The organism is Streptomyces sp. NPDC051561 (assembly GCF_044454195.1).
Lineage (GTDB): Bacteria > Actinomycetota > Actinomycetes > Streptomycetales > Streptomycetaceae > Streptomyces.
On the sequence record NZ_JBITDM010000003.1, the window covers coordinates 396,276 to 451,283 of the forward strand.

Below are 55,008 nucleotides of genomic sequence, written 5' to 3' on the forward strand. Positions count from 1 at the left end.
CGGCGCCGTGATCCGGGGCCCCAAGGTCGGCCGGGCGATGCTGGTGCTGGCCGCGCTGGCGGGTGCGATCGCCTGGTGGCGGGACGGCTGGGGCGCGATCAACGTCGCGTACGGAACCCTGATCTCCGGTCTGGTCACCTCCGCCATCCTGACCCTCGCCGACACGGTCAAGGAACTCCGCGAGACCCGTCAGGAGCTGGCCCGTACCGCCGTCGAGAAGGAACGCCTCCGCTTCTCCCGCGACCTGCACGACCTGCTCGGCCACACCCTCTCGGTGATCGTGGTGAAGTCCGAGGCCGCCCGCCGGCTGGCCCCCACCCATCTGGACGCGGCCCTCGCCCAGGTCAACGACATCGAATCGGTCGGCCGCCAGGCCCTCACCGAGATCCGCGAGGCCGTCACCGGCTACCGCGAGGGCAGTCTCACCACCGAGCTGGACGGCGCCCGGTCGGCCCTCACCGCCGCCGGGATCACCCCCTCGGTACGCCAGTCGGGCCCACCCCTGGAACCCCAGCCGTCGGCTCTCCTCGGCTGGGTGGTCCGCGAGGCGGTCACCAATGTCGTACGGCACGCCGACGCCGCGACCCACTGCACGATCACGGTGAAGGGCGCCCCCGACCGGGTCCTGCTGGAGATCGCGGACGACGGCCGCGACGTACGATCCGAACAGGACGGATCCAGGACGGGCAGCACCTCGGCCCCCACCCTCGTGCGTACCGGCACCGGACTCAAGGGCCTCACCGAACGCCTCGCGGCGGCCGGCGGCTCCCTCACCGCGGGCCCGGGACCGCGCGGCGGCTTCCTGGTGAAGGCCGAACTGCCGGTCGACACACAGCTGGAGCTGACCAAATGATCCGCATCCTCCTCGCCGAGGACCAAGGCATGATGCGCGGCGCCCTCGCCCTCCTGCTCGGCCTGGAGCACGACATGGAGGTCGTCGCCCAGGTGGCCGCCGGGGACAGGATCGTCGACGCCGCCCTCGACTCCCGCCCGGACGTCGCCCTCCTCGACATCGAACTCCCCGGCATGACCGGCCTGGACGCGGCGGCCCTGCTCCGCACCGAGACCCCCGACTGCAAGGTCATGATCCTCACCACCTTCGGCCGCCCCGGCTACCTGCGTCGCGCCATGGACGCCGGCGCGGTCGGCTTCCTGGTCAAGGACGGCCCGGTCGAGGAACTCGCCGCCGCCGTCCGCCGCGTCCTCACCGGCGAAACCGTCATCGACCCGGCCCTCGCGGTCGCCGCCCTCAGCTCCGGCCCCAGCCCCCTGACGGCCCGCGAGTGCGACGTCCTGAACGCGGCGGTGGACGGCGCGACCGTCGCCGACATCGCGGCCAAGCTGCATCTCTCGGAGTCCACGATCCGCAACTACCTGTCCTCCGCCATCGGCAAGACAGGCACCCGCAACCGCATGGAGGCGGTACGCGCGGCACGGCAGCAGGGGTGGCTGTAGCGCCGCCCGCCCCGCTCCCCCAGACTGCCCCCATGTCCGACACCCCCCAAGGCGGCCTGCGCCTCACCCCCGCCGAGATCGACGCCCGCTGGGCAGCCCCCTGGTCCCTGGAGCGGATCGTCGGCCGCCTCCGGGGAATCGAGGTGCCCTGGTACGTCGCCGGAGGCTGGGCACTCGAAATGTTCTGGCGCCAGGTGAGCGCGCCCGGGGAAGCACCGGGCCGGCCGCACGGCGACGTCGAAGTCGCGGTCCCGGAAGGGCGGTTCGGGGACGTACGCGCCCGGTTCGCCGACCTCGCGTGCGACACGGCGGGCTCCGGGCTGGTCTGGCAGGACGCCTCCGAGGAGGTCCTCGCCACCACCCATCAGTCCTGGATGCGCGATGCGGCGACCGGCCAGTACCGGCTGGACATCTTCCGCGAACCCCACGAAGGGGCGCTGTGGGTGTGCCGGCGCGACCCGGGAATCCGCCGGCCGTACACCGAAGCCATCCGGCACACGGCATCCCCTACCTGGCACCGGAGTGGGGCCTGCTCTTCAAGGCGAAGGCGGCCCGCCCGAAGGACCGGGCGGACTTCGGCATCACGCTGCCGCTGCTGTCCGGCACGCAGCGCAGCACCCTGGCGGACCTGCTGGCCCGGGTGCACCCCGGCCACCCCTGGCTGGCGGCGCTCCGAGGCTGAGAGCCTGAGGCCGGCGCCTCAGGCGTGCAGTGTGGCGAAGACCGTGTCCGTGGCGCTGCCGTCCGGCAGTACCAGGGGGCCGACGAGCCGGCCGAGGGCGTCCGCCGGGAGTGCGGCGGGCAGGGTACGCGCCAGCCGTAGTACCGGCCCGCCGGGCAGCCGGATCCCGGTGCCGTCGGCCGAGTCCGAGGTGCTGAACTCCCCCGTCTCCAGGGCGCCTTCACCCTCGTACGCGCGTGTGAACCCCTTCGCGGCCGTGTCACTCACGCTCTGCTCCTGCACCTCGGCCCGCCCCTCGATCGCGGCGAGCAGCTGCGCGACGGCGACCGGGTCGTACCCCGCGTCGTACATCCAGCGCTTGCCCAGCTCGCCGTGCTCCATCGTCCCGACGAGGGCGTGCTCCGGTGCGCCGGCCAGGGGTGCGCCCCGGTAGGTGACGGGCACCAGGTACACCACGGTCCCCTCGGCGATCACATGGAACTCGATGCCGACCTCGCCCGCCGGGTCGTCCAGCCGGAAACCGCGGCCCGGGGTCAGCTCCGGTGCGGTGGCGGACCTTTGGTACCAGGGCCGGGTGGGCAGCCAGGCGGAGAGCAGCTCGCGCTTGGTCGGCTTGAGGGTGGTGTGGGAGTAGATGTGCGCCATGCCGGGGTACTCCTCCGGGGATCAGGGATCGGGGGTGGTACTGACCTGCCCACTCTGTCACCCGTGGTCACTCCCCTGCCGTCACCCCCTCCTCCAACTCCCCTACGCAGGGCGGCTCCGCGCCCGCCCGTGAGCAGGTGACCGCCGCCGCCCGCGCCGCGAACCGGAGGATCTCCCGCCACTCCTGCCCGCTCACCCCGTCCAGCGCCCCGGCCCCCAGAAGTTTTCGCTCCCCCAGCGCGTGCAGCAGCGCCGCGTTGACCGTGTCCCCCGCCCCGATGGTGTCGATGACCTCGGCCTTCTCCCCGGCCACCGACCACTCCCCTCCCCCACGCGTGTACACGCTCAGCCCGTCCCCGCCCCGCGTGAGCACCACCGCCCCGGGCCCGGCCGCCAGCCACCCCCGCACATCGGCCCCGAGCCACTGCGCGTCCTCCTCGCTCAGCTTCAGCAGGGAGACCGACGGCAGCCACCTCCAGAACCGCTCCCGGTAGGCCGCCGGATCCTCGATCAGTCCGGCCCGGATGTTCGGATCCAGCAGCACGAACACCCCCCGCCCGGCCTCCCGCCGCATCAGCGCCTCGTACGCGCTCGCCCCCGGCTCCAGCACCAGCGAGCAGGTACCGACCGCCAACGCCTCCACCGCGTCCGGCAGTTGGGGCGGCAGGACGAAGAGCCGGTCGGCGCTCCCGTTCACATAGAAGGTGTACGAGGCGGAGCCGGTCGCATCGAGTGCGGCGAGCGCGAGCGTGGTGGGCTCGGGGCCGCGCTGCACCAGCTCGGTGCGCACACCCTCCTCGCCGAGGCGCGCCACCAGCGATGTACCGAAGGCGTCCGTGGACACCCGGGAGCAGAAGGAGACCTCCGCGCCGAGCCGGCCCAGCGCGACGGCCGTGTTGTACGGACCGCCGCCCCGGGCGGGCAGCAGCGGTGCCAGGGCGTCGCCGCCGGACTGCGGGACCAGGTCGATCAGAGCCTCACCGGCGACGACGATCACGGGGTGATTCCTTCCGAGGGGGGTGTCGGGGCGGTACGGGTGCCTTGGTCGCAGACCTTCCGCTCCCCCCTCGGCAGCCACACCAGCGCCAGCAGCACGCCTGCCAGGATGACCCCGGCGCCGATCCGGAACGCCAGCGCGTATCCCGCCGTGAGCGACTCCGGGTCCGTGCCGCCGTTGGTGCGGGCGGCGGCGAAGGTGGAGAGGACCGCGAGACCCAGCGCGCCGCCCATGGTGCGGGAGGTGTTGATGAGGCCGGAGACGAGGCCCGCGTCGCCGGGGGCCGCGCCGGAGGTGGCGAGGGCGGCGAGGGGGGTGGAGGAGAGGCCGGCGCCGAGCATCATCAGGATGCCGGGGAAGAGGATCGCGGTGGCGTAGCTGCCGTGGGCGGGCATGGTCGACTGCCAGGCGAAGCCGGTCGCGGCGATCAGGCTGCCGAGGATGACCAGGTTGCGGGCGCCGATGACGGTCATCAGGCGAGGAGCCAGTTTGGAGCCGGTGACGATGGCGAGGGAACTGGGGACCAGGGCCAGGCCGGCGCCGAGCGGGGTGTAGCCGAGCACGTTCTGGGCGTACAGGGTCATGAAGAACCACATGCAGAACATGGCCGAGCCGTTGATGAACATGGCCGCGTTGGCCGCCGACACCGAGCGGACCCGGAAGAGCTTCAGGGGCATCAGCGGGGCCCGGGTGCGGGATTCGACCAGCAGGAAGAGGGCGAGGAGGAGCAGGCCGCCGCCCAGCGGGACGAGGGTGGCGGGCGCCGTCCAGCCCGCTTCCTCGGTCTGCACGATGCCGTACGCCAGGGTGGCGAGGCCGGCGGTGGCCAGGACCGCGCCGGGCAGGTCGAGGCGGCGGCCCTCGCGGGCGTGGCTCTCGGTGAGGAGGAAGAAGGCCCCGGTCAGGACGAGCGCGCCGACGGGCACGTTGATCAGGAGGGTCCAGCGCCAGGAGAGGGTGTCGGTGAGCAGGCCGCCGACGAAGCCGCCCGCCGCGCCGCCGCCCGCGCCGACCGCCGACCAGGTGCCGATCGCGCGGGCGCGGGCCGGGCCCTCGGGGACGGCGGAGGTGAGCAGGGTGAGGGTGGCGGGGGCCAGGATCGCGGCGCCCAGGCCCTGGACGGCGCGGGCCGCGAGGAGCTGCCAGCCCTCCTGGGCGAGGCCGCCGGCGAGGGAGGCGGCGGTGAAGACGGCGAGGCCGGTGAGGAAGGCGCGCTTGCGGCCGTAGATGTCGGCGGCCCGGCCGCCGAGCAGCATGAAACCGGCGAAGGCGATGGAGTAGGCGTTGAGCACCCATTGCAGGCCGGTGGCGGAGAGGCCCAGGTCGGCGCGCATGGAGGGGAGGGCCACGTTCACCACGGACACGTCGAGGACGACCAGGAACTGTCCGGCGCAGGCCGCGAGGACCACCGCCCAGGTGTGAACGGGGCGGCGGCCGGACGGCGGGGATATGCGGCTGTCGGTGGCGACGGGGACTTCGTGGACCATGCCTGTCATGGTCGCAGGTGCCGGGTGCCCCGTACATCCGCGTTTCGGCGCACGGGCACCCGACCCACGCCCTAGGACTTGCGGAGGAGGGTCACCACGGCCGCCCCGCCCAGCCCGATGTTGTGCGCCAGAGCCACCCGTGCGCCGGGCACCTGCCGCTCCCCCGCCTGGCCGCGGAGCTGCCAGGTCAGCTCGGCGGCCTGGGCGAGACCGGTGGCGCCGAGCGGGTGACCCTTGGAGATCAGGCCGCCGGACGGGTTGACCACCCAGCGCCCCCCGTACGTCGTCGCGCCGGACTCGACGAGCTTGCCGGACTCCCCGTCGGGGCACATGCCCAGTGCCTCGTAGGTCAGCAGTTCGTTGATGGAGAAGCAGTCGTGGAGTTCGATGACGTCGAGGTCGTCGACGCCGAGGCCGGACGCCGCGTACACCTGGCGGGCCGCCTCTCGTGACATCGGTTTGCCGACGACGTCGATGCAGGAGCCGGACGCGAAGGATTCCTCGGTGTCGGTGGTCATGGCCTGCGCGGCGATCTCGACGGCCTTGTCGTGCAGGCCGTGCTCGACGACGAACCGTTCCGACACGACGACGGCAGCGGCCGCCCCGTCCGAGGTCGGCGAGCACTGGAGTTTGGTGAGGGGGCGGTGGATGGTCTTGGCGGCGAGGATCTCGTCCACCGTGTACGGGTCCTGGAACTGGGCGTACGGATTGTGCCGCGAGTGCCGGTGGTTCTTCGCGCCGACCGCCGCGAGCTGCGCTGTGGTCGTCCCGTACCGCTCCATGTGTTCGCGGGCGGCGTCGCCGAATATCTGCGCGGTGGGCGGGGTCATCTCGAAGCCGTGCTTGGCGGCCATGATCCCGTAGTGGCGGGCGACGGGCGAGGTGGCGAAGTCGCCGCCGTCGCTCCCGCCGCCCAGAGCCCCGCGTTTCATCTTCTCGAAACCGAGCGCCAGCACACAGTCGGCCAGGCCCCCTTCGACGAACTGACGGGCCATCATCAGCGCCGTCGAGCCGGTCGCACAGTTGTTGTTGACGTTGTAGACGGGGATGCCGGTCAGGCCGAGTTCGTACGCCGCCCGCTGGCCGGCCGTGGACGCCTGGAAGCAGTAGCCGACCGGCACCTGCTGGACCTGCCCGTACTCCACTCCCGCATCGGCCAGCGCGGCCGAGCCCGCCTCCTTGGCCATGTCCCAGTACTGCCAGTCACGCGATTCGGGCTTCTCGAACCTGGTCATGCCGACACCGACGATGTACGCCTTCACGGACGTGTCTCCATTCAGTCGCGCGGGAGGCCGAGGATGCGCTCGGCGACGACATTGAGCTGTACCTGGGTGGTGCCGCCCGCGATGGTCAGACAGCGGGACATCAGGAAGCCGTGCACCGCACGCTCCCCGGGACCCTCCCTCAACGCCCCTTGCGGGCCGAGGAGTTCGAGGGCGAGTTCGGCGATCCGCTGCTGGTGCGGGGTCTGTACGAGCTTGCGCACGCTCGCCCCGGCGCCCGCCTCCAGGCCGTCCACCCGCTGGAGGGTGGTGCGCAGCGAGATACAGGCGAGGGCGTGGGCCTCGGCGGCGAGAGCGCCGATCCGGGCCCTGGTGGCGCCGTCGAGGTCGGGGCACCTGGCGATCAGCGCCTCCAGACCGGTGTCGAAGGCGACCTGGTCGGCCATGTGGACGCGCTCGTTGCCGAGGGTGTTGCGGGCGACCTTCCAGCCGCCCGTCTCCTCCCCCACCAGGGCGTCCGCGGGCAGCACCACGTCGTCGAAGAAGACCTCGTTGAAGAGCGAGTCCCCGGTGATCTCCTTCAGCGGGCGGATGTCGATGCCCGGGGTGTTCTTCATGTCGACGAGGAAGTAGCCGAGCCCCTGGTGCTTGGTGGGCGCCGCGGGGTCGGTGCGGGCGAGCAGGATGCCGTGGTCGGACCACTGGGCGGCCGAGGTCCACACCTTCTGCCCGTTGATCCGCCAGCGGCCGTCCTCGGTCCTCTCGGCGCGGGTGCGCAGCGAGGCGAGGTCGGATCCGGCGTCCGGCTCGGAGAAGAGCTGACACCACGTCATCTCACCGCGCAGGGTGGGGGGTACGAAGCGTTCCTGCTGTTCCTTCGAGCCGTGCGCGAGGAGTGAGGGGATCACCCAGGTGGAGATGCCGAGGCTGCTCAGCGTGACCCCGGCCTCGGTCAGCTCCCTCTGCACGGCGAGCTGCTGGACGGGGCCGGCGCCGAGTCCGTACGGCGGCGGGAGGTGCGGGGCCGCGTAGCCGGTCGGCGCCAGCGCCTTGCGCGCCGCCGCCGGATCCAGCCCCCGTACCCCTTCGATGGCCTTCCGGGCCTGTGCGCGGTAGGTGGCCGCCTCGTCGGGCAGTTCGGTACGCAGCTCCCGCCGCGCCCCGGCCGCGGCCAGCCGGACCGCCCGCAGCCGGTGACCGTCGCCCGTCCCGAGCAGCTGCCGTGCCACCAGGGCCCGCCGCAGGTAGAGATGTGCGTCGTGCTCCCAGGTGAAGCCGATCCCGCCCAGGATCTGGATGCAGTCCTTGGCGCACGACCACGCCGCGTCCAGGGCCACCCCCGCGGCGAGCGCCGCCGTCAGTCCCCGCACCTCGGCCGCCTCGTCCACGGCGTTCGCCGCGTCCCACACCAGCGCCCGCGCCTGCTCCACCCGTACCAGCATGTCGGCACAGAGGTGCTTCACCGCCTGGAACTGCCCGATCGGCCGGCCGAACTGCTCACGGGTCCTGGCATGCGAGGTCGCCGCGTCCAGCGCCCAGCCCGCGACCCCGCACGCCTCGGCGGCGTACAGCACGGCGCTCACATCGCCCACCTGGGCGGTGCTGAGGTCGAGCTCGCGCCCGCCGGGCACCTGCACCCCCGAGGCGGTCACCTCGGCGGTGGGCCGGGTCGGGTCGGCCGACTCCTGGATACGTATCTCCAGGTCACCGCCGTCCACCGCCAGCCACACCGTGCCGTGTGCCGCCTCGGCGGCGAGCAGCACGAACTCCGAGTCCGGGGTGGCGCCGAGGACCGGCGGCGCGGTGCCGTCGAGGACGTACCCCCCGCCCTCCACCGCGACGGCGGTGAGGGTGCCGGGGCCGGTCGCGACCGCGGCGACCGGGTAGTTGTAGGAGCGGCTCGCCAGTCCGCCCCGGTGCAGCAGATCCACCGCGAGCACACTCGGCACGAACGGCCCCGGCAGCGCCCCCCTGCCCGTCTCCTCCAGCACCACGGCCAGATCGAGCAGCGTCCCGCCTCCCCCGCCGGGAAGGTGCAGGTCCAGCAGCTCCATGGCGATCGCCGAGTGCCAGTACCCGGGCAGCCTGCCCTCCGCCACCTCCCCGTCCAGCAGCTTGCGCACCTCCTGCGGCGGGGCCACCTGCGCGACCCACCCCCGCACCGACTCGGCCAACTCCCGGTGCTCACGCGTGATTCCGATGCCCATGGCCGTGCAGACTAGAACACGTTCCAATCTGACGGAAGGTCAGATGCAGGGCGGGTTACGCGGGGATCCCGCCACCGGGGGCGCGGCGGGATCCCGGGACGGCGGCACCAGCAGCCGGACCGGCTCCTGCTGCCCCCGCCGCCGCAACAGCACCACCACCGGACCGGCCACCGCGCCGATGACCGCTCCGGTCACCACGAAAGCCCACTTGCTCATCTCGACCCCACTTCCACAGTCACCCCGAAAGACACCCCGAAGAGAAAGACCCCCCGAAAGGCACGGCACGGGTGCGGTACACGCACGGGAATCACGAAGTCCAGGTGCCCCCGGGCTCCCGGTTGAATCCCGCACCCCTGCCGCCGGCGCCCCCGCCACGTCGGCCCCGCCGGGCCACCCCACCGGGCCACCCCGCCCGCCGCCCCGGCCACCCCCGTACGCGACCATGTCCCCAGCCCGTACCTCACGAGGAGACCGCCATGCCCGCCGCCGCACCCAAGCCCGCCACCCTCGCCGCCTTCGAGGCCGCCAAGGGCTTCATGCCGCTCGGTGAGGGCCTCGCCCTGTACGCCGCCGCCGCCGAGGCGGCCGCCTCGCTGCACCTCCCGCTTCTTGAGGTGGGGACGTACTGCGGGCGCTCCACCCTGCTGCTCGCCGACGCCGCCCGTGAGGCCGGAGTGACGGCCGTGACCGTGGACCACCACCGGGGCAGTGAGGAGCAGCAGCCGGGGTGGGAGTACCACGACCCGACGACCGTGGACACGGAGCTCGGGGTGATGGACACCCTGCCGACGTTCCGCCGGACCCTGCACAGGGCCGGCCTGGAGGAGCACGTCCTCGCCCTCGTCGGCCGCTCCCCGCAGGCCGCCCGCCTCTGGAACAGCCCCCTCGCCCTGGTCTTCATCGACGGCGGGCACACCGACGAGCACGCGAACGGGGACTACGAGGGCTGGGCCCCGCACGTCTCCCCCGGCGGCCTCCTGGTCATCCACGACGTGTTCCCGGACCCGGCGGACGGCGGACAGGCCCCGTACCGCGTGTACCTCCGCGCACTGGCGTCCGGCGCGTTCACCGAGGTCTCGGTGAGTGACTCGCTGCGCGTCCTGCGGCGTACCGGCTCGGGGATCCTGGGAGCCGAATAGCATCGCCCTGTGTCGTACGACGGTCAGTACCCCCACGCAAACCCGCCCGAGCCCGAGTTCGGGCAGCCCCCGCGCCGAGGGCGTGGCAACGCGCTCATCGTGGTGGCGGCCCTGGTGCCGACCGCCCTGGCGGGCTGGCTGGTCTGGCAGGCGATGAGCGGCCCGGAGGGCGGTGAGCCGCCCAAGGTGCTGCCGCTGCCCGGACGGACGACGGCGGCCACCAAGGCGCCCACCCAGGACGCCAAGCCGAGCCCGGAGCGGACCAGGAGCACGAGTCCGGCTCCCGGGACGAGCCGGGGCACGACCCCCGGTCCGACCGCCCCCCGCCCGGCCGCCGGTCCCCTCTCCGGTCGTACCGTCGTCGTCGACCCCGGCCACAATCCCGGTAATTTCCGGCACACCAGCGAAATCAATCGCCAGGTGAACATCGGAACCAACCGCAAGGAATGTGACACCACGGGTACCGCGAGCAATGCCGGTTACACCGAGGCGGAATTCACCCTCGATGTCTCGCGCCGCCTGAAAGCACTTCTCGAAAAGCAGGGCGCAACCGTCCAATTCACCCACAACGCCGACCGCCCGTTCGGCCCCTGCATCGACGAGAGGGCACGAATCGGCAACGAAGCGGACGCGGACGCCGTGATCTCGATCCACGCGGACGGCTCGTCCGCCGGTCACCGCGGTTTCCATGTGATCCTGCCCGCACGGGTGAACTCCGGCGGCGCGGACACCTCTTCGATCGTCGGCCCGTCACGCGACCTGGGCGAACACATCGTGGGCAACTTCGTGCGAGTCACGGGTGACGCACCGGCCAACTATCTGGGCGGGCGGACCGGGTTGGTGGTCCGCAGCGACCTCGGCGGGCTCAACCTGTCGACCGTGCCGAAGGTGTTCATCGAGTGCGGAAACATGCGGGATTCGAAGGACATCGCCCTGCTCTCCAGCGCCAGTTGGCGGCAGAAAGCGGCCCAGGGCATGGCCGACGGCATCAGCGGGTTCCTGAACGGGTAGGGCTGCTGCGTTACGTCCGGATCGTCGCACCGGCCGGAGCACTGCGGCTGGTTACCGTCCGGCAACCATGGGGACGACCCGCGCGATCGGACGATACATTCATCCGTACGATGGGGAGCCACCCCCGAGCTTCGCACCTGTTCCGGCGAGCATGGCGAGCAAGCACTGCTCGCGAAAGGCGCTTCGCCCAGAACTGCTTCGCCCAGAACTGCTTCGCCCAGAACCGCTTACATCGGTGCAGCGACAGCCGCCCCGAAGATGACGACTGATAAAGGACTTTACGTGAACATCCGCTCCCTCACACGAGGTGATGGCGTGGTGATCGGAGCAGCGGTGGTGCTGTTCATCGCCTCGTTCCTCAGCCTGGTCGACACCCCCGAATGCAGCGGTCAGTTCTGCCCCAACACCTCCACCATCAACGCCTGGGACACTCTCGGGCTGCTGATGAGCATGTTCCTGGCCGGGATCATCGCCGCGGTGCTGATCATCGTGGCGCGCGGGCTGCCGACGCCGCGCAAGGTGGCCGGGCTCGACCTCCTCCAGTTCGGCATCGCCTTCGCGGTCTTCTCCGCCTGGACGGCGTTCTGGAACATCGTCGACGGCGGCAGCGCCGGCGCGGGCATGATCCTCGGCCTCATCGCCACCCTGGCGCTGGCGGCGGGCGCGGTCGCCACCCCGCTGGTCCCGGCTCTCCAGGCCCCGCTGATGGGTGCCCCGAAGCCGGCCGTCGGCCCGTACGGCGCGCAGCCGGGCCAGAGCGGTCAGCCGGGTGCCGGTTACGGCTACCCGGGTGCCCAGCAGCCGTCGTTCGGCGGCCAGCCGGCCCCCGGTGGCTACGGCTACCCGGGCGGCGCCACCCAGGCCCCCGCCGCCGGTCAGGCACCGGCCGCCGGTCAGCCCTCGCAGGGCGGCCAGGGCGCTCCTGAGCCGGCTCCGGCGGACGCCTCCGGGTTCGCCCCGTTCTGGTTCGCCGTTCCGGTCGCCCGCCCGCTGTACCCGGAGGACGGTGCGCCGACCCCGATCGCCGAACTGGCGCCCGGCACCTGGTACTTGGCGGTGGACCAGCGCGGTCCCGGCCTGATCGCACAGACCCAGGACGGCCGTCGCGGCCTGCTCCAGGACACCACGGGGATCCAGCGCGGCTGATGCCTCCCCCGCTCGCACCGACGACGGCCCTCGCCTCCCCCACCGGGGAAGCGGGGGCCGTCGTCACGTCCGGGGCCGGTCCGGGGCGGGGGGCGGTACGGGTGGGGCCGGTCCGGGGCGGGGCCGGGGCCGCTCTTGTCCGGCGCGGCCCGGCGACGTACAGTCCCTGACGCGTCTCCTGACGCCCCATCAGATACGTCACGGACGGTTCGCGGATTCGTCAACGGGAGGCCCCGGTATGCGACTTGGACTCGCGCTCGGCTACTGGGGACGCGGCCCCGACCCCGGCTCGCTGGCACTCGTACAGGAGGCGGAGCGTCTCGGGTACGACTCGGTGTGGACTTCCGAGGCCTGGGGCAGCGACGCCTTCACACCGCTGACCTGGTACGCCGCCCACACCAGCCGGATCAGGCTGGGTACCGCCATCGTGCAGATGGCGGCCCGTACGCCGACCGCGACGGCCATGCACGCGCTGACCCTGGACCACCTGTCCGGCGGCCGGATGATGCTCGGGCTCGGACTCTCCGGGCCACAGGTGGTGGAGGGGTGGTACGGGCGGCCGTTTCCGCGCAGCCCGCTGACCGCGACCAGGGAATACGTCGACGTGGTGCGCCAAGTACTACGGCGTGAGGGCCCGGTGGAGCTGGACGGGCGCTTCCACTCGCACCCGTACCGCGGTGAGGACGCCTTTGGCATCGGCAAGCCGCTGAAGCCGATCGTGCACCCGCTGCGAGCCGACCTGCCCCTCCTGCTCGGCGCCGAGGGCCCCAAGAACATCGCCCAGACCACCCGCATCGCGGACGGCTGGCTGCCGCTGTACTGGTCACCGACGCGCCCGGACGTCTATCAACTCGGCTCACTCCCCACGGACTTCATGGTCGCCCCGATGGCCCGCGCACATGTCTGCGACGACGTGTCGCAGGGGCTGCTGCCGGTGAAAGCGATGCTCGGCTTCTACATCGGCGGGATGGGGCACGCGGCGAAGAACTTCCACGCGGACCTGATGGCGCGGATGGGGTACGAGGCCGAGGCCCGCCGCATCCAGGAGCTGTTCCTCGCCGGGCGCAAGGAGGAGGCGGTACTGGCCGTGCCGGACGCGTTCGCCGACGAGATCTCACTGGTCGGCCCGCGTCAACGGATAGCGGAACGACTGGAGTTGTGGCGCAAGGGCCCGGTGACCGACCTGCTGGTCACCGCACCGGACCCGCACACCCTGCGCGTACTGGCGGAGCTCAATACGTAGTGCGCGCTACCAGGCGAGGGCGGCCAGCCAGCCGTCGAGGAGGGCGCGGTCGCCCAGCACCTCCACCTGCCCGGCGTCCGGGGACCGGCGGCGGTAGGAGACCAGCAGGAGGTCGGTGAGCGGGCCCCGTACCGCGACGGCTGCCTTCTCGTGGCCGCGCCGCCAGGTCACCGGTGTGGCGGTGAAGTCGACGAACCACTCGGCGTTCAGGACGGGGTTCGTGTCGGTGGCGTGCAGATGGAGGGTGTTGCCCTCCCCGTGCAGGACCCGCATCGCCTCGTCGGAGTCGTCGAGTCCGGTGAGCCACAGCCACTCGTCGAGGGCGTCGGCGGCCACCTCGGGCTCCACCTCGTAGGAATCCTTCGCCGCGAGGGCGGCGTCCGCGCGGTGCACGACCGTCTCATGGGTCATCCGGCGCGCCCAGAACAGGGCGGGGCGGTCGGTGGGCGCCCAGGCCCACACCGCCGCGTCGGGGCCCGCCTCACGCAGCGCGCCCGCACACAGTGCGGCGCCCTCTGCCAGCCAGGCGTCCAGGGCGGCCGCATCGTCGGTGGCGGGGCCGTCGGCGTGCGGCACGTCCTCGTCCGCCACCTCCTCGGTCGCGCGCGTGGACACGATCCGGTGCACCCAGCGGTGCGCCGCGCCCGTGTGCACGGCCAGCTCGCGCAGTGTCCAGTCGGGGCAGGAGGGCACCTGCGCCCCGAGGTCCGCACCGGAGACCGTCGCGCGCAGGCGGGCGGTCTCCTCGATGATCAGGTCGCAGTACCGGTCGTGCGCGAGAAACGTCATGGCCGCACTGTAGGCGGGAGGCGGACCCCCGCCAACTGCTTAGTCGCGGGCCGCAGTCCGGCCGCTGAGCTGGGCACTCTGCTGAATCGGGGCCTGCGGCGGAGCCTGCGCGGGCAGCTGCGCCGGGGAGCCGCCCCTGGCCAGTTCGCCCGCCGAGGGCACCTTGTCGACCACCGGCGCGTCCGCGGACTTTCCGGCGTCCTTGACCCCGCCGATGGCCTTCTCGAACAGCCCGACCTCACCGGCGCCGATGGTGCCCGCGGCGAGCTTGCCGCTGAGCCCCTTCAGCTTCTCGATGCCGTCCGACATCGGGGCGACCGCCTTGGAGAGCAGCTCGTCACCCTTGGCGTTGTTCACCGCGGCCTTCAGCCTGTTGTAGGTGAACGCGCCCGCGAGCCCTGCCTTGACCATGGCGAACTTCCGTCCGTCCGCACCCTTCTGGAAGGTGCCCGCCCTGAACGGCTTCACGATCCACTGGTACGCCGCACCGGCGGCCAGCGAGGCGTTGGCCACGAACCGGGTCTTGGCCAGCTTCTGCTTCTCCGCCTGGGTGGAGGGCGAAGCGCTCCCCGTCGTGGCGGCAGCCGCGCCCTTGTCCGTGTCGTTGCAGGCGGCGAGCGGCAGCAGCAGCGCACACGTCAGCGGCACCCCGACGAGCGCGCGACGGACAGGGGTGGCGGTGAAGGGACGGGGCACGGCGGGCCTCCCGGGGCCTGAGCGACTGTTCAGCACTTCCCCGCAGCGTCGCGCGGGCCCCCGCCGCCCACCACCAGGGCGCAGCCATCCGGGTTTGACGCCCGTCAAATAGGCAACATGTTCGGCATGTCCACACGAACCCGCACCGGAAATCCCGCAGCCACCGCGATTGCCGTCGCCGCGGACATCGCCGCTCTCATCCTCGGCCTGTGGATCCTCTTCTACCTGCTGGACGCCAACCAGTCGAACGCGCTGGTCGGGTTCATCAAGGACGCCGCGCAGTTCCTGGCCGGGTGGTCCTACGACCTGTTCACCTTCGACGAGCAGTGGGCGCGGGTGGTGGCGGGTTACGGCCTGCCGGCCGTGGTCTATCTCTTCGTCGGCCACGCCCTCGCGGGCGCGGCGCGCCGCCGCTGACGGGCCGGGCCGGGCCAGGGGTACGCCGCGCTTCGTGTGCGACGTACCCCTGAGGCCTGAAGCCGGGGGCTTGAGGCTGGGAGCGCCCGGGCCTGGAGCCTGAAGCCGTCCGCGGTAGGGGTCAGCAGCAGTCGGGGGCCAGGCCCCGCGGCAGCTGCTCGCCGCTGAAGACCGCACAGGTGGCCTGCTCGCCGCCGAGGGCCGCCACCGCGAGGAGCAGTGAGCCCGCCGTCCAGGTGGTGAGTTCGCGGGGCCAGATGGCCTCGTCGTCGAAGACGTAGCCCGTCCAGTACATGCCGCTGCCGTCGTCCGCGCGCAGGTGCTGGATCTCCTGGAGGATCTCCAGGGCACGGTCGGACTCCCCCATCGCCCAGAGGGCCAGGGCGAGTTCACAGCTTTCGCCGCCGGTGACCCAGGGATTGGGGAGCACACAGCGCACGCCGAGGCCGGGCACCACGAAGGCGTCCCAGTCGGCCTCGATGCGCTCCTTGGCCTGGGGTCCCGTGACGGCTCCGGCGAGGACCGGGTAGTACCAGTCCATCGAGTAGCGGGACTTGTCGAGGAAGCGCTCGGGGTGCTTCTGGATCGCGTGGCGCAACGAGCCGACCGCCAACTCCCAGTCGGGTTGCGGCTCTTCGCGCTGATCGGCGATGGCGAGCGCACAGCGCAGCGCCTGATGTATGGACGAACTCCCGGTCAGCAGCGCGTCGTTGACGGGGGTGCCGTCGTCCTCGCGCTTCCAGCCGATCTCGCCGCCCGGCTGCTGGAGGGCGAGCACGAACTCCACCGCCGCGTACACGGCGGGCCACATCCGGTCGATGAACGCGTCGTCGCCGGTGGACAGGTAGTGGTGCCAGACGCCGACCGCGATGTACGCGCAGAAGTTGGTCTCGCGGGAGCGGTCGGTGGGACGGTTGTGGTCGCCGTCCTGGTAGGCCGCGTACCAGGAGCCGTCCGGGTTCTGATGCTTGACCAGCCAGTCGTACGCCCTCGTGGCGGCCTCGTGCTCACCGGCAGCGTCCAGCGCCATGGCGGCCTCGGTGTGGTCCCACGGGTCGAGGTGGTGGCCGCGGAACCACGGGATGGCGCCGTCCTCGCGCTGCCCCGCGAGGATGCCGGCGACGGTCTCGGTCGCCTGATCGGCCGTCAGAACGCCGTCCAGGACCAGGTGTTCGGTGTAGCCGGGGCTCGTCACTTGGTGTCCGTACCGCTGGCCGCCGCGGTGGCCGGCAGGTGGGGCTTGGTGGCGTACGCGACGAAGCTCTTGCCGATCACCGGGTTGAGCGCCTGCTCGGCGACCTTGGTGAGCAGCGGCTTCTTCATGATGTCCCAGACCAGGAGCTTGTGGTACGCCTTCACCGGCAGCGCCTTGTCGTTGTCCACGCCGAACGCGCACTTGAGCCACCAGTACGGCGAGTGCAGGGCATGCGCGTGATGGGTGCCGTACGGCCGCAGCCCGGCCTCCTTCATCCTGCCGATCAGCTCGTCCGCCTTGTAGATGCGGATGTGGCCGCCCTCGACCTCGTGGTACGCGTCGGAGAGCGCCCAGCAGACCTTCTCGGGCCCGTAGCGCGGCACGGTCACCGCGATCCGGCCGCCCGGCTTCAGCACCCGCACCATCTCGGCGAGCACACCCTTGTCGTCCGGGATGTGCTCCATGACCTCGGAGATGATCACCACGTCGAAGGAGGCGTCGGGGAACGGCAGGTTGAGCGCGTCGCCCTCCATGGCGGTGGCGGTGGCGCCCTCGGGGGCCTCGCCCGCTTCCTTCATGGCCGCGAACCACTTGGCGACCTCGCGGATCTCCTCGCCGTTCTGGTCCAGGGCCACCACCTGGGCGCCGCGCCGGTAGCACTCGAAGGCGTGCCGTCCGGCGCCGCAGCCCAGGTCGAGGACGCGGTCGCCCGGGGCGAGCGGGAAGCGGGAAAAGTCCACGGTCAGCACGGGGGCTCAGCTTTCATCCGGCGGTGGGGGTGGTTCGGTCACTGCTGCGGGAGTACGTCAAGTGGCTTGCGGCGCACAGGACTTGATTGACCCTCAGGACTTGAGGGTGCCCTGCTTGGCGGCGGCCCGCTGCTGCTGAGCGATCGCCTCGCGGTAGAGCTCGGCGGTGCCGATCGCGGCCTGCTTCCAGGTGAACCTGGCGAGCACCCGGTCCCGTCCCGCCGCACCGAGGCGGGCGCGCAGGCCGGCGTCGCCGAGGAGTCGCGCCAGCTGTCCGGCGAGGGCGTCGGCGTCTCCTGGCGGTACGGCGAGGCAGGTCTCCCCGTCCGGGCCCGCGACCTCGGGGATGGCGCCGCCGGTGGTGGCGACCAGCGGGGTGCCGGTGGCCATGGCCTCGGCGGCCGGCAGCGAGAAGCCCTCGTACAGCGAAGGGACGCAGGCGACCTGGGCACCGCGTACGAGATCGACCAGTTCCTGGTCGGTGATGCCCTTGACGAATTCGATGGCGCCCTGGAGCCCGTACCGCTCGATCGCCTGGGCGACCGGGCCGTCCTCGGCGCGCTTGCCGACCACGACGAGATGCGCGTCGGGCCGCTCGGCGCGGAGCTTGGCGAGGGCCTCGACGAGGTGGACCAGGCCCTTGAGGGGCACGTCCGCGCTGGACGTGGTGACGATGCGGCCCGGGATCTCGGCCACGGACGCGTCCGGCGACCAGAGTTCCGTGTCGGCGCCGATGTGCACCACGCGGATGCGGTCGCGGCGTACGCCGAGGTGTTCGACGATCTCCGCCTGCGACGACCCGGACACGGTGAGCACCGAGGGGAGTTTGCGGGCGACCCGCTTCTGCATCCGGGTGAAGCCGTACCAGCGGCGTACCGAGGCGCGCTTGAGGCGGGTGCCGGCGGCATCGATGTCGAGCTGCCGGTCGACGGTGATGGGGTGGTGAATGGTCGTCACCAGTGGCGCGCCGAGATCACCCAACAATCCGTACCCGAGCGTCTGGTTGTCGTGCACCACGTCGAACTCCCCGCGCCTGGCGGCGAGATGACGCTTCGCCCGCAGCGAGAAGGTCAGCGGCTCGGGGAATCCGCCGGTGCGCATGGTGGCGTACTCCACCACGTCGACCCAGTTCCGGTACTCGCCCCACTTGGGGTTCCGGAACGGGTCGGGGCTGCGGTAGAGGTCCATGCTGGGAAGCTCGGTGAGCGGTACGCCCTCGTCGAGCACCGGGTAGGGCTGGGCGCCGAGCACCTCGACGCGGTGCCCGAGGCGGGCGAGTTCGCGGGAGAGATGGCGGACGTAGACGCCCTGGCCGCCGCAGAACGGGTTCCCCTTGTACGAGAGGAGCGCGATGCGCAGCGGACGCTCACCCGCCGTGTCGTTGGCGTCCCCGGCACGGGGGCCCGCCTGTATGGCCTCAGCGGTCACTCTCGGCCCCCTTCTTGACGCACTTCCGCCGGAGCGTAGCCGCTGGCGCTAATCTAGAACAAGTTCCAGAGTTGATCGAACACAGAGCTTTGAATCTACCGGCACGAAGCGGCGGCGTAAGGTCCGGATCGGGTGATTCGCGCCACGACCCATGGTCGCGCCCGGGCCGGCGTACGACCGACGGGCACGCGAAGCGCACGGGGCGCACAGGAAACACGGGGACACCATGAAAGCGGAAGCGCAAACACCGGAGACCGGGGGCACGGACCGCGGGGGCACGGGCAGCGGGGCGGGCCGGGCGGTGGAGGCGGCCGGACGGGGGGCGGAACGGACTGCTGAGGACGCGGGTCCCGGCGCGGAACCGGGCGTGGCCGCGGGGCGCCCCGCGGGCCTGGGGCCGCGGGGCGGGCGGGGGGCGGGTCGTGGTGTCGCGATCGGTCGGAGTGCAGGTGCGCCGGGCAATGGCGGGCTTTCCGCCACGCCGCCGTTGACCGAACGCCAGGAGGCCCGTCGGCGGCGGATTCTGCACGCCAGCGCCCAACTGGCCAGCCGGGGCGGCTTCGACGCGGTGCAGATGCGCGAGGTCGCCGAGGAGGCGGGGGTCGCCCTCGGCACCCTCTACCGTTACTTTCCCTCCAAGGTGCACCTGCTGGTCGCCACCATGCAGGACCAGCTCCAGCACATGCACACCACCCTGCGCAAGCGCCCCCCGGCGGCCACCACCTCCTCGGAGCGCGTCGCCGAAACCCTGATGCGCGCCTTCCGTGCCCTCCAGCGCGAACCCAACCTCGCCGACGCCATGGTCCGCGCGCTGACCTTCGCCGACCGCTCGGTCAGCCCGGAGGTCGACACCGTCTCCCGCCAGACCACCGCGATCATCCTGGACGCCATGGGCCTCACCGACCGCCCCACCCCGGAACAGCTCTCCGCCGTCCGCGTCATCGAACACACCTGGCACTCGGCCCTGATCACCTGGCTGTCGGGACGCGCCTCGATCGCCCAGGTCAAGATCGACATCGAGACGGTGTGCAGGCTGATCGACGTGACGGCGGAGGACGGGTAGTCCCTGCGGCAGCCCTCGGGGCCCGGGGCCGAGCTCCGGTTCCGGGCAGGGGTGGTGGGGTGGGGTGGGGTGAGGAAAGCCCCGCGGGGCGGCCCCGCTCCACCCCGCCCCCGCCCTACTCCTCCGGCGGAAACACCATCTCCCCCGAATCCGGCAGCGTGATCGCGATCGCCTCCACCGGGCAGCCCTCCGCCGCCGCGAGCACGTCCTCATTGGCGTCGGTGTCCGGAACAACCGGGTGCGACTGACGGGCGGTGTCCAGCCGGAACGCACCCGCCGCCGTACTGACGCACATCCCCGACCCGATACACACCGACCGGTCGACCTCCACGTGCCAGCGGTCCCCCATCAGGACCCCGCCCCCGGCGCCTCGTACCCGGCCGGCAGGTGGATCATCTTGTGCTCCAGGTACTCGCCGTACCCCTCGGGCCCGAATTCACGGCCCACACCGGAGTTCTTGTAACCCCCGAACGGCCCCATCATGTCCATGCTGAAGGTGTTGACGGAGTAGGTGCCGGTACGCACCTGCCGTGCGACCTCGATGCCGTGCTCGACGTCCGCCGTCCAGACACTCCCGCTCAGCCCGTACTCGGAGTCGTTGGCGATCCGCAGGGCTTCCGCCTCGTCGTCGTACGGCAGCAGACAGATCACCGGACCGAAGATCTCCTCGCGGGCGAGCCGCATGGAGTTGTCGACGGCGCCGAAGAGGGTGGGCTCGACGTACCAGCCCCGGTCCTGGGAGGCCGGCCGGCCGCCACCCGCGAGGATCTTGGCGCCCTCCTCCTGGCCGATGCGGATGTAGTCGAGGGAGCGCTGCTGCTGCCGCTGGGCGACAAGCGGGCCGACCTCGGTGGCCGGGTCCATGGGGTCGCCGACCTTGAGCGCGGACGCCGCCGCCGCGAAGGCCTCGGCGAACTCGTCATAGCGGGAGCGGGGGGCGAGGATGCGCGACTGGGCCACGCACGCCTGGCCGTTGAGCATCCAGGCGAAGGGCGTGATGCCGGAAACGGTGGAGGCCAGGTCGGCGTCCGGCAGGATCACGGCGGCCGACTTTCCGCCCAGTTCCAGCGTCACCCGGGTGAGGTTGCGCGAGGCGACCTCCATCACCCGCTTGCCCGCGGCGACCGAACCGGTGAAGGACACCTTGTCGACGTCGGGGTGCGAGACCAGGTACTCACTGACCTCGCGCTGCGCCGGCAGGATGGACAGGACCCCCTCCGGAAGGCCCGCCTCCGTGCAGATCTCGGCGAGGAGGTAGCCGTCGAGGGGCGTCTCGGGGGAGGTCTTCAGGACCGCGGTGCAGCCGCTGAGGAGGGCGGGGGCCAGCTTGGCCGCGGCCGTGAACTGGGGGACGTTCCAGGGGACGATCGCCGCGACGACGCCGACCGGTTCGCGGCGCACCAGCAGATTCCCGAGTACCCCGGTGCGGTGCGACTCCACCGGGAACTCCTGCGCCACCTTGATCGTCGCGTCCCAGACCATCATCGCGGCCAGCGCCTGCATCATCACGCCGGCGGTGTACGGGGTGCCGTTCTGCAGGGTGATGACGCGGGCGATCTCCTCGTGGCGTACCGCGATCGCGTCCTTGATACGGGTGACCACCGCGATCCGCTCGTCCAGCGACATCCGGGGCCACGGGCCCTCGTCGAAGGCGCGCCGGGCGGCCGCCACCGCCCGGTCCACATCGGCCTCGCTGGCGTGCGGGACCCGGCCGATGACCTGTTCGGTGTGCGGGGAGACCACCTCGATGACCTCGGACCCGAGAGGGTCCACCAACTTGCCCGCTATGAAGAGCTGTTGGTGTTCGACGAGTTCGGTCATGGCTGCTGCCTCCCACAAGTCGGGCCCGGTGCAGATCTGCTGACGCTCTATCAGCTATCGCCTTCCACGAACTGATACCAGTTCTAGTTCGTACGGGGAAGGGGCGTGACGCGGCCGGCCATGAGCAGCGGGGCGAAGGCGATCAGGAAGCAGAGGCCGCCCAGCGAGAGGAAGTCCAGGCTGAGTGCCATCAGGACGGTGCCGAGGAGGAGGGCGAGCCCGATGAAGAGACGGGTGCGGACGGGGGCGGCGAGGAAGGGGACCAGGGCGAGCTGGCCGACGAAGAAGAGCACCGGGACGACGCCGTAGACGACGGGTTCGACCCCCGGAACGTCCTTGACCTGCTGGAAGATCTCGACCATCTCGGGCCGGTCGGCGGACATCAGCCCCGCGATCAGGTCGATCGCGGCCTGGACGGCGGTGGCGGCGAGCCCGGCACCGGCCGCCACCAGGGGGATCAGGGCCGCGCGGCGTCTGGATTCGGGGACCGCGCGGTGGAGGTGGCCGAGCACCGGGATGTAGAGGAGCACTCCGGCCAGCATGGCGAGGTGGCCGAGCGTCCAGCCGATGCCGGGAGTGCCGCGTTCGCTGAGGAGGCGGATGCCGCCGTAGGCGATCAGGGCGACGGGGCCGGCCACGAGGGCGAAGCGGCTGAGGCCTGCGGGGCGGGGGAGGCGGTGGGTGGCGACTGCGATGCGCGTGGTGTGCGTGGTGTGGGTCATGAAAGGAATCCTGTCCGTGTACGGACAGCGAGCCATCCGGGACAACCAGGGGGCGACCCTGACAACTCCCCCGAGAGGCATGGGGGTTGAGACCCTGACCGCCTCCCGCCATGTGCTGGAACTCGTTCTAGTTATAGTGACGGCAAGGCAAGTCCCGTACCACTTTCGACAGTTGGGGGACCCATGGGGGCCACAGAGGCCACGACACAGGTGACCGAGCACGGCGGCGGTGTCTGGAGCATCAAGGTGCCGATCCCGGACAACCCCCTCGGCCACACCCTGGTGCACCTCCTGGACACCGACCGGGGCCCGGTGCTGATCGACACCGGCTGGGACGACCCCACCTCCTGGGACACCCTGGTCGCGGGCCTCGCCGCGCTGGACGTACGCGTCGAGGACATCCACGGCGTGCTGATCACCCACCACCACCCCGACCACCACGGTCTGTCCGGACAGGTGCGGGACGCCTCCGGCGCGTGGATCGCGATGCACGCCGCCGACACCGAGGTGGTGCGCCGCACCCGCAGTGCCGAACCGGGCACCTGGCTCGACTACCTGACCGCCAAGCTGGCCCACGCGGGAGCCCCCGAGGACCACCTCGGTCCGCTGCGGGCGGCCCGCGCGTCGGGACGGATGCGGACGCTGCCGGGGCTGAGTGCGGCGCTCCCGGACCGGGAGATCGCGCCCGGCGACCTGCTGCCGCTGGCGGGTCGGCGGCTGCGCGCCGTGTGGACGCCGGGGCACACGCCAGGCCATGTGTGCCTGCACCTGGAGGAGGACCACCCGGCGAACCTCCCCGGCCACGGCCGCCTCTTCTCCGGCGACCACCTCCTGCCCGGCATCACCCCGCACATCGGCCTCTACGAGGATCCGGACGACGCCACCGCCACCGGCCCTCAACTCCGTCCGAGCGGCGAAGGCCCTCCCCCGAGCTCCCCGCTCCGTTCGAGCGGGGGAGACCCCCTCGGCGACTACCTGGCCTCCCTCGAACGGATTGCCGCCCTCGGCGTCGCCGAGGTGCTCCCCGCGCACCAGCACGCCTTCACCACCCCGCGCGAGCGCGTCGAGGAACTCCTCGCCCACCACGAGGAACGGCTCGCCGGGCTGCGCGCCCTGCTCACCACTCCCCTGACCCCCTGGCAGATCGCGGAGCGGATGGAGTGGAACCGCCCGTGGGACCAGATCCCGTACGGCTCGCGGAACATCGCGGTCTCGGAAGCCGAGGCCCATCTGCGGCGGCTGGTGAAACTGGGACACGCGGAGGCGGTCCCGGGGAGCGATCCGGTGGTGTACGTCGCGATGTGAGGCGGAACACGTGGTTCCGCAACTGCCCCGCGAACCGGGGCCGTTGCGGGCGCCACGCCACCAAGTGAGACGCCGATTGCGGCTTTTGCTGCGAATGGGGACCTTCGGCTCGCGCCGCGGGGACACCCGTTGGTCAAGGCCACGACCGATATGAACGACCATGGGTGGTTGATCCTTTCGTACTGCAGAGAGCGACCCCCCATGGCCTACGGCTCCCCGTTCCCGCCCGGCTCCCCGTACCCGCCCTCCCCCGAGGCCCCCTACGGCTACGACCCGTACGGCCGCCCGTACTCGGACAAGTCGAAGATCGTGGCCGGGGTGCTCCAGTTCTTCCTGGGTGCCTTCGGTATCGGCCGCTTCTACACCGGGCACATCGGCATGGCCATCGCCCAGCTGGTGACCTGCGGCGGCCTGGGCGTCTGGGCACTGATCGACGCCATCCTCCTGCTGGTCAGCGACGGCAAGACCGACGCCCAGGGTCGCGTCCTGCGCGGCTGACCCATGACCGGCGCCCCCTTGCGCAGCCCCGCGCGCCTGCTGCCCGTGCTCGTGACGGCGGCCGGGCTCGCGGGGCTCGTCTACGTCTTTGTGCACAGCCCCTACGACCCGGGTCAGCTGTTCCTGCGCTGCCCGTGGAAGCTGGTGACCGGGCTCGACTGCCCGGCGTGCGGCGGCACCCGGATGACGTACAGCCTGCTGCACGGCGATCTGCCCGGCGCGTGGCGCGCCAATCCGGTACTGCTGCTCGCCGCGCCCTGGGTGCTGTGGCTGTACGGGAGGTGGAGCGCGGCCACCGTGCGCGGCAGGCGCTACCGGGTCGCGCTCGGTACCAAAGGTGTGACCGCCCTGGTCTCGGTGGCGGCGCTCTGGACTCTCGTACGGAATCTGTAGGCCCCGCCGCCCGGGGCCCAGCGGCAGGCCCCGGCCCCTACGGGTCGGTAGAGTGTGCGAGTCGTCATCATGCCCGTACGGGAGAAGCCGGTGCGAATCCGGCACTGACCCGCAACCGTGATTCCCCCCGCGCGCGAACCCCGCCGCAGGGTGAAGAGTCGGAACGCCCGGCCCGCATGACTGGCTCGGCACCGTCGAGGTAGAGGTATACGGAGCCGGCGCCGCGGGGCCCGGAGAAGGGGTCCGTGCCCGGCCTCCCTTCAGGAGAGGCACCACCGCATCATGACCCTTCGCCGCAGCGCCGCAGCGCTCGCCGCCACCGCAGTTCTCGGCGCGGTGGCCGCCCCGGCCGCCGTCGCAGCGCCGACGCCGTCGCCGGTGGCGCTCCCCTCCGGTCTGTACGGCAAGGGCGACCCGACGTACGACGGTGTCTTCCGGCAGTCCCTGGCACTGCTCGCGCAGGACACCGTCGGGGTGAAGCCTGCCGCGAAGGCGGTGGACTGGCTGGTGGGCCAGCAGTGCGACAACGGCGGCTTCGCCGCCTACCGCGCGGACGCGGGCAAGGCCTGCGACCCCAAGGACCCGAAAGTCATGCTCGACAGCAACGCGACGGCCTCCGCGGTGCAGGCACTGAGCGCGCTCGGCGGGCAGGACGCCGCCGCGCAGAAGGCCGTGGGCTGGCTGAGGTCCGTGCAGAACGCCGACGGCGGCTGGCCCTATGTGCCGGGCACGCCGAGCGACGCCAACTCCACCTCGCTGGTGATCGGTGCGCTGGTCGCGGCCGGGGAGAAGCCCAAGGACATCAAGGGCAAGGACTGGAAGTCGCCGCTGGAGGCACTGCTGGACTTCCAGGTGAAGTGCGACGGCGACGCCTCCCACCAGGGCGCCTTCGCCTTCCAGCCGGACAAGGCCAAGAAGCTCTTCCCGAACGCCGACGCGACCGCCTCCGTGGTCACCGCGTCCGCGCTCAAGGGTCTGGTCGTGCAGGCGCCCAAGGCCGCCAAGGAACTCACCGTCGCGCCCGCCTGCAAGGACGGCATGACCACCCCCGAGGCCGCGGTGGCGGGCGGCGCCGACTACCTCTCCCGGACGCTGGAGAAGAACGGCTCGCACCTGAAGTCGGCGATGCCCGGCGCAGAGGACAAGCCGGACTTCGGCAACACCGCGGACGCCGTGGTGGCCCTGGCCGCCGGTGACTACAAGGCCGCCGCCGCCAAACCCGCCGAGTGGCTGGCCAAGAACTCCGCCGCCTGGGCGAAGGGGGCCGGTCCCGCGGCGTACGCGCAGCTGATCTTCGCCGCGCACGCCACCGGCATGGACCCGCGCTCCTTCGGCGGCGCCGACCTCGTCGCCCAGCTGAACGCGACCGGCCCCGCTCCCGAGTCCCAGCCGGGGGCCGGGAAGGACGGCACGAAGGACTCCGCCGAGGAGAAGAAGTCCGACGACGGTGGTTCGACCGCGACCTGGTGGATCGTGGGCATCGCCTTCGTGGCGAGCATGGGCGCGGGCTTCCTGATCAGCGGCCGCAACAAGAAGAACCAGCAGCTGTGAGCCGGGCTCGGCCGGGACGGACCACGAAGGCCCGGGGCACGAAGGCCCTGACCACAGGGGGGCACGCTTTCCGGAGACCGTGCGCCGCGGTGCTGCTCGTGGTGGGGGCGGTGCTGTTCGCGCTGCTGCCCGCGGCGTCGGCAGTGGCCGCGGATGCCGGTTCCGGTTACCGTTACTGGTCGTTCTGGGAGCGCGACGGCGCGAAGTGGGCGTACGCGACCCAGGGGGCGGCCACCACCCATCCGGCCGACGGCTCGGTGCAGGGATTCCGGTTCTCAGTGAGCCGGGACTCGCAGGACGCCGCCAAGCCGCGCGGTGAGGCCGGTTTCGAAGCCGTCTGCGGGAAGACCCCGGCCAAGGACGGCAGCAAGCGCGTCGCCCTGGTCCTCGACTTCGGCACCCCCCAGGACGCGCCGGACGGGGAGAGCCCGCCTGCGCCCCGCAGCGTGTGCGCGCAGGTGGGCGAGGACTCGACGACCGCCGAAGCACTCGCGGTGGTGGCCAAGCCGCTGCGCTACAACAACGCGGCGCTGCTGTGCGCCATCTCCGGCTACCCGAAGTCGGGCTGCGCGGACCAGGTGGCGGAAGGCTCCGCCCCGTCGGCGGACCCGGCCGCACCCTCTCCCACCACCTCGCATTCCGTTTCCGCCACGGACGACGGTGAGGGCGTGGGCCCCTCCGCAGGTGTGCTGGTCGGCCTCGCCGCGGTACTGGCGCTCGGCGCCGCCGCTGTGTGGCAGGCACGCCGCCGCCGGGGATGAGCCGGGACACGGACGAGCCGGGCGGCGGAAGGCTGTCCGGACGCATGGGCTCCGCGGTGACACTGCGGGCCCCCGCCGCCAGCCGCAGCAACGCCCTGCACGCCGGGGCCTGGTGGCTGTGGGCGCTGGGGCTCGCCGCCGCCGCCTCGCGCACCACCAATCCGCTGCTGCTCGGACTGCTCGTCGGGGTGGCCGGGTATGTGGTCGCGGCGCGGCGGACGGACGCTCCGTGGGCGCGGTCGTACGGGGCCTTCGTCAAGCTGGGCCTGATGGTGCTGGTGATCCGGCTGGTGTTCTCGGTGTTCCTGGGCTCGCCGATCCCCGGCCAGCATGTGCTGTTCACGCTCCCGGAAGTCCCGCTTCCGGACTGGGCGAAGGGGGTCAGGCTCGGCGGCCGGGTCACCGCCGAGCAGTTGGTCTTCGCCCTGTACGACGGTCTCAAGCTCGCCACCCTGCTCATCTGCGTGGGCGCGGCGAACGCGCTCGCCAACCCGGCCCGGCTACTGAAGTCGCTGCCCGGCGCGCTGTACGAGGCGGGGGTGGCAGTCGTGGTGGCGATGACTTTCGCACCGAACATGGTCTCCGACGTCGTACGGCTGCGGCACGCCCGGCGGTTGCGCGGCCGCCCCACCGGCGGGGTGAGGGCACTTCTCCAGATCGGGCTGCCGGTGCTGGAGGGCGCCCTGGAGCGGTCGGTGGCCCTGGCCGCCTCGATGGACGCCCGGGGATACGGGCGCACCGCCCAAGTACCGCGCCGGGTAAGGAACTTGACGACACTGCTCACTCTCGGCGGGCTGCTCGGCGTGTGCGCCGGGACGTACGGCCTGCTGGCAGCCCAGGGCGCCGGGTACGCGCTGCCGGTGCTGCTGATAGGCCTGGCCGCCGCGATGGCGGGGCTGCGGCTGGGCGGCCGGCGCAGTGTGCGCACCCGGTACCGGCCCGACCGGTGGGGGGTGCGCGCCTGGCTGGTCGCCGGGTCGGGGGCGGCCGTGGCGGCGCTGATGATCTGGGCCGCCTCGTACGACCCCGAGGCCCTGCATCCGGGGGTGCTGCCGCTGGTGGCCCCGCAGTTCCCGGTGTGGCCGGCGCTGTCGGTGCTGATCGGGCTGCTGCCCGCGTTCGTCGCGCCCGTCCCTCCGGGCGCCGCCACCGCTTCACGCCCTCCCTCCCCCTCCGCGCCTTCCGCACCGCCCGCCCACTGCGCACCGCCCGCTGTCAGAGGAAAGTGAAAGTGATCCGGTTCGAGAACGTCTCCGTCCGGTACGAGGGTGCCGCCGCGCCCGCCCTCCAGGGGGTGGACCTGACCGTCCCCGAGGGCGAGTTGGTGCTGCTCGTCGGCCCGTCCGGGGTCGGCAAGTCGACCCTGCTCGGGGCGGTGTCCGGGCTGGTGCCGCACTTCACCGGGGGCGTACTGAGCGGCCGGGTCACGGTCGACGGCCGGGACACCCGCACCCACAAGCCGCGCGAACTGGCCGATCTGGTCGGCACCGTCGGCCAGGACCCGCTGTCGCACTTCGTCACCGACACCGTCGAGGACGAACTGGCCTACGGCATGGAGTCGCTGGGCATCGCCCCCGACGTGATGCGCCGCCGCGTCGAGGAGACCCTGGACCTGCTCGGCCTCACCGACCTGCGCGACCGCCCGATCGCCACCCTGTCGGGCGGCCAGCAGCAACGCGTCGCCATCGGCTCCGTCCTCACCGGCCACCCCAAGGTCCTGGTCCTGGACGAGCCGACGTCCGCCCTGGACCCGGCCGCCGCCGAGGAGGTCCTGGCGGTGCTGCAACGCCTGGTGCACGATCTGGGCACCACCGTGCTGATGGCCGAACACCGCTTGGAGCGGGTGGTGCAGTACGCCGATCAAGTCGTCCTCCTTCCCGGTCCGGGTCTCGCTCCTGTCATGGGCGAACCAGCCGACGTCATGGCCCTCTCCCCGGTGCACCCACCGGTGGTGGGCCTCGGCCGGCTGGCCGGCTGGTCGCCGCTGCCGCTGTCGGTACGGGACGCCCGGCGCCGGGCCGCCCCGCTGCGGTCCCGGCTCGCGGACCGCGCCCCCGCCCCGGTCACCGGCCCGCCCGCCGCTCCCCCGGTCGCCGAGACCGACGGCCTGTCGCTGCGCCGGGGCCGTATCGAGGCCCTTCGCCAGGTCTCCCTGTCCGTACGCCCCGGCGAGACCATCGCCCTCATGGGCCGCAACGGGGCCGGAAAATCGACCCTGCTGAACACTCTGGTCGGCATGCACGAACCCTCCTCCGGCCGGGTCGTGGTCGGCGGCAGGGCCCCCGCGAAGACCTCACCGCGCGAGATGGTGCGCCGGGTGGGCCTGGTCCCACAGGAGCCCCGCGACCTGCTGTACGCCGACACGGTCGCCGCCGAGTGCGCGGCCGCCGACCACGACGCGGGCGCCGAGGCAGGCACCTGCCGCGCCCTGGTGAGCGCCCTGCTCCCCGACGTACCGGACGCGACCCACCCCCGCGACCTCTCCGAGGGGCAGCGCCTGGCGCTCGCCCTGGCCCTCGTCCTGACCGGGAAGCCCCCACTGCTCCTGCTCGACGAGCCGACCCGCGGTCTGGACTACGCGGCCAAGGCCCGGCTGATCGGGATCCTGCGCGAACTGGCGGCGGACGGGCACGCGATCGTCCTGGCCACCCACGATGTGGAGCTGGCCGCCGAACTGGCGCACCGGGTGGTGATCCTCGCGGACGGCGAGGTCGTCGCGGACGGCCCGACCCCCGAAGTGGTGGTCTCCTCCCCTTCCTTCGCACCCCAGGTGGCGAAGATCCTCGCCCCGCAGGAGTGGCTGACCGTGTCCCAGGTACGGGACGCCCTCGGGGACACCCGGGCCACACGATCCGGCGGCACGGAGTGAAGGGCCCGGCACGAAAGCCCGCACCGGACCCGGCGCAGGACCCGGCGAGAAAGCCGGCGCGGAGTCCGGCACAGGACCCGGTGAGTGCGGCGGGCACGGCGGGCGCCGCCCGTCCCGTGCGGCTCGGGCGCCGGTCGGTGGCGGCGCTCGTCCTGATCAGCGCCGTCGGGGTGATCGCCTTCGGGTGGCCGCTGCTCGCCGACTCCGCCGCCGGGCTCGCCCACTCCAAGGACGCGCCGTGGCTGTTCGCCGCGCTGCTGCCACTGCTGGTCGCGGTGGTGGTGGCGACCATCTCCGACTCGGGTCTGGATGCCAAGGCGGTGGCGATGCTGGGGGTGCTGGCCGCCGTGGGCGCGGCCCTGCGGCCACTCGGCGCGGGGACGGCCGGCCTGGAGCCGATGTTCTTCCTGATGGTGCTGAGCGGGCGGGTGCTCGGGCCCGGTTTCGGCTTCGTCCTCGGGTCGGTCACGATCTTCGCCTCCGCTCTGCTCACGGGTGGGGTGGGGCCCTGGATGCCTTTCCAGATGCTGGCCATGGGCTGGTTCACGATGGGTGCCGGGCTGCTGCCGGGATGGCAGCGGCTGCGCGGCAGGGCCGAGGTGGCGCTGCTCGCCCTCTACGGGGCGGTCGCTGCCTTCGCCTATGGAACGATCATGAACCTCCAGGGCTGGACCTATCTCGGTGGGCTCTCCACCGGTGTCTCCTTCGTGCCGGGCGACCCGGTGCACGAGAACCTGGTCCGCTTCCTCGCGTACTGTCTGGCGACCTCCATGGGCTGGGACCTCGGCCGGGCCGTCCTCACGGTCGTACTGACCCTGACGGTGGGGCCGGCCCTGCTGAAGGCGCTGCGCCGTGCCACCCGGCGGGCGGCCTTCGCGGCACCGGTCACCTTCGAGGGTGCCAACGAGGCTGCCTCGACGCCTCCGAGCCCGTAACGGCGCCTAGCGCACCGGGTCCAGGCTGTTGAACCACCGCGCTATCTGCGGTGCGGACTTCTTGAAGGTCCCGAAGTGGTCGACCTGTCCCTGGTCGACCGTCGGGGCCTTCACCCCGTTGCGGGCCAGGTCGGCGGCGCAGGTGCGGGCGTTTCCTCTCGGCACGTCCGTGTCGCCGGAGGAGGTGTACAGCCGGACCGGGGCCCTGGGCTTCCAGTCGCAGGTGCCGTCGTTCACCTTGATCGCTGCGAGGAGTGCACCGCTCGGGCGCCGCATCTCCTCGTAGTAGCGGGGGGTGAGCAGTTCCTTCAGTGTGCCGGGAAGGTTCCTGGCCACGTCCTCCTCGGTGTGGTGGGTGTCGAAGAGCTGCTCGGCGACCTTGTCGTACGGCTTGCGGAAGACTTCGGCGGGGTCCTTGTAGAGCGGGTGCAGCTTGTTCTGCGCGGTCAGGAAGTAGGTGGAGTAGAAGATGCCGCTCAGGGGGTTGACCCGGCCGTCGTACAGCGCGGGTAGCTCCGTGCCGAGCAGGTCGTAGGGTCCGCTGACCGGTGCCAGCGACTTCAGCCGGAAGTGCCGCTCGCCGCCGGACGGTTCGCGGCCCGACGGTCCCTGGCCGGAGAGTTCGCGTCCGATCGCCATCGCCACCTGGCCGCCCTGCGAGAAGCCGGTGGCGTGGACGTCCCCGTTGAGATTCCTGCCGAGCTTCTCGGTGGCCCGGCCCGAGGCCCGCAGCATGTCGACGGTGGCGGTGACGGCGGACCTGGTGTCCATGTACGGGTGCGAGCCCGGCCCCTTGCCGAGGCCCAGGTAGTCGGGGGCGGCGACGGCACGCCCCGTACTCGCGTACAGAGCGGCCGAGAGCCGGCTGAAGTCATCGGCGACGGACGGCGCGTAGTCGCGGTGGACCATGGTGCCGTGGGTGTCGGAGACCAGGGAGAGCCGCCGGTCGCCGCCCTGGGGCAGTACGAGCAGACCACTGGCCGTGGTGGGAGCCCCCTGCGGGGTCACGGTGCGGTAGATCAGCCGGTACGCCGCGATGTCGTGCCGTACCAGGGACCGGTCGGCCTCCACCCCGCCCTTGGCCAGGAACGCGAGCACCGCACTCCGGTCGAGGCGCGCGACAGGCGTGACGGAGATCAGCGTGCCCCGGCCGGTGTGCGCACTCGACGTGGCGGCCGGGCCGGTCGCGGGTGCCGCGGACCGGCCCGCGGAGACGGAAGCCGGCCCGGTGGCCGCTATCGCCGGCGCGGCCGTGACCCCCGCGAGGACGGCGACGGCGACCGCCGCGGTGGCCCGAAGAGCGGTCCTCCGGAGGGCGGTTGGCGGCCTGGACGCGGTTACTGTGCGTGTCTGTTTCATGTCTCGACAGTAGGTTCGCCGTCACCCCCGCCACCATGAGGCTGACCGCATACTTGGGGTGCGCTAAACACCACCACGCCACCCTGCGGAAAGCCTCAGCACCCGACCCCTCCCACAGTCTCTGACTCACAGCCCCTGACTCACAGCCTCTGAATGATCGTCCCCGTCGCGAGCGCCCCACCCGCACACATGGTGATCAGTGCGAACTCCTTGTCCCTGCGCTCCAGTTCGTGCAGGGCGGTGGTGATCAGACGCGCCCCGGTGGCTCCGACCGGATGCCCCAGAGCGATCGCTCCGCCGTTCACATTGACCTTCTCCAGGTCCTGCTCGAAGACCTGTCCCCAGCTCAGCACCACGGACGCGAAAGCCTCGTTGATCTCGACCAGGTCAATGTCCTTGAGCGACATGCCCGCCTTGCCGAGCACCGCCCGCGTCGCGTCGATCGGTCCGTCCAGGTGGAAGTGCGGGTCCGAGCCGACCAGCGCCTGTGCGACGATCCGGGCCCGCGCCTTCAGCTTGAGCGCCCGGGCCATCCGCTTCGACGCCCACATGACGGCGGACGCGCCGTCGGATATCTGCGAGGAGTTCCCCGCCGTGTGCACGGCGGTCGGCATCACCGGCTTCAGTCCGGAGAGCGCCTCCATGGACGTGTCCCTGAGGCCCTCGTCGCGGTCGACGAGCCGCCACATGCCCTGCCCGGCCGCCTGCTCGTCCTCGTTCGTCGGGACCTGCACCGCGAAGGTCTCCCGCTTGAAGCGCTCCTCCGCCCAGGCGGTCGCCGCCCGCTCCTGCGACAACAGGCCCAGCGAGTCGACCCGTTCACGTGTCAGCCCCCGGTTCCTGGCGATCCGCTCGGCCGCCTCGAACTGGTTGGGCAGGTCCACGTTCCACTCGTCCGGGAAGGGCTTGCCGGGGCCGTGCCGCGAGCCGCTGCCCAGCGGCACCCGGCTCATCGCCTCGACACCGCAGCCGATGCCGATGTCGATGACACCGGCCGCGATCATGTTGGCGACCATGTGGTTGGCCTGCTGGGAGGAGCCGCACTGGCAGTCGACCGTGGTCGCGGCCGTCTCGTACGGAAGCCCCATCGCCAGCCAGGCGTTGCGCACCGGGTTCATCGACTGCTCTCCCGCGTGCGTGACGGTACCTCCGACGACCTGCTCGATGCAGTCGGCAGGGATCTGGGTGCGCCCCAGGAGTTCGCGGTACGTCTCACCCAGCAGGTATGCGGGGTGCAGATTGGCGAGCGCCCCGCCCCGCTTGCCGATGGGCGTTCGTACGGCTTCGACGATGACGGGTTCCGCGGCCATGAGCTCGTCCTCTTCTCACCAGATACCGAGTTCCAGATACCGAGTTCTCACCAGAATTAGTACGCGTTCTAGTTCTGTGTCCAGTCTCGTGAAGAACGGCCTGTCCGCGCAAGGGTCTTGCCACTTGTAGAACTCGTTACTACCTTGCGGTCAACTTCTGATGGACCGTCAGAGAGTGTGCGAGCGAGACGATCTGGAGTTGCCGATGTCCTGTCCCGTTCTCCCCGAGGGTTTCGACTTCACCGATCCCGACGTCCTCCAAGCCGGCGTCCCGCTGCCCGAGTTCGCGACGATGCGCCGGACCGCCCCGGTGTGGTGGTGCGCCCAGACACCCGGGATCTCGGGCTTCGACGACGCGGGCTACTGGGTGGTGACACGGCACGAGGACGTCAAGTACGTCTCGACGCACCCGGAGCTGTTCTCCTCGAACACCAACACCGCCGTGATCCGCTTCAACGAGTCGATCGGCCGCGACCAGATCGAGGTCCAGAAGCTGATCATGCTGAACATGGACCCGCCGGAGCACACCCGGGTCCGCCAGATCGTGCAGCGCGGCTTCACCCCGCGTGCCATCCGTTCCCTGGAGAACACCCTGCGGGACCGGGCGGGAAAGATCGTCGAGGCGGCGCTGGCCGAGGCGGAGAAAGGGGACGGCAGCTTCGACTTCGTCAGCAACATCGCCGTGGAGCTTCCCCTCCAGGCGATCGCCGAGCTGATCGGCGTACCCCAGGAGGACCGGGCGAAGATCTTCGACTGGTCCAACAAGATGGCGGCGTACGACGACCCGGAGTACGCGATCACCGAGGAGGTCGGCACCGAGGCGGCCATGGAGATCGTCTCGTACGCGATGAACCTGGCTGCGGCGCGCAAGGAGTGCCCGGCCAAGGACATCGTGTCGCAGCTGGTGGCGGCGGAGGACGAGGGGAACCTGGGGTCGGACGAGTTCGGCTTCTTCGTGATCATCCTGGCGGTGGCCGGCAACGAGACCACCCGTAACGCCATCAGCCACGGCATGCACGCCTTCCTCACCCACCCCGAGCAGTGGGAGCTGTACAAGAGGGAGCGACCGGAGACCACCGCCGAGGAGATCGTCCGCTGGGCGACGCCGGTGGTGTCCTTCCAGCGGACCGCGACCCAGGACCTGGAGCTGGGCGGACAGCAGATCAAGAAGGGCGACCGGGTGGGGCTGTTCTACTCCTCCGCCAACCACGACCCGGAGGTCTTCACGGAGCCGGAGAAGTTCGACATCACCCGCGACCCCAACCCGCATCTGGGTTTCGGCGGCGGCGGTCCGCACTTCTGCCTGGGCAAGTCGCTCGCCGTGCTGGAGATCAACCTGATCTTCAACGCGATCGCCGACGCGCTGCCCGACCTGCGGCTGACCGGTGATCCGCGACGGCTCCGCTCGGCCTGGCTGAACGGAATCAAGGAGCTGCGGGTCACCAGGGGTTGAGCTACGGGTCAGCAGGGGTTGATCCGCGGCGATCGGGGCAGAGGAAGCGGTGGGTACCGGGCCGGGCTGTGAACGCACTGACAGGCCCCGGTCGAATTCCTGCGATTTGAGTCACATCGCGAGGGATCGGCAAAGCGCCCCGGAAGAGCCGTTTGCCCAGGCACCAAGCGGTTCGGGCGCCACCGGGTGATCAACAGGGCACAGCACGTAAGGCGTAACTAAAGGCATATGGTCGGGTTTGGGTCGCTCCGCGTTGCGGGGCGGCCCCTGTCTTTGCCCCGCAGTCGTCCCGGGCAGGGACCGCCGTCCACACCAGAAAGTGCAGGCGAGAGAACTCGTGCCGGCGTCCACGCCCGTCGCACCCAGGCCCACGTCCCCGGACAAGGAGAACGGGGGCCGGAGCAAGAGCACCTCCACCGACACCGCCGCCACCAGCGACACCGCCGTCACCGTCACCGACCCGGCGATGGTGAAACGGGCCGTCAAGGCCGCCGCCCTCGGCAACGCCATGGAGTGGTTCGACTTCGGCGTCTACAGCTACATCGCGGTCACCCTCGGAAAGGTCTTCTTCCCGAGCGACAACCCCACCGCGCAGTTGCTGTCGACGTTCGGCGCCTTCGCCGCCGCGTTCCTGGTCCGCCCCATCGGCGGCATGGTCTTCGGCCCGCTCGGCGACCGCATCGGCCGGCAGAAGATCCTCGCGATCACCATGATCATGATGGCTTCGGCCACCTTCGCCATCGGTCTGATCCCGTCCTTCGCCACCATCGGCATGTGGGCGCCCGCGCTGCTCTTCCTGGCCCGCCTGGTGCAGGGCTTCTCGACCGGCGGTGAGTACGGCGGCGCGTCCACCTTCATCGCCGAGTACTCGCCCGACAAGAAGCGCGGCTTCCTGGGCAGCTGGCTGGAGTTCGGCACGCTGGTCGGCTACATCTGCGGCGCCGGCCTGGTCACCCTGATGACGGCGCTGCTCAGCTCCGAGGACCTGCTGAACTGGGGCTGGCGCATTCCGTTCCTGATCGCGGGACCGATGGGTGTCATCGGCCTCTATCTGCGCCTCAAGCTGGAGGAGACCCCGGCCTTCGCCGCGCAGGCCGCCGAGGACAAGAAGCTGGCCAAGCAGGCGGCGAAGCAGGCCGCCAAGGAGAAGAAGGCCGCTCCGAAGCCGGAGAAGCCGTCCCTGCGGGAGACCGTTCTCGGCCAGTGGCGGACGATGCTGCTCTGCATCGGTCTGGTCCTCGTCTTCAACGTCACCAACTACATGCTGCTGTCGTACATGCCGACGTACCTCACCGAGCAGCTGAAGTACGACCCCACGCACGGCCTCCTCGTCGTCCTCGGCGTGATGGTCTTCATGATGTGCGTGCAGCCCTTCGCGGGCCTGCTCACCGACCGCTTCGGCCGCCGCCCGGTGATCGCGGTCGGCTGCGCGGGCTTCCTGGTGCTGTCGATTCCGGCGCTGCTGCTGATCCGCCAGGGCAGCCTGGCGGCGATCATCCCCGGTCTGCTGGTGCTCGGCCTGCTCCAGGTGTGCTTCACCGCGGCGATGCCCTCGACGCTGCCCGCGCTGTTCCCGACGAAGACCCGTTACGGCTCGCTGTCGATCGGCTTCAACATCTCGGTGTCGCTGTTCGGCGGCACGACCCCGCTGGTCGTCACCGCGCTGATCGGCGCGACCGGCAACCTGATGATGCCCGCCTACTACATGATGGCCGCGGCCGTCATCGGTGGTGTCGCGGTCTTCTTCATGACGGAGAGCGCACGGCGTCCGCTGCCGGGCTCGGCGCCCGCGGTCGAGACCGAGGAAGAGGCCGATGAGCTGCGCCGCGAGCTGAGCAGGGCCTCGTAACGCGGGCGCTCACACGCAGGTGCCCGGCAGGCCACGGGCAGGTGGAACGGCCCCCTCACCGCACGGTGAGGGGGCCGTTCGGGCGCGATGACTCAGTGTGCCTCGTACGTACGGTGGTAGCTGCTGCCGTCCTTGGTACGGGCCAGGTAGCCGCCCTCGACCAGGTAGCGGCGCAGCGCCGAGCAGTCCTCGTGCACGGTGCGGATCGTGTCGTTGACCTCGCGTTCGGTGTACTCGCGGCCGTCCTCGAAGAGCGTCTTCGTCAGATGGGCGAGCAGCTCGGCCCTGCGGGCGGGTTTGCGCGGTACGGCGGTGAGCCGCCCGTCCGTGAAGAACGCCTCTACTCCATGACCCGCCACCGGGAACTCCTGCCGTCCGCTTTCGAACACGAGCCTCCGTTCTACTCGCCCGGCACCCCCTCCTGCCAGGCAATAAACAGCGGCAGCTCCCCGCTCGCATCGAGCACGACGACCCCGAAGGGCCGGTTGAAGCGGATCGTCTCCGTACGCCGCGCGGGCGGCGGCGCGCTTCCCGCCGCCATCGGCACCACGGTCACGGCGGCGGCCTCCACCCCTTCCTCGGCGACCTTGAGCAGCGCTTCCTGCACCACCCGCGACACCTTGAGCTGCTCCGGGGACATCCCGGAGAAGTCCGCCAGGTCGGTGGTGGCCCGGTGGATTCCCCAGCCGGGCAGTTCCTCGGTGACTTCGGTGGTGGTACGGAGCGCCAGTCGTGGCAGCGCGATGTCCACGAGGTCGGTGTCGAGCGGTGTCCGCTCCCCGGACCGCGCCCACCCGGCAGGCAGTACGTCCCCGGGTCCGGCCCCCGGCTCCCCGAGCAGGAACCGCACCCTGGCGGGACCGCCGACGCCCTTCCCCCGGCCCGGTACCGCGTCCGGCACCAAGTCCCGCGCCGAGCCGGGCGCTCCGGCCTGCGATGCCCCCTGCGCGCCCCCCTCGGTACGGCAGCGCAGCTCCACCACCCGGGTCGCGCCGACCGTCCAGGCGTCCGCGAGCGGCACCCCCTTCTGCATGGTCGGCACCATGCGGCACACGCCGGCGGCGTCGGTGAAGTCCAGGTCCTCGGTCAGCCACGACTCGAACGGGTACTGCCAACGCGCCTTCAGTGCAAGGGCGTTGACGATCGCGAGCAGAATGCCGCCGTCGAGCCGCACCGGCAGCCGCTCGATCAGCCCACCGGTGGATTCCCGCACCCAGGCGTCGATCGCCACCGGATCCAGCTGACCCACCGCGACATCCGGGAGCGCCTGCTGGAACTCCCGGTACACCGGCACCTTGCTCCACACACAGGTCGCCGTCCCGAGCGCGTCGGTCCCGTCCAACACCCTGGTCGCCTCGCGCACCGCCTTGGCCGCGTCCGACCCGGCGAAGCCGAGCAACCCCCGTATCTCCTCGGCCGTTTCACCCCGCGCACCGGCGGCGGCGACACCCAACGCCAGCCACAGCCCCACGGGCGACCGCACGAAGTTCCCGCCCTGCGCGGCCCCGTGCGCCGACCACTGCCCGGCCAACCGCCGGATCTCCGTTTTCATCCGCATCCGACTCCCCCTGGTCATCCGGCCGGCACTCCGGCCTGTCGCTCCGGGCTGCTGCTTGCGCCTACTTCTCCCCCGAGGTCTTCAGCGCGGCAGCAGTCGCCCGCGCGAACCCGTCCACGTTGTCCAGCATGATGTTGTGCCCGCAGTCGGGAACGGCCACCACCGCGACCCCGGCCGCCGTCAGTTCGTCACCGCCCCGGAAGTCCGGATCGCCCTCCGGCAGCAGACAGGTGCGCGGGATCCTCAGGTCGAGCAGCAGCTCCCGCATCACGGGCACGCTCCCCCGGGTGAGCCCCACCGCGCTGCGGTACAGCGCCTCGGGGCCGCCGGTCTTCATCGTCGACCACCAGGTCTCCCCGGCCGACTCCCGCATCGAGTCCCAGCCGGTGGCCAGGAAGGCAGCCTCGCTGCCGTACCCCGCGATGCCGCCGCTGCCCGGGTCGCCCCTTCTCGGGGTGATCGCGTCGAGATTGGCGTGCACCAGCACCAGGCGGGAGACCAGCTGCGGATACCGCTCGGCCAGCACCAGCGCCACCGAACCGCCCATGCTGTGCGCGATCACCTCGGCCCCGGCCACTCCTGCCGCCTCCAGCAGCGCGGCAAGTACCTCCGCGTGCGACTCCAGGCTGTAGTCGAAGTCCAGCGGCCGATCGCTCGTCCCGAACCCCAACAGGTCCACCAGCAAGGTCCGCCGCCCCGCCAGCAACGGATGCGCCGCCGCCTCGACGAACAGCCCCGAGGCCCCGCCCAGCCCGTGCACGTACACCCGGCAGGGCTCCTCGCCCGGCAGCTCCACCCATCGCATCCGGTCCCCGCCGGACGTCACGACCGCCTCGCGCACTCCCCGCCCCTCTCCTCAACGATCTCTGGTCCCACGACAGTAACGGCGACCACTGACAACGCCCCGGGAACCCGGACCGCCCGCCCCACGTCCCAGCGCACACCGCACCACCCGCGCACCACGGAGTTCAGCCCCGGGAGACCGTCTTGCGTACCTCAAGCACCGTCCGCGCACCGAGAAGCACCCCGCGCAAGTGGCAACTGACGGGAGCCGCCTGCCTGTTGCTCGCGGCGGTCGCCGGCTGCGGAACCGTGCGCGTACAGACCGGCACTCCGGCCCCCACCGAGACGGACCCACTGCCCCGGATGCGGCAGGTGGCCCAGGCGTGGCAGGGGACGAAGGCGCTGGCCGCCGTACGCGACGGCTTCCACCCGCTGGACCGGTTCTCGACGGCCGTGCCGAAGGGGGGATTGCGCTCCTCGGCCGACCGGACCGCCCACCTCAAGGGCGCATACACGGCCGCACCCGGGCTGCCCACCAACCTCCCCGCAGGAACGGTGACTTGGCGGGACGGTACCCGGCGCACGGCCACCGCGCTGTCCGCCGAGGCGGCCGTCGCCCTGCTCGGCGAGGGCGACAACCCGCCGGACGGAGGGCACACGCTGAAGGTGACCGGCGCCCGGCTGGGCGAGACCGAGGTGGCCACCGGCCGGGGCCCGGCCCGGGTGCCCGCCTGGCTGTTCACGGTGGCCGGGTACGACTCCCCGTTCGGTTACCCGGCCGTCGCGCCGGACGAGTTCCCCAGGTCCCCCGTCGCCCCCCTGCCGTGGGAGCCCGGGTCCGGCACAGCCGCCCAAGGGCCCGGTTCCGTCCGGATCGAGGGCCGTGTCCTCTCGGTCGCCCACACCCACGGCAGTTGTGACGGCCCCGGCGTGGTCAGGGCCCTGGAAACCGAGGGCACCGTCGTCCTGGCGGTGTCGGTCCGGCCCAGGAAGGAGGGGCTGGAGCCGGGGACAGCCTGCGACATGGCACTGCGCGTGAGCCGGGCCACCGTGGAACTGAAGCGGCCGGTCGGCGACCGCGTACTGCTCGATGCGCAGCGGGGCCTGCCCGTACAGCAGTCCACGGACCCAACCTGACGGCGCCTGCCACATCCGATGAGCGACGGGAGCCGGGAGCAAGGTGCGCCGGGAGCAAGGTGACAGCTACTTCCGCAGCAGTCGGGCGATGGCGTCCTGGCCCTTCTGCTCGGCGTGCTGGAGCGCCGTCCTGCCGGACTTGTCCTTGATGGAGCGGTCGGCGCCGCCGTCCAGGAGGAGCTTCACGGACTGCTGGTGGTCCTCGCCGCCGTTGCCGAGGATCACGGCCTCCAGCAGGGCGGTCCAGCCGAGGTTGTTGATGTGGTTGACGTCGACGTCGATGTCCGGGTTGGTGGTGACCTCCCGGATGTAGTCGACGTGAGCGTGCTCGCCGGCCGGGATCAGGGACGTACCGCCGTACCGGTTGACGAGGGTGTAGTCCGGGTCTGCCGCGGCCAGCACCCGGGCCATCCTGGCGCTGCCGGTCACGCCGGTGACCAGCCAAGGAGTGTCGCGCTGCGCATCGACCGCGTCCGGGTCGGCGCCTGCCTCGACGAGGATCCGGGCGGCCACGTCGTGGTCGCCGGCGGCGGCGAGGAGGAGCGGAGTGCGGCGGGCGGCGTCACGGGTTTCGAGGCCGGCGCCACGCGCGATGGCATCGCGTACGGCGTCAGGCTTTCCCTCGCGCGCGGCCGCCAGGAGGTCCCGGCTCGCGGAGGGGTCGGCCTCCTGGCGCTCCGCCCCGGCCTGGGCCTCGGGCGAGGCGGGCTCCGACTGGGTGGCGGTGGCCGTGGCAGAGGCCGAGGGTGTCCGCTCGCCGGTGGGGGCGGCATCGGACTGCGTGCCGCACGCGGTCGCGAGGACGGACACCCCGGCGAGCGAGGCGAGCAGAAGGGCGATCCTGCGGGACGAGGCCATGGGTTCCTCCGTGATGTCGGACGGGCGGCCCGGGGTGTTCTTGGGGTATGGGCCCCCTCGGCCCATGCTCCGTCCCGTTCGCGGGCGCTGCCGTCGCTGAACCGGTCGAGCCCGGTGGGCGTACGGGCGACGCCGAGGTCGGCCGATCGGTTGACGCGCCGTCCGGCCGGGACCTCCACCGGCCGCTCCAGTCGTCCGGCCGGGACATCAACCGCCCTCCAGTCGTCCGGCCGGGACATCGGCCGCCCGCACCATGTGACTCGCGGACGTAGGACACTGCACGTACACGATCAAGACCAGGTGCAGTGCCTGGCCTGTGTTCCCGAGAGGTGCCGTATGCCCAGCGTGGTAAAGATCAACGCACTGACCGTGCCCGCCGAACAGCGGGAGATCCTGGAGAAGCGGTTCGCGTCGCGGGCCGGCTCCGTGGAGAACTCCGACGGGTTCGAGTGGTTCGAGCTGCTGCGGCCGGTCGAGGGCACCGACAAGTACCTCGTCTACACGCGCTGGCGTGACGAGGAGGCCTTCAAGGCGTGGATGGAGGGCCCGATGAAGGCCGCCCACCAGCAGGGTGCCCGGCCGGGTGCGGACAGCGCGGAAGGCGGCGAGCGTCCCAGGCCCGCCGCCTCCGACTCCACGGTGTGGTCCTTCGAGGTGGTCCAGCAGGCCGCACCGAAGACGGACTAGCACCTACTGGTCACCGACCCGCGCGGGTCACCTTTCCGCGCGGGTCACGGCTCCCACACCGGTCACTGCTCCCACACCGGTCGCAACTTCCGCACCGGTCACATCTGAAGCAGCCGTTCCGTCACCTCGCGGTACTTGCGCAGGGCGACCCGCAGCTCCTCCGTCTCCGTGTCCCGGTCCTTGCTCTCCCAGGCGCTGCGGAGCGAACGGCGGTGCTCGGCGAGGGTGTCCGCGACGTGCCGGGTGGCCTCCTCCAGTACGTGGTCGGCCTCCTCGACCGCACGGCGCGGCTCGTCGACGAACTGGTTGACGGCCTGCTGGAGCCGCAGCCCCAGCTTGTCGCGCTCACCGTGCGGCAGCAGCTGAGCGGCGGAGGGACCGGCGGTCGCTCCTTGCGGGAGGTGACCGGCTTCTGTCCGGCCGGCTCCGGCCGTACCGGCGCCCGTCAGGCCGGTCCGCTCACCGCCCGGGCGCCCCGCGCCCGCACGGTCACCGGCGACGCCGGTCCCGTGGTGGACACCGGGGTCGTTGCCGATACCGGGTTCACCACCGAGTCCGCGCCCGGCGTCAGCACCCTGCCCGCCTGCGCCGCGCCCCACGCCGCGCTCCTGCTCGGAGAGCCGCGGGTCGGGCCTGCCGTCCGGGCCCTCGGCCCGGCCCGGCGTCGCGGTGGCCGGCGTGCCCGGGACCCCGTGTGCTCCGGCGTCCTGGCCCTGCGCGCCGGGCGGCTGACGAAGCGGCCCGACCTCGTCCGAGGCGCCGGCACCGGTCACCCCGAAGTCCCTCACGGTGCGCCGCTGTTCGGCCTGGACAGGGTCGTGCAGTGCGTCCGGTTCGGCCTCCTCGCCGCGCTCGGACGGAGTGGGTACCCGGTGCGGGGCCTCGGCGTCCCGCCCTCGCCCCTGCTTGTCGTTTCCGGCCTCGTACCTCATGTCAGACTCCACTCCCCTTGGCGGGCCGGCCCGTGAGACGCGACCGGTGCGAACCATGCTTGTCCCCGTGCTCACCCTCGTGGGGCCGCGTCCCGTTTTCCGTACCCCGATCGGTGACCAGTGCCTCGAAAAGCGCCCGGGCCTCGACGATCGCTTCGCGCATCTGCTCCGTACCGCCCTCACCGCGTGCCGCGTGCCGCACCCGGCGGAAACCGTCGAGGTGTGTGGCGTGGTGCACGGACAGGGCGTCGAACTGCTCGCGCTCACTCTCCGGGTAGCCCCGCTCGGCGGCGACCGCCGCCAGCAGCCGGTCGGCCTGCGCGACCGCCTTCTGCGGGGAGTCGACGAACTGCTCCTGCACGCCGGCCCATTGGGCGACGTACGTCTCGTGGCGCTCCGGCGAGAGGGGGCGCGGCCGGAAGTCGCCGTGCCGCTTCACCCGCTCCGCCAGTTCGTGTTCGGCGGCCTTGGTGTCGCCGTCGTGCCGGGTCAGCACCCGCTCGTACTCGGGGCCGAAGCGTCGCTTCAGGTTCCCGCCGCCCACGCGGCCCCGGCCGGGACCGAGGAAGACGACGGCCGCCGCGACGGCGATCACGACCACCACGATCAGCACAATGATCAGGACTGTGGACATGCTCTGCCCTTCTGGTTATGGGGGCTGCCGGTGTGTGAGCCCGCTACAGGTACGAGTGCCGCCACTTCGGAGGACTTCGGCCCGCAGGGGGCCGCTCGCCCATCGGGTAGCCCGTTATCCGGTGGCCAAACGGTCGCCGGCTCCGGTACAGAGTTGCCATGACCTGGATCATCACCGCCGAACGGCCCGACACCCCCGACGCGACGAAGCTGCGCCGCGACTACTACGACGAGGTCGCCAGCCGCTACTGGGACCGCCCGGCCACCGAGCGGGAGATCGACGAGGGACTGACCGACGACGGCACGGAACTGCTGGTCGCGCCGACCGGTGCGTTCGTCGTCGGCCGCTGGGAGGGCAAACCGTCCGCGTGTGCGGGGCTGATCGTGGTGGACCCGGAACTGGCCGAGCTGACAAGGGTGTTCGTACGTCCCCAAGTACGCGGCACGGGCGGCGGCGGGCTGGTACTGAAGGCGATCGAGGACGCGGCACGCGCGTACGGCATCCGGCGTATCCAGCTCGACACCCGCAACGATCTGGTGGAGGCGCGCGGCCTGTACCTCAAGCACGGCTACCGCGAGGCCCCGGCACACAACGCGCGGCAGTATGCGGAGCACTGGTACACCAAGGACCTCACCGGCCACTGAAACCCCGGCCACCCCTCCCCTTCAGCCGGTCTGTGCGGGTATGCACCTGCGCCACCTGCCCTGCCCATTGGGCGTGCGGCCCCGGGTCTGCATAATCGCTGGCAGTTCAAGGGGAGGGGACCCCATGTCAAACGGACACCTATGTCCTGAATGCGGTACAGAACGGGCAGCACCGGACGGAATAAGACCCGGCCCCGGCGCACCTGCCTGTGATTGCGCCCGCCGCGCGGCGGAGGCACACCACGCCGGCCGCACGGCTGAAGTGGCGAACGCGGAGGACTTCAATCCGCTCCGCATCCGCCCGTACGTCAATCTGGCCCGACCCGACGAGGAAGGGCCTCCGCCGCCGACCGGCGGCCCGCACGACGAGCCCCCCGCAGCCGCCCGCACCATGCCCCTGCGCGCCGTCCCGACGGATCCCACCAACCCCACGGGCCCCACCCCGGCCGACGACCCCTACGGCTCCTCGGGCCCCAGCGCCCCCTCTTCCACCCACGGCTCCTCGGACCCCGGCGGCTCCTACAGCCCCTACGCCGAGGGCACCCCCGCAGGGCGCTCCGCCCACGAGCCCGCCCCCCGCCGCTCGCGCACCGGCACCGTGCTGCTCGCCGCGGTCGCCGCCGTGGCCGTGGTGGCCGGTGCCGCCTTCGCTGCCGGTGCCTTCGACAGCGACCCCGACGCGGACCTCGCCCTCCCGGCGCCGACGACTTCGACCCCCACCCTGGTCACCGAGTCACCCGAGGCCGGCAGCCCGTCCCCCACCTCCGCGCCGCCGTCCCCCACCGTGACCGCCTCACGCCTCACCCGCCCCACGCCGGTCCGCACCAGCCGTTCGGCGACACCCACCCGGACGCCGTCCGCGTCCCCCACCAAGCGCCCGACCCCCACCGCCACCACCCCGTCGGCCCCCGCGACGCCGAAGCCGCCGGTGAACACCCTGCCGCCCGGCACCCTCACCCAGGGATCCACCGGCCCCGAGGTCAGGGAGCTCCAGGGCCGACTGTCCCAGGTGTGGATGTACAGCGGCCCGATGCACGGCAGGTACACCTCCGACGTGACCGACGGGGTCGCGCTCTTCCAGTCGTACATGGACATCGAGGAAGACCCCGAGGGCGTGTACGGCCCGACCACGCGCGCCGCCCTGGAGTCCAGGTCGCGCGAGCCGTAAGGGGTTCGCGAGGGGGCGGGTTGGCGCGAGCCCCGCATGTTTTGTATCGTGGAAGAACAAAGTGGTTCCGTCCGCATACCCTGACCGGTGGACGGAACCGCTTGTTTCTTTTCCGCGCCCTCTATCAGCGCCCTGGAGTCCGCATGCCGGCCGCCGCCACCCCCGCCCCGTCCACCGGAACCACCGTCCTGCCCTTCAAGGCACTGCTGCTCGACATGGACGGCACACTCGTCAACTCGGACGCGGTGGTCGAGCGCTGCTGGCGCGAGTGGGCCGTCGAACAGGGACTCGACCCGGCCGAGGCACTCAAGGTGGTGCACGGACGACAGGGTTACGCGACCATGGCGGTCCTCCTGCCCGAGCGCCCCATGGAGCAGAACTACGCCGACAACCGCGTGATGCTGGCCAAGGAGACCGCCGACACCGACGGCGTCGTACCGATCGACGGCGCACCCGAGTTCATGGCGGCGCTGGCCCACCTTCCGCACGCCCTGGTCACCTCGGCCGACGAGAAGCTGGCGCAGGCCCGGATGACGGCCGCCGCACTGCCGATGCCGCTCACCAGGGTCACCGCCGAGCTGGTCTCCGCGAGCAAGCCGGACCCGGAGGGCTTCCTCAAGGGCGCCGCCGAGCTGGGCTTCGAGGCCGCCGACTGCATCGTCTTCGAGGATTCGGGCGCGGGCATCGCGGCGGGCAAGGCGGCCGGGATGCGTGTCCTGGGCATCGGCCCGCGCGCGGGCGAGCACGCGCCGACCGCGCTGGTCCGCGACCTCACACAGGTACGCGTCGTGACCGCCGAGGACGGCTCGACGGCTCTGCACCTCACGGGCTGACCTGCCTCTTCACGGGCCGGTCTGCTTCTTTACGGGCCGGTCTGCTTCTTTACGGGCTGACCTGCTCCTTTAGGGGCTGACCCGCTCCTTTCCTTACGGTCCGGAACTTCTGGTACGTCGCCGAGGGGCGGCCGGCAGCACTCGCTGCGGGCCGCCCCTCCGACGTCCGTACACCTGCTTGGGCCGCACTCAGCCCGCGATCGCCTCGTACAGGCTGAAGGCCGCCAGCACCAGCATCAGGCAGGCCGCCACCTTGGTGATCAGCCGCAGCGGGACCCGCTTCATCAGGGCCTGGCCGCCGACGATGCCCAGGCCGGCGACCGCCCAGAGGGCGAGGACGGCGCCGATGCCGACCGAGACGGGGTTGTCGTAGCGGGCGGCCAGGGTCGCCGTCATGATCTGGGTGATGTCGCCGAACTCGGCGATCAGGATGAGCATGAAGCCCGCGCCGGAGACCTTCCAGAAGGACTGGTCCTTCGGCGGCTTGATCTCCTCGTCGTCGTCGCTCTTCTTCAACAGGAGCACCAGCGCTCCCACCAGGAACAGCACGCCCACCACCGTCTGCACGATCCACTGCGGCAGCAGGGTCAGCACGCTGCCCGCGGCGATGGCGATGCAGACATGGACGAGGAAGGCGGCGGCGACCCCCACGAAGACGTAACTCGCGCGGTAGCGGGTGCCGAGCATCAGACCGGCGAGGGCGGTCTTGTCGGGGAGTTCGGCCAGGAACACGGTTCCGAAGGTGATGGCCGCGATGGTGAAACTGAACACGGTCGGGGTTTCCTCGATCGGTCGGGGCTGCCCGTACCGAGAGACCTGAACTGCTTCCGGGGTCGCTTCGGCACGGCAGCGTCATCGAAAACATACGAAAACAACTGCGGCCGAAGGTCTCGCTGGCGGACGGAATCCCTGATTCCTTGTCTGCCTCCGGGCGCCGGCTGAGCGTGCTCAGCAGTATGTCGACGGTCCGGCGAAGAGCTACTCCCCTTCAGTGCTCCGTACAGGATACGGGATGGGCGCTCGAACCGTCACTCGCGGCTCTCCCGGTGCAGCCTCCCGCGCCCGACCAGTTCCAGCACTCCCGCCACCGCCACCGCCTGCACCGCGAGCAGCGCCACCAGCACAAACAGCTGCACCGCCCCCGCCATCACCGGCGAAGCCCCGCCCAGCAGCATCCCCACGAACGCCCCCGGCAGCGTGACCAGGCCCACCGTCCGGGTCTGGTCCAGCCCCGGAATCAACGCGTCCGACGCGGCGGGCCTGGCCACCTCCAGCCGCGCCTCCCGCTCCAGCAGCCCCAGCGCCAGCCCCGCCTCCACCTCTCCGCGCCGCGCCTCCAGCTCGTCCAGCGCGCGCCGCCCGCCGAGCACCGTGGCGGTGAGCGCGCCGCCGATCAGGATGCCGGTGACCGGGATCAGGGTGATGCCGCGCGGCGGGACGAGCCCGGTGAGCAGCAGGGCGGCGACCACGGGCGCGACCCCGGCGGCGATCGGTGCGGCGGCCCACCACCAGGTGTGGTTACGGGTGATCCGGCGGCCTGCGGTGCGGGCGGCGACTGCGTACATCAGCAGCAGGAATCCGAGCAGCAGCCACCCCGAGCGGGCGACCCAGCCGATGGCCAGTGCCACGACGGCGAGCTGCACGGCGGCGCGGAATCCGGCGACCGCGATGCGCCGCCCCTGTACGCGGGTGGAGTCGTCGGAGAGCCGGGCACAGGCGGCGACGGTGACGGCGAGGGCGAGGAGCACGGCGAGGACGGCGGCCAGGGTCGGGTTCACGGGGAGCAGCACGGGGTCAGCCTAGGAAGGGGCCCGCTCGGGCATCCCACCCCCGTGCGGTGGACGCCCGGTGTCGGATCGTCAGGTTCGGTGAATGCCTTGAGATGACGTGCCCATGACTCCGGGCTGTACTTCACCCTGTTACCTGGTGCACGCCTCCCGGCAATCCGGCGTCGCCACGATGACGGTGCCGCGCGGGAGTTGACGGGACGCGTGGCACAACTTCCCCCCACAGCTCGGGAGTTCACATGTCACGCCACGCCGCCACTCGCTCCGCGAAATTCTACGCGCGTCGCATATCCGTCGCGGGCGGTGCCGCCGCCCTCGCGGTCACCGGCTTCCTCGCCACCTCCCCCACCGCCGCCGCATCGCCGCCCCCGCCGGTCGACGCGGCCACCGCCCGCACCTATCTCGCCGCGCTGACGGTGCGGGCGGAGGGCAGTTCGGACGGCTACAGCCGGGAGAAGTTCCCGCACTGGATCACCCAGTCCGGAGCCTGCAACACCCGCGAGGCAGTCCTGAAGCGGGACGGCAAGGGCGTCGAGCAGGACGACAAGTGCGCGGCGGTGAAGGGAAGCTGGTACTCGGAGTACGACGGCGCCACCTGGACGGCGGCCTCGGACCTCGACATCGACCACATGGTGCCGCTCGCCGAGGCCTGGCGCTCGGGTGCCAGCACCTGGACGACCCCGGACCGCCAGGCCTTCGCCAATGACCTGACCCGCCCGCAGCTGATCGCCGTCACCGACAACGTGAACCAGTCCAAGAGTGACCAGGACCCGGCGGAGTGGATGCCGTCGCGGACCGCGTACAAGTGCACCTATGCCCAGATGTGGGTGCATGTGAAGCACTACTGGAAGCTGGCCGTCGACCAGGCGGAGAAGACGGCACTGGAAGGCACCCTGAAGAACTGCTGAGCCCCGCTCGGGAGTACTGCCCCGCCCCACCCGCCCCGCCTGTCACCAGGCGTTTCCGGTTCCCGCACCAAGGTCAACAACAAGTTGACGCGTGGAACTTCCCCGCTCCCCTCCGTCGTTCCGTACCGTACGGGGCTGGCCCCGCACGGGGGACGACGGAGGAGGACACATGACCGGGCTGCGCCTGGGACCAGTACTGAGGTACGTCGACTGGGAGCGGGGCGACTCCGCGACCGTCTGGGTGGAGACGGACCGGCCCTGCACGGCCGAGGTCGTCTGCGAGGGCGGCGGCGGGGGTACGGCGGAGACCTTCCAGATATCGGGCCACCATTACGCACTGATCCCGGTGACCGGTCTGCGGCCGGGTTCGTCGACGCCGTACGAGGTACGGCTCGGCGGCAGCCCGGTGTGGCCGCCGCCGGAGTACGCCTTCCCGCCGAGCACCATCAACACCCCTTCACCCGGGGCGGATTCAGCCCGCATCACCTTCGGCTCGTGCCGGTGGGCGGCGCCCGCCGAGGGGGAGAAGGACCCGGCGGGACCGGACGCGCTGGACACGCTGTCGGCGCGGGTATCGGGGGACCCGGGCGGCGAGCGTCCGGATGTGATCCTCCTCCTCGGCGACCAGGTGTACGCGGACGAGATATCCAAGGCCACCCGCCGCTGGCTGGCCGCGCGCCGCGATCTGCGCGAGCCGCCGGGCGTGGAGGTCGCGGACTACGAGGAATACACCCGCCTCTACTACGAGTCCTGGCTCGACCCGCAGGTGCGCTGGCTGCTGTCCACCGTCCCCACCTGCATGATCTTCGACGACCACGACGTCATCGACGACTGGAACACCAGCGCCGCCTGGGTCGCCGACATGCGGGCCACCCCGTGGTGGCGCGAGCGCATCCTCAGCGGGCTGATGTCGTACTGGGTGTACCAGCACCTGGGCAACCTCTCCCCCACCGAACTGGACGCCGACGAGGTGTACGCGGCGGTGCGTGCCACCCCCGACGGGACGGACGTACTGCGGGAGTTCGCCTCCCGCGCGGACCAGGACCCGGCGTGCGTGCGCTGGAGCTACCGGCGCGACTTCGGCCCGGTACGGCTGCTGATGGTGGACACCAGGGCGGCCCGCGTACTGGAGGAGGGCGCGCGGGCGATGCTCGACGAGGACGAGGCGCGCTGGCTCGCGGACCAGGCGCTGGACGACTCGCGCCCGTACGACCACCTCCTGATCGGCACCTCGCTGCCGTGGCTGCTGCCGCCGCTGATCCATGACGCGGAGGGGTGGAACGCGGCGCTGGCCTCGGGGATACGGGGCGGGCGATGGGCCCGGTTCGCCGAGGACCTGCGCCGGCGCTCCGACCTGGAGCACTGGGCCGCGTTCCCGGCCTCCTTCGAGCGGATGGTCCGGCTGATCGCCGAGGCGGGCAGCGGGCCGGGGGCGCCCGCGACGATCTGCGTGCTCTCCGGAGACGTCCATCACGCCTACGTCGCCGAGCCGACCCACTGGCCGGACGACGCCCGCCCGGATACCGCCCGGGTCTTCCAGCTGACCTGCTCTCCGGTGCACAACGGCATTCCGTCTTCGATCAAGCTCGGGTTCCGTTTCGGGTGGAGCGCGACCGGCCAACGACTGGGTAAGCGGCTGGCCCGGCACGGGCGGCTGGGGAAGCCGCTGCTGCGGTGGCGGCGGACGGGCGGCCCGTGGTTCGGGAACCAGCTGATGACGCTGACGCTGCGCGGGCGCGCCGCCGAACTGCGCCTGGAGCAGGCCCAACGCATCCGCGGCGGGGAACAGAGCACCGGCCCGGCGCGACTGACCACTGCAATGACCACAAACCTGACACACGACTGACACAAAGGGAGCAACTGGCCTAAGAAAAGCGCCACTTGGGAGCTGAAATCAGCCATGACTGGAATGTTGAACTTGCAAGCACAGTGAGGGTTACCTAACCTCCTGGGCATCGCACGTCTCTTCGGGCTGCGTCCGCACGACGTCCCCACCGCCCGCAAGGCCCTTCCGGGCCCACCGAAGGAGTCCCCCACTCATGACTGCCCCCTCCGCTTCCTCCGCCTCCGCCGGCTCCGCTTCCTCCGCCTCCGCCCTGTCCGGGTGGCTGACGGATTCCCGGCCGTACGCCCTCGCCCTGTTCCGCTTCGTGGCCGGCCTGCTCTTCGCCTGCCACGGCGCCGCCACCCTCTTCGGAGTGCTGGGCGGGGCGGGCGGCACCGGCGGGACCGCTCCCGTCGGGGCCTGGCCGGGGTGGTACGCGGCGGTGATCCAGCTGGTCGGCGGGGCGCTGGTGGCGCTCGGCCTGTTCACCAGGACGGCAGCGCTGATCGCCTCCGGCTCCATGGCGTACGCGTACTTCGTCATGCACCAGCCGGAGGCGCTGTGGCCGATGCAGAACGGCGGCGAGGCATCCGCGATGTTCTGCTGGGCGTTCCTGCTGCTGATCTTCACCGGGCCCGGCGCGGCGGCACTGGACTCGCTGCTGACCTCGCGCCGCGCACAGCCCGCCGCCCTGCGGCCGGAGGGCTCCAAGGAGGAGCGGGCGACCACGGCGACCACGGCCTGACCGCCCGGCGACCGGACCACCCGGTCGCTCCGCCCCTCGGCCGCCTGACCGCAAGCATCAGCTTGCCGTGCACACCAGGGTGTCCGGGCCGCCCCCGCTCGGCGGCCCGGACACCCTGGCCCGGCGGCCCGGCGGCCCCGACACCTGGGTGCTCGTCCGCCCGCCCCGGCCCCCCGAACCGCACTCGGCACCACACCCCGCGCCACACCCCGCGCCACACCCCGGGCGCCCGAAGTGATCTCCGCGACATCACCCGCCTCAGGACATAACCCCTCTCTCACCAGGCGTAGGCTTGACCGCTGTTAAGCCGCCCCTGCCGCTCCCCATGCGACGTCGCGGCGTTGTTCCTGACCTACGGGGAGTTCGCAGTGCTGGAGAGTCTTGGGTCGCTGACCAGCAGCCCATGGATCTACCTGGTTGTCGGTACGTCGATCGTGCTGGACGTGTTCCTGCCGATCCTGCCGAGCGGTGTACTGGTGATCACCGCCTCCACCGCGGCCGCCGCGGGCGCGACCAACGCCACCACCCCCGACTCCTTCATCCACGACCTCCCCGAGCTGGCCCTGCTCGCCCTGTGCGCGGCGACGGCCTCGCTGGTGGGCGACCTGGTGGCGTACCGGCTGGCCTGGCGCGGCGGCGCACGACTGCACCGGGCGATCGCCCGCTCCCGCCGCCTGACCGCCGCGCAGGAACGTCTCGGCACGGCCCTCAACCGGGGCGGCGGCGCTCTGGTGGTCATCGCCCGGTTCGCCCCGGCCGGCCGCTCGGTGGTCTCGCTCGGCGCGGGCGCGGCACACCGCAAGGCGAAGGAGTTCGTCCCCTGGTCGGCCCTGGCGGGCGTGGCCTGGGCGCTCTACAGCGTCGGCCTGGGCTACTTCGGTGGCCAGTGGCTGGGCGCGAGCTGGCTGAGCACCGGCCTCTCCGTCCTCGCCCTCTTCATCGCGGGAGCCCTGGCGGCCTATGTGGTCCGCCGCCCCCGCACCTCCAGCCCCGCCAGCAATTTGGCGGTCGCCTCCGCCACCTCCCCCACAGCCTGATCGAATACCTCCTGGTTGTGCTGGGCGGGCGCCCTGAACCCGGAGATCTTCCGTACGTACTGCAACGCGGCAGCGGCGATCTCCTCCTCGGTGGCTTCCTCGGGGATGGCGGGCGGTCGAAGAGTCCTGATGCTGCGGCACATACGACAACCGTAGCCAGCCCCACTGACAAAGGAACGCCGAAGGCCCCCGACCTGATCAGGTCGGGGGCCTTCGTTCCCGGTGGGCGCGGACGGTTTCGAACCGCCGACATCCGCCTTGTAAGGGCGGCGCTCTACCCCTGAGCTACGCGCCCGGGCATGAGGCAACAGCGTACATGGCCGTGGCGGCACCTCCGTAATCCGGATCCCCCGGTGGCGAAGGGAGGGAGGGGCTGGTCAGGGGTGGGTCATGGGCGAGCCGGGGGTTACCCCCACCCTGGATGCGGTGGACGGCAGGATCGTCCCGGGAGGGCTGTGCTTCCTAGAGTTGGGGGCACACCGACCGCATTCCACAGGGGGAAATCACCATGGCCGTCCGACGGACCGCACTCACGACCCGCACGCTGCTCGCCGCCGGCGGGGCCGTGCTGCTCGCGCTCGCCGCCACCGGGTGCGGCAGCGCGGACGCCGCGGACGCGCCCGTGGAGAAGAAGTCCTTCGCGTACGGCGGGAAGGCGCTGACCATCGAGGCCGACGATTCCCGGCTGGAACTGGTGCCCGCCGATGTCAAGGACATCCAGGTGGAGCGTCAGGTGGACGGCTGGGTGGTCCTGGGCAGCGGCCCCGACCCGGTGTGGGAGCTGACCGGGAACACGCTGAAGCTCCTGGTGAAGTGCACGGGTGTGTCGATGGACTGCCAGGCGCGGCACACGGTGAAGGTGCCGCGTGACGTCGCGCTGACGATCAAGGACGACAACGGCAGCGTGCACGCCACGGGCTTCGACACCGACTTCAAGGCCAACTCCGACAACGGCGCCATCATCCTCAAGGACATGCGCGGAAAGCTGGACGTGGAGAGCGACAACGGCGAGATCACGGGCGAGGGAATCAAAGCGAAGTCGGTGACCGCGAAGTCCGACAACGGGGAGATCGAGCTGGGCTTCTCCGTCGTGCCCGACCTGGTGGACGGCCACAGCAACAACGGCGCCATCCGCCTCACGCTGCCGAAATCGACGTACAACGTTCAGACGCACACCGACAACGGCACGGTGAAGGTCGACGTGCCGAAGTCCGACAACAGCACCCACCTGGTGAAGGCCAGGACCGACAACGGCGAAGTCACCGTCCAAAGCGCGAACTAACCGGCCCGTGTGTTCGTCATTACCTGGTGGGAGAATGAACCAGGTAGGACGGACACGGCACGGGAGAGGGTTGTGACGGCGACAGACGCGCAGCACACGCAGCGAGTGAGCCGTCGGGCCGGGGGCCGTCCGAGAAGAGGCTCCCGCGCGGCCCGGGACGTACTGGCACTGGCCCTGCTGCCCCTTCCACTGATCGCGGTGGCCGCCGCCACGCTTCCCCTGTCCTTCGCGGGCGGGGGTACGCGGCGTTGGTTCGGCGGCCGGAACGAGAGCGCGCGGGCCGATGCGCAGGCGGCGAGGGACGCGGCCGCGGCCGCGTTCTACGAGCTGGACACCGCGCAGCGGGATCTGCGGATCTCGATCGAGACGATCACCGCGGTGGACAGTTCCCCGGACGCACGGCGCGCGGCCGACCAGTTCGCTTCACTGGGTCAGCGGATCGACGAGGTCAGCCATACGTACATCACCGCCATCGACGCCCACGACCTGGAGCGCGACGATCTGGATACGGGCGACGCTTCGCGCGCCCGGGCGGAGCTGGGCAAGGCCAAGGACGAGCTGGTTCGGGTCAAGAAGGATCTGGACCGGTACCAGCAGGGTCTTGGGCCGTTGCTGGACAAGGCGGAGACGCAGCTCGCCCGGCTCGCCCCGGCGGTGGAGCGGGCCCGGCAGTCGCTGCTGGCCGCGAGCAACGCGCTGGACGCGGTCCGTGCGGCGGGGCTGCGGGCGGACGATCTCGCGGCCCGGCTGGCGGCGCTCGCTCCCGAGCTGACCAAGCTGAACCAGGGCGCCGGCCAGCACGGCGTACCCGAAACGCTGGCCCGTGCCGAGCACGTGCAGCGTGACGCGGAAGCGGTGCGGGCCGAGGCGTCGCGCCTGCCGGAGCGGGCTGCCGAGATCGACAAGCGTCTGGTGTCGCTGCGCACCCGCGCGCAGGCGCTGACGACCCGGGCCGGCAAGGTCGATCCGGTGCTGAGCGAACTGCGCCGGCGGTTCACCGCGTCCTGCTGGCAGGACCTCCAGCAGGTCCCCGCTCAGGCGTCGGAGAACGTGAAACTGGCCGAGGAACGCCTCAAGGAGGCCGCCAGGGCCCGCGACGAGCAGCGCTGGCAGGACGCGACCTCACTGCTCAGTACGGTACGGGCGCTGCTGGACGGCACCGATGAGGCGGTCTCCGCCGCCGGCGACCGCCTGCAGCGCCTCAACGCCGTCTCCAAGGACCCGCAGCAGGAGATCCAGCGCACCCGCTTCGCGATCCGCGACGCCCAGCGCCTCGCGATGGCGGGCCGCAACACCCCCGACCCGCGCCACGCCCGACCCCTGGACGATGCGGTGACCCGGCTGGACCGTGCCGTTGCCGCCCTGGAGGGCCGCCACCCGGACTACTGGAACTTCCTCGGTGAGACGGACGCGGTACGTCGCACGGTCACCCGGGTGGTCTCGGAGATCCGGGACGAGCGGGGCGCGGGAGCGTAGGCGGGGCGCGTGGTGAGCCGGGGCGCGTGGTGGGGAGTGCGCGGGCGGGAGCACGTGGGCGGGGGACGGGAACGCGGGGCTTTGTGTGCAGCGCCTAATCTGATCCCATGCCTCGCTACGAGTACCGCTGCCGCCCCTGTGACTCCACCTTCGAACTGACCCGTCCCATGGCTGAGTCGGGCTCCCCCGCCGTCTGTCCCGAGGGCCACCAGGACACGGTCAAGCTGCTCTCCGCGGTGGCCGTCGGCACCGCCGCCGGCTCCTCGGCCGCCGCCCCGTCGGGTGGCGGCGGCGGTGGTGGCGGATGCTGCGGCGG

54 protein-coding genes, 1 tRNA gene, 2 pseudogenes and 1 riboswitch (2 of these 58 running past the window's edge) are annotated in these 55,008 nt (G+C 71.6%); of the genes and pseudogenes, 31 read left to right on the top strand and 26 right to left on the bottom strand.

All coding sequences use genetic code 11. The annotated features are described in order from the left end of the window. The 3 genes from ACIA73_RS09915 to ACIA73_RS09925 form a co-directional block, all read left to right on the top strand. A protein-coding gene (locus tag ACIA73_RS09915; RefSeq protein ID WP_399437840.1) for a sensor histidine kinase crosses the window boundary here: on the top strand, window positions 1–853 show its 3' portion. It extends 371 nt beyond the left edge of the window; only the last 853 of its 1,224 coding nucleotides appear in the window; its start codon lies beyond the left edge, outside the window; the stop codon is at window positions 851–853. Beyond that, window positions 850–1,455: a response regulator gene (locus ACIA73_RS09920; protein WP_399437841.1), complete on the top strand. Its 606-nt coding sequence runs from the start codon at window positions 850–852 to the stop codon at window positions 1,453–1,455. Before ACIA73_RS09915 ends, ACIA73_RS09920 begins: the two co-directional genes overlap by 4 nt. A 445-nt stretch (window positions 1,456–1,900) precedes the next feature. Then, a complete protein-coding gene (locus ACIA73_RS09925; RefSeq protein WP_399437842.1) occupies window positions 1,901–2,137 on the top strand; it encodes a hypothetical protein in 237 nt (78 codons plus the stop codon). Between the two features lie 18 nt (window positions 2,138–2,155). On the opposite strand, the gene ACIA73_RS09930 is transcribed toward ACIA73_RS09925, so the two are convergent. The 6 genes from ACIA73_RS09930 to ACIA73_RS09955 all read right to left on the bottom strand — a co-directional run bounded on the left by ACIA73_RS09930 (window position 2,156) and on the right by ACIA73_RS09955 (window position 8,912). Next, window positions 2,156–2,782, bottom strand: coding sequence for a 1,4-alpha-glucan branching protein (locus tag ACIA73_RS09930; protein ID WP_399437844.1), 627 nt, complete (start codon window positions 2,780–2,782; stop codon window positions 2,156–2,158). A gap of 67 nt (window positions 2,783–2,849) precedes the next feature. Then, window positions 2,850–3,779, bottom strand: a complete 930-nt coding sequence (locus ACIA73_RS09935) for a carbohydrate kinase (RefSeq protein ID WP_399437845.1) — start codon at window positions 3,777–3,779, stop codon at window positions 2,850–2,852. Further along, window positions 3,776–5,275 (bottom strand): MFS transporter, encoded by a 1,500-nt coding sequence (locus tag ACIA73_RS09940; protein ID WP_399437846.1) that lies wholly within the window; start codon window positions 5,273–5,275, stop codon window positions 3,776–3,778. Before ACIA73_RS09940 ends, ACIA73_RS09935 begins: the two co-directional genes overlap by 4 nt. Window positions 5,276–5,337: 62 nt before the next feature. Continuing rightward, entirely contained in the window at window positions 5,338–6,528 is a 1,191-nt protein-coding gene (locus tag ACIA73_RS09945; protein ID WP_399437847.1) for a lipid-transfer protein, read from the bottom strand. A 14-nt stretch (window positions 6,529–6,542) separates the two neighbouring features. Next, window positions 6,543–8,696: an acyl-CoA dehydrogenase gene (locus ACIA73_RS09950; protein WP_399437848.1), complete on the bottom strand. Its 2,154-nt coding sequence runs from the start codon at window positions 8,694–8,696 to the stop codon at window positions 6,543–6,545. Window positions 8,697–8,735: 39 nt separating this feature from the next. Next, a complete protein-coding gene (locus ACIA73_RS09955; protein ID WP_399437849.1) occupies window positions 8,736–8,912 on the bottom strand; it encodes a hypothetical protein in 177 nt (58 codons plus the stop codon). Between the two features lie 260 nt (window positions 8,913–9,172). Between ACIA73_RS09955 and ACIA73_RS09960 the strand changes: the two genes are divergently transcribed. From ACIA73_RS09960 to ACIA73_RS09975, 4 genes are all read left to right on the top strand, one after another. After that, a complete protein-coding gene (locus ACIA73_RS09960) occupies window positions 9,173–9,835 on the top strand; it encodes a class I SAM-dependent methyltransferase (protein WP_399437850.1) in 663 nt (220 codons plus the stop codon). Between the two features lie 9 nt (window positions 9,836–9,844). Next, window positions 9,845–10,846 (top strand): N-acetylmuramoyl-L-alanine amidase, encoded by a 1,002-nt coding sequence (locus tag ACIA73_RS09965; protein WP_399437851.1) that lies wholly within the window; start codon window positions 9,845–9,847, stop codon window positions 10,844–10,846. Window positions 10,847–11,128: 282 nt separating this feature from the next. Continuing rightward, window positions 11,129–11,992: a hypothetical protein gene (locus ACIA73_RS09970; protein WP_399437852.1), complete on the top strand. Its 864-nt coding sequence runs from the start codon at window positions 11,129–11,131 to the stop codon at window positions 11,990–11,992. Window positions 11,993–12,230: 238 nt separating this feature from the next. Next, window positions 12,231–13,235, top strand: a complete 1,005-nt coding sequence (locus ACIA73_RS09975; protein WP_399437853.1) for an LLM class F420-dependent oxidoreductase — start codon at window positions 12,231–12,233, stop codon at window positions 13,233–13,235. A gap of 6 nt (window positions 13,236–13,241) precedes the next feature. On the opposite strand, the gene ACIA73_RS09980 is transcribed toward ACIA73_RS09975, so the two are convergent. Both ACIA73_RS09980 and ACIA73_RS09985 read right to left on the bottom strand, forming a co-directional pair. Further along, complete coding sequence (locus tag ACIA73_RS09980) at window positions 13,242–14,024, bottom strand: maleylpyruvate isomerase family mycothiol-dependent enzyme (RefSeq protein ID WP_399437854.1); 783 nt, start codon at window positions 14,022–14,024, stop codon at window positions 13,242–13,244. Between the two features lie 141 nt (window positions 14,025–14,165). Beyond that, a pseudogene (locus ACIA73_RS09985) lies at window positions 14,166–14,720 on the bottom strand (hypothetical protein); the annotation flags it as partial. 126 nt (window positions 14,721–14,846) lie between these two features. Between ACIA73_RS09985 and ACIA73_RS09990 the strand changes: the two are divergent. Further along, a complete protein-coding gene (locus tag ACIA73_RS09990) occupies window positions 14,847–15,137 on the top strand; it encodes a hypothetical protein (protein WP_399437855.1) in 291 nt (96 codons plus the stop codon). A 121-nt stretch (window positions 15,138–15,258) separates the two neighbouring features. Here the strand turns inward: ACIA73_RS09990 and ACIA73_RS09995 are convergent, their stop codons facing one another. The 3 genes from ACIA73_RS09995 to ACIA73_RS10005 form a co-directional block, all read right to left on the bottom strand. Further along, window positions 15,259–16,332, bottom strand: coding sequence for a prenyltransferase/squalene oxidase repeat-containing protein (locus ACIA73_RS09995; RefSeq protein WP_399437856.1), 1,074 nt, complete (start codon window positions 16,330–16,332; stop codon window positions 15,259–15,261). After that, window positions 16,329–17,081 (bottom strand): class I SAM-dependent methyltransferase, encoded by a 753-nt coding sequence (locus ACIA73_RS10000; RefSeq protein WP_399437857.1) that lies wholly within the window; start codon window positions 17,079–17,081, stop codon window positions 16,329–16,331. Before ACIA73_RS10000 ends, ACIA73_RS09995 begins: the two co-directional genes overlap by 4 nt. Window positions 17,082–17,174: 93 nt before the next feature. Then, complete coding sequence (locus ACIA73_RS10005) at window positions 17,175–18,509, bottom strand: glycosyltransferase family 4 protein (RefSeq protein WP_399437858.1); 1,335 nt, start codon at window positions 18,507–18,509, stop codon at window positions 17,175–17,177. Window positions 18,510–18,942: 433 nt separating this feature from the next. Between ACIA73_RS10005 and ACIA73_RS10010 the strand changes: the two genes are divergently transcribed. Beyond that, complete coding sequence (locus ACIA73_RS10010) at window positions 18,943–19,572, top strand: TetR family transcriptional regulator (RefSeq protein WP_399438047.1); 630 nt, start codon at window positions 18,943–18,945, stop codon at window positions 19,570–19,572. Window positions 19,573–19,687: 115 nt separating this feature from the next. Here the strand turns inward: ACIA73_RS10010 and ACIA73_RS10015 are convergent, their stop codons facing one another. The 3 genes from ACIA73_RS10015 to ACIA73_RS10025 all read right to left on the bottom strand — a co-directional run bounded on the left by ACIA73_RS10015 (window position 19,688) and on the right by ACIA73_RS10025 (window position 22,115). Then, complete coding sequence (locus ACIA73_RS10015; protein ID WP_399437859.1) at window positions 19,688–19,921, bottom strand: ferredoxin; 234 nt, start codon at window positions 19,919–19,921, stop codon at window positions 19,688–19,690. Continuing rightward, the gene (locus ACIA73_RS10020; protein ID WP_399437860.1) at window positions 19,921–21,393 is read right to left on the bottom strand and encodes an aldehyde dehydrogenase; all 1,473 of its coding nucleotides are present in this window, start codon (window positions 21,391–21,393) and stop codon (window positions 19,921–19,923) included. The genes ACIA73_RS10015 and ACIA73_RS10020 overlap by 1 nt, the downstream gene beginning before the upstream one ends. 83 nt (window positions 21,394–21,476) lie before the next feature. Further along, window positions 21,477–22,115, bottom strand: a complete 639-nt coding sequence (locus ACIA73_RS10025) for a hypothetical protein (protein WP_399437861.1) — start codon at window positions 22,113–22,115, stop codon at window positions 21,477–21,479. 183 nt (window positions 22,116–22,298) lie between these two features. Here ACIA73_RS10025 and ACIA73_RS10030 point away from each other — a divergent pair, with 183 nt between their 5' ends. The 8 genes and pseudogenes from ACIA73_RS10030 to ACIA73_RS10065 all read left to right on the top strand — a co-directional run bounded on the left by ACIA73_RS10030 (window position 22,299) and on the right by ACIA73_RS10065 (window position 30,427). Next, a complete protein-coding gene (locus tag ACIA73_RS10030; RefSeq protein WP_399437862.1) occupies window positions 22,299–23,420 on the top strand; it encodes an MBL fold metallo-hydrolase in 1,122 nt (373 codons plus the stop codon). Window positions 23,421–23,627: 207 nt separating this feature from the next. Then, a pseudogene (locus ACIA73_RS10035) lies at window positions 23,628–23,918 on the top strand (TM2 domain-containing protein); the annotation flags it as partial. 3 nt (window positions 23,919–23,921) lie between these two features. Then, the gene (locus ACIA73_RS10040; protein WP_399437863.1) at window positions 23,922–24,311 is read left to right on the top strand and encodes a DUF2752 domain-containing protein; all 390 of its coding nucleotides are present in this window, start codon (window positions 23,922–23,924) and stop codon (window positions 24,309–24,311) included. 41 nt (window positions 24,312–24,352) lie between these two features. Beyond that, window positions 24,353–24,502: riboswitch (cobalamin riboswitch) on the top strand. Window positions 24,503–24,593: 91 nt separating this feature from the next. Continuing rightward, window positions 24,594–25,862 (top strand): prenyltransferase/squalene oxidase repeat-containing protein, encoded by a 1,269-nt coding sequence (locus tag ACIA73_RS10045; RefSeq protein WP_399437864.1) that lies wholly within the window; start codon window positions 24,594–24,596, stop codon window positions 25,860–25,862. A gap of 89 nt (window positions 25,863–25,951) precedes the next feature. Continuing rightward, window positions 25,952–26,623 carry an SCO2322 family protein gene (locus ACIA73_RS10050; RefSeq protein WP_399437865.1) on the top strand — a complete coding sequence of 224 codons (672 nt, stop codon included), beginning with the start codon at window positions 25,952–25,954 and terminating at the stop codon, window positions 26,621–26,623. Window positions 26,624–26,667: 44 nt separating this feature from the next. Further along, window positions 26,668–27,852 (top strand): energy-coupling factor transporter transmembrane component T, encoded by a 1,185-nt coding sequence (locus ACIA73_RS10055; protein ID WP_399438048.1) that lies wholly within the window; start codon window positions 26,668–26,670, stop codon window positions 27,850–27,852. Window positions 27,853–27,854: 2 nt separating this feature from the next. Continuing rightward, window positions 27,855–29,492 (top strand): ABC transporter ATP-binding protein, encoded by a 1,638-nt coding sequence (locus ACIA73_RS10060; RefSeq protein ID WP_399437866.1) that lies wholly within the window; start codon window positions 27,855–27,857, stop codon window positions 29,490–29,492. An 80-nt stretch (window positions 29,493–29,572) separates the two neighbouring features. Then, a complete protein-coding gene (locus ACIA73_RS10065; protein WP_399437867.1) occupies window positions 29,573–30,427 on the top strand; it encodes an ECF transporter S component in 855 nt (284 codons plus the stop codon). Between the two features lie 6 nt (window positions 30,428–30,433). On the opposite strand, the gene ACIA73_RS10070 is transcribed toward ACIA73_RS10065, so the two are convergent. Continuing rightward, the gene (locus tag ACIA73_RS10070) at window positions 30,434–31,786 is read right to left on the bottom strand and encodes an alpha/beta hydrolase family protein (RefSeq protein ID WP_399437869.1); all 1,353 of its coding nucleotides are present in this window, start codon (window positions 31,784–31,786) and stop codon (window positions 30,434–30,436) included. Between the two features lie 140 nt (window positions 31,787–31,926). Continuing rightward, window positions 31,927–33,096, bottom strand: a complete 1,170-nt coding sequence (locus ACIA73_RS10075) for a steroid 3-ketoacyl-CoA thiolase (protein ID WP_399437870.1) — start codon at window positions 33,094–33,096, stop codon at window positions 31,927–31,929. A 205-nt stretch (window positions 33,097–33,301) separates the two neighbouring features. On the opposite strand from ACIA73_RS10075, the gene ACIA73_RS10080 reads away from it, so the two are divergent. Both ACIA73_RS10080 and proP read left to right on the top strand, forming a co-directional pair. Next, the gene (locus tag ACIA73_RS10080; protein WP_399437871.1) at window positions 33,302–34,549 is read left to right on the top strand and encodes a cytochrome P450; all 1,248 of its coding nucleotides are present in this window, start codon (window positions 33,302–33,304) and stop codon (window positions 34,547–34,549) included. A gap of 337 nt (window positions 34,550–34,886) precedes the next feature. After that, window positions 34,887–36,398 (top strand): glycine betaine/L-proline transporter ProP, encoded by a 1,512-nt coding sequence (proP, locus tag ACIA73_RS10085; protein ID WP_399437872.1) that lies wholly within the window; start codon window positions 34,887–34,889, stop codon window positions 36,396–36,398. A gap of 92 nt (window positions 36,399–36,490) precedes the next feature. Here the strand turns inward: proP and ACIA73_RS10090 are convergent, their stop codons facing one another. From ACIA73_RS10090 to ACIA73_RS10100, 3 genes are all read right to left on the bottom strand, one after another. Continuing rightward, on the bottom strand, window positions 36,491–36,787 hold the full coding sequence (locus ACIA73_RS10090; protein ID WP_399437873.1) for a DUF2087 domain-containing protein: 297 nt from the start codon (window positions 36,785–36,787) through the stop codon (window positions 36,491–36,493). 11 nt (window positions 36,788–36,798) lie between these two features. Further along, window positions 36,799–37,950, bottom strand: a complete 1,152-nt coding sequence (locus tag ACIA73_RS10095; protein ID WP_399437874.1) for a serpin family protein — start codon at window positions 37,948–37,950, stop codon at window positions 36,799–36,801. Window positions 37,951–38,017: 67 nt separating this feature from the next. Further along, window positions 38,018–38,797 carry an alpha/beta fold hydrolase gene (locus ACIA73_RS10100; RefSeq protein WP_399437875.1) on the bottom strand — a complete coding sequence of 260 codons (780 nt, stop codon included), beginning with the start codon at window positions 38,795–38,797 and terminating at the stop codon, window positions 38,018–38,020. Window positions 38,798–38,943: 146 nt separating this feature from the next. Between ACIA73_RS10100 and ACIA73_RS10105 the strand changes: the two genes are divergently transcribed. Beyond that, window positions 38,944–39,876, top strand: coding sequence for a hypothetical protein (locus tag ACIA73_RS10105; protein WP_399437876.1), 933 nt, complete (start codon window positions 38,944–38,946; stop codon window positions 39,874–39,876). A gap of 66 nt (window positions 39,877–39,942) precedes the next feature. On the opposite strand, the gene ACIA73_RS10110 is transcribed toward ACIA73_RS10105, so the two are convergent. Next, window positions 39,943–40,515, bottom strand: a complete 573-nt coding sequence (locus tag ACIA73_RS10110; RefSeq protein WP_399438049.1) for an ankyrin repeat domain-containing protein — start codon at window positions 40,513–40,515, stop codon at window positions 39,943–39,945. A gap of 555 nt (window positions 40,516–41,070) precedes the next feature. Here ACIA73_RS10110 and ACIA73_RS10115 point away from each other — a divergent pair. Next, a complete protein-coding gene (locus tag ACIA73_RS10115) occupies window positions 41,071–41,421 on the top strand; it encodes an antibiotic biosynthesis monooxygenase family protein (RefSeq protein ID WP_399437878.1) in 351 nt (116 codons plus the stop codon). Window positions 41,422–41,519: 98 nt separating this feature from the next. Here the strand turns inward: ACIA73_RS10115 and ACIA73_RS10120 are convergent, their stop codons facing one another. Beyond that, window positions 41,520–42,353 (bottom strand): hypothetical protein, encoded by an 834-nt coding sequence (locus ACIA73_RS10120; RefSeq protein ID WP_399437879.1) that lies wholly within the window; start codon window positions 42,351–42,353, stop codon window positions 41,520–41,522. A 1-nt stretch (window position 42,354) separates the two neighbouring features. Next, on the bottom strand, window positions 42,355–42,987 hold the full coding sequence (locus tag ACIA73_RS10125) for a hypothetical protein (protein WP_399437880.1): 633 nt from the start codon (window positions 42,985–42,987) through the stop codon (window positions 42,355–42,357). Between the two features lie 158 nt (window positions 42,988–43,145). Between ACIA73_RS10125 and ACIA73_RS10130 the strand changes: the two genes are divergently transcribed. The 3 genes from ACIA73_RS10130 (at window position 43,146) to ACIA73_RS10140 (ending at window position 45,632) form a co-directional block, all read left to right on the top strand. After that, window positions 43,146–43,631 (top strand): GNAT family N-acetyltransferase, encoded by a 486-nt coding sequence (locus ACIA73_RS10130; RefSeq protein WP_399437881.1) that lies wholly within the window; start codon window positions 43,146–43,148, stop codon window positions 43,629–43,631. Between the two features lie 262 nt (window positions 43,632–43,893). Then, window positions 43,894–44,799 carry a peptidoglycan-binding protein gene (locus ACIA73_RS10135; RefSeq protein ID WP_399437882.1) on the top strand — a complete coding sequence of 302 codons (906 nt, stop codon included), beginning with the start codon at window positions 43,894–43,896 and terminating at the stop codon, window positions 44,797–44,799. A gap of 143 nt (window positions 44,800–44,942) precedes the next feature. Then, window positions 44,943–45,632 carry an HAD-IA family hydrolase gene (locus ACIA73_RS10140; RefSeq protein ID WP_399437883.1) on the top strand — a complete coding sequence of 230 codons (690 nt, stop codon included), beginning with the start codon at window positions 44,943–44,945 and terminating at the stop codon, window positions 45,630–45,632. 189 nt (window positions 45,633–45,821) lie between these two features. Here the strand turns inward: ACIA73_RS10140 and ACIA73_RS10145 are convergent, their stop codons facing one another. Both ACIA73_RS10145 and ACIA73_RS10150 read right to left on the bottom strand, forming a co-directional pair. Beyond that, on the bottom strand, window positions 45,822–46,403 hold the full coding sequence (locus ACIA73_RS10145; RefSeq protein ID WP_399437884.1) for a TMEM165/GDT1 family protein: 582 nt from the start codon (window positions 46,401–46,403) through the stop codon (window positions 45,822–45,824). Between the two features lie 257 nt (window positions 46,404–46,660). After that, window positions 46,661–47,422: an ABC transporter permease gene (locus tag ACIA73_RS10150; RefSeq protein WP_399437885.1), complete on the bottom strand. Its 762-nt coding sequence runs from the start codon at window positions 47,420–47,422 to the stop codon at window positions 46,661–46,663. A gap of 236 nt (window positions 47,423–47,658) precedes the next feature. Here ACIA73_RS10150 and ACIA73_RS10155 point away from each other — a divergent pair, with 236 nt between their 5' ends. From ACIA73_RS10155 to ACIA73_RS10170, 4 genes are all read left to right on the top strand, one after another. Next, a complete protein-coding gene (locus tag ACIA73_RS10155) occupies window positions 47,659–48,327 on the top strand; it encodes an HNH endonuclease family protein (RefSeq protein WP_399437886.1) in 669 nt (222 codons plus the stop codon). A gap of 169 nt (window positions 48,328–48,496) precedes the next feature. Then, complete coding sequence (locus ACIA73_RS10160) at window positions 48,497–50,173, top strand: alkaline phosphatase D family protein (RefSeq protein ID WP_399437887.1); 1,677 nt, start codon at window positions 48,497–48,499, stop codon at window positions 50,171–50,173. Window positions 50,174–50,423: 250 nt separating this feature from the next. Beyond that, a complete protein-coding gene (locus ACIA73_RS10165; RefSeq protein ID WP_399438050.1) occupies window positions 50,424–50,897 on the top strand; it encodes a DoxX family protein in 474 nt (157 codons plus the stop codon). Between the two features lie 368 nt (window positions 50,898–51,265). Further along, on the top strand, window positions 51,266–51,934 hold the full coding sequence (locus ACIA73_RS10170) for a DedA family protein (protein WP_399437888.1): 669 nt from the start codon (window positions 51,266–51,268) through the stop codon (window positions 51,932–51,934). Here ACIA73_RS10170 and ACIA73_RS10175 read toward each other — a convergent pair. Both ACIA73_RS10175 and ACIA73_RS10180 read right to left on the bottom strand, forming a co-directional pair. Next, window positions 51,856–52,077 (bottom strand): DUF2277 domain-containing protein, encoded by a 222-nt coding sequence (locus ACIA73_RS10175; RefSeq protein WP_399437889.1) that lies wholly within the window; start codon window positions 52,075–52,077, stop codon window positions 51,856–51,858. The two genes, ACIA73_RS10170 and ACIA73_RS10175, sit on opposite strands and share 79 nt — an antisense overlap. Window positions 52,078–52,157: 80 nt before the next feature. Further along, window positions 52,158–52,229 (bottom strand) — tRNA-Val (locus ACIA73_RS10180). Window positions 52,230–52,442: 213 nt separating this feature from the next. Between ACIA73_RS10180 and ACIA73_RS10185 the strand changes: the two genes are divergently transcribed. The 3 genes from ACIA73_RS10185 to ACIA73_RS10195 all read left to right on the top strand — a co-directional run. After that, a complete protein-coding gene (locus ACIA73_RS10185) occupies window positions 52,443–53,216 on the top strand; it encodes a DUF4097 family beta strand repeat-containing protein (protein WP_399437890.1) in 774 nt (257 codons plus the stop codon). Window positions 53,217–53,288: 72 nt separating this feature from the next. Beyond that, window positions 53,289–54,692 carry a hypothetical protein gene (locus ACIA73_RS10190; protein ID WP_399437891.1) on the top strand — a complete coding sequence of 468 codons (1,404 nt, stop codon included), beginning with the start codon at window positions 53,289–53,291 and terminating at the stop codon, window positions 54,690–54,692. A gap of 107 nt (window positions 54,693–54,799) precedes the next feature. Next, window positions 54,800–55,008, top strand: partial view of a zinc ribbon domain-containing protein gene (locus tag ACIA73_RS10195; protein ID WP_399437892.1) — the 5' portion only. 16 nt of this gene lie beyond the right edge of the window; the window shows 209 of its 225 coding nt (coding positions 1–209); it begins with the start codon at window positions 54,800–54,802; its stop codon lies beyond the right edge, outside the window.

Bases quoted from the DNA above. Each gene is read 5' to 3' on its own strand.
- ACIA73_RS09920 (WP_399437841.1), top strand. From the start codon at position 850: ATGATCCGCATCCTCCTCGCCGAGGACCAAGGCATGATGCGCGGCGCC.
- ACIA73_RS09930 (WP_399437844.1), bottom strand. From the start codon at position 2,782: ATGGCGCACATCTACTCCCACACCACCCTCAAGCCGACCAAGCGCGAG.
- ACIA73_RS09940 (WP_399437846.1), bottom strand. From the start codon at position 5,275: ATGACAGGCATGGTCCACGAAGTCCCCGTCGCCACCGACAGCCGCATA.
- ACIA73_RS09950 (WP_399437848.1), bottom strand. From the start codon at position 8,696: ATGGGCATCGGAATCACGCGTGAGCACCGGGAGTTGGCCGAGTCGGTG.
- ACIA73_RS09955 (WP_399437849.1), bottom strand. From the start codon at position 8,912: ATGAGCAAGTGGGCTTTCGTGGTGACCGGAGCGGTCATCGGCGCGGTG.
- ACIA73_RS09960 (WP_399437850.1), top strand. From the start codon at position 9,173: ATGCCCGCCGCCGCACCCAAGCCCGCCACCCTCGCCGCCTTCGAGGCC.
- ACIA73_RS09975 (WP_399437853.1), top strand. From the start codon at position 12,231: ATGCGACTTGGACTCGCGCTCGGCTACTGGGGACGCGGCCCCGACCCC.
- ACIA73_RS09980 (WP_399437854.1), bottom strand. From the start codon at position 14,024: ATGACGTTTCTCGCGCACGACCGGTACTGCGACCTGATCATCGAGGAG.
- ACIA73_RS09990 (WP_399437855.1), top strand. From the start codon at position 14,847: ATGTCCACACGAACCCGCACCGGAAATCCCGCAGCCACCGCGATTGCC.
- ACIA73_RS10015 (WP_399437859.1), bottom strand. From the start codon at position 19,921: ATGGGGGACCGCTGGCACGTGGAGGTCGACCGGTCGGTGTGTATCGGG.
- ACIA73_RS10020 (WP_399437860.1), bottom strand. From the start codon at position 21,393: ATGACCGAACTCGTCGAACACCAACAGCTCTTCATAGCGGGCAAGTTG.
- ACIA73_RS10025 (WP_399437861.1), bottom strand. From the start codon at position 22,115: ATGACCCACACCACGCACACCACGCGCATCGCAGTCGCCACCCACCGC.
- ACIA73_RS10030 (WP_399437862.1), top strand. From the start codon at position 22,299: ATGGGGGCCACAGAGGCCACGACACAGGTGACCGAGCACGGCGGCGGT.
- ACIA73_RS10040 (WP_399437863.1), top strand. From the start codon at position 23,922: ATGACCGGCGCCCCCTTGCGCAGCCCCGCGCGCCTGCTGCCCGTGCTC.
- ACIA73_RS10045 (WP_399437864.1), top strand. From the start codon at position 24,594: ATGACCCTTCGCCGCAGCGCCGCAGCGCTCGCCGCCACCGCAGTTCTC.
- ACIA73_RS10055 (WP_399438048.1), top strand. From the start codon at position 26,668: ATGGGCTCCGCGGTGACACTGCGGGCCCCCGCCGCCAGCCGCAGCAAC.
- ACIA73_RS10070 (WP_399437869.1), bottom strand. From the start codon at position 31,786: ATGAAACAGACACGCACAGTAACCGCGTCCAGGCCGCCAACCGCCCTC.
- ACIA73_RS10075 (WP_399437870.1), bottom strand. From the start codon at position 33,096: ATGGCCGCGGAACCCGTCATCGTCGAAGCCGTACGAACGCCCATCGGC.
- ACIA73_RS10080 (WP_399437871.1), top strand. From the start codon at position 33,302: ATGTCCTGTCCCGTTCTCCCCGAGGGTTTCGACTTCACCGATCCCGAC.
- ACIA73_RS10095 (WP_399437874.1), bottom strand. From the start codon at position 37,950: ATGAAAACGGAGATCCGGCGGTTGGCCGGGCAGTGGTCGGCGCACGGG.
- ACIA73_RS10115 (WP_399437878.1), top strand. From the start codon at position 41,071: ATGCCCAGCGTGGTAAAGATCAACGCACTGACCGTGCCCGCCGAACAG.
- ACIA73_RS10120 (WP_399437879.1), bottom strand. From the start codon at position 42,353: ATGAGGTACGAGGCCGGAAACGACAAGCAGGGGCGAGGGCGGGACGCC.
- ACIA73_RS10125 (WP_399437880.1), bottom strand. From the start codon at position 42,987: ATGTCCACAGTCCTGATCATTGTGCTGATCGTGGTGGTCGTGATCGCC.
- ACIA73_RS10130 (WP_399437881.1), top strand. From the start codon at position 43,146: ATGACCTGGATCATCACCGCCGAACGGCCCGACACCCCCGACGCGACG.
- ACIA73_RS10140 (WP_399437883.1), top strand. From the start codon at position 44,943: ATGCCGGCCGCCGCCACCCCCGCCCCGTCCACCGGAACCACCGTCCTG.
- ACIA73_RS10155 (WP_399437886.1), top strand. From the start codon at position 47,659: ATGTCACGCCACGCCGCCACTCGCTCCGCGAAATTCTACGCGCGTCGC.
- ACIA73_RS10160 (WP_399437887.1), top strand. From the start codon at position 48,497: ATGACCGGGCTGCGCCTGGGACCAGTACTGAGGTACGTCGACTGGGAG.
- ACIA73_RS10175 (WP_399437889.1), bottom strand. From the start codon at position 52,077: ATGTGCCGCAGCATCAGGACTCTTCGACCGCCCGCCATCCCCGAGGAA.
- ACIA73_RS10185 (WP_399437890.1), top strand. From the start codon at position 52,443: ATGGCCGTCCGACGGACCGCACTCACGACCCGCACGCTGCTCGCCGCC.